Source organism: Anabaena sp. UHCC 0451, assembly GCF_034931405.1.
In the GTDB taxonomy this organism is placed as follows: domain Bacteria; phylum Cyanobacteriota; class Cyanobacteriia; order Cyanobacteriales; family Nostocaceae; genus RDYJ01.
Window position 1 is genome coordinate 142434 of the sequence record NZ_JAYGHA010000004.1, and the last position, 57671, is coordinate 200104.

General features: G+C 38.6%; 48 protein-coding genes, 1 tRNA gene and 2 pseudogenes (1 of these 51 only partly in view). 30 read left to right on the top strand and 21 right to left on the bottom strand.

The genetic code is table 11. From position 1 onward, the window contains the following. Positions 1-209 precede the first annotated feature (209 nt). From VB694_RS04540 to VB694_RS04550, 3 genes are all read right to left on the bottom strand, one after another. Positions 210-392, bottom strand: coding sequence for a CsbD family protein (locus VB694_RS04540; RefSeq protein ID WP_323359122.1), 183 nt, complete (start codon positions 390-392; stop codon positions 210-212). 448 nt (positions 393-840) lie between these two features. Further along, positions 841-1563, bottom strand: coding sequence for a hypothetical protein (locus VB694_RS04545; RefSeq protein WP_323359123.1), 723 nt, complete (start codon positions 1561-1563; stop codon positions 841-843). Between the two features lie 85 nt (positions 1564-1648). Continuing rightward, positions 1649-2293, bottom strand: a complete 645-nt coding sequence (locus VB694_RS04550; RefSeq protein WP_323359124.1) for a phosphoribosyltransferase — start codon at positions 2291-2293, stop codon at positions 1649-1651. A 582-nt stretch (positions 2294-2875) separates the two neighbouring features. Between VB694_RS04550 and VB694_RS04555 the strand changes: the two genes are divergently transcribed. Together VB694_RS04555 and VB694_RS04560 are read left to right on the top strand one after the other, a co-directional pair. Then, entirely contained in the window at positions 2876-3403 is a 528-nt protein-coding gene (locus tag VB694_RS04555; RefSeq protein ID WP_323359125.1) for a universal stress protein, read from the top strand. Positions 3404-3694: 291 nt separating this feature from the next. Next, positions 3695-4381 (top strand): NYN domain-containing protein, encoded by a 687-nt coding sequence (locus VB694_RS04560; protein ID WP_323359126.1) that lies wholly within the window; start codon positions 3695-3697, stop codon positions 4379-4381. A gap of 1086 nt (positions 4382-5467) precedes the next feature. Here the strand turns inward: VB694_RS04560 and VB694_RS04565 are convergent. Beyond that, positions 5468-6703 (bottom strand): HhoA/HhoB/HtrA family serine endopeptidase, encoded by a 1236-nt coding sequence (locus VB694_RS04565; protein ID WP_323359127.1) that lies wholly within the window; start codon positions 6701-6703, stop codon positions 5468-5470. 99 nt (positions 6704-6802) lie between these two features. On the opposite strand from VB694_RS04565, the gene VB694_RS04570 reads away from it, so the two are divergent. Then, positions 6803-8638, top strand: coding sequence for a hypothetical protein (locus tag VB694_RS04570; protein ID WP_323359128.1), 1836 nt, complete (start codon positions 6803-6805; stop codon positions 8636-8638). Positions 8639-8948: 310 nt separating this feature from the next. Here VB694_RS04570 and VB694_RS04575 read toward each other — a convergent pair whose 3' ends face one another. Both VB694_RS04575 and VB694_RS04580 read right to left on the bottom strand, forming a co-directional pair. After that, positions 8949-12443 carry an AAA-like domain-containing protein gene (locus VB694_RS04575; protein WP_323359129.1) on the bottom strand — a complete coding sequence of 1165 codons (3495 nt, stop codon included), beginning with the start codon at positions 12441-12443 and terminating at the stop codon, positions 8949-8951. 154 nt (positions 12444-12597) lie between these two features. Then, a complete protein-coding gene (locus VB694_RS04580; RefSeq protein ID WP_323359130.1) occupies positions 12598-14013 on the bottom strand; it encodes an AAA-like domain-containing protein in 1416 nt (471 codons plus the stop codon). A 223-nt stretch (positions 14014-14236) separates the two neighbouring features. Between VB694_RS04580 and VB694_RS04585 the strand changes: the two genes are divergently transcribed. From VB694_RS04585 to VB694_RS04600, 4 genes are all read left to right on the top strand, one after another. After that, positions 14237-14818: a TetR/AcrR family transcriptional regulator gene (locus tag VB694_RS04585; RefSeq protein WP_323359131.1), complete on the top strand. Its 582-nt coding sequence runs from the start codon at positions 14237-14239 to the stop codon at positions 14816-14818. Between the two features lie 67 nt (positions 14819-14885). Further along, positions 14886-16175, top strand: a complete 1290-nt coding sequence (locus tag VB694_RS04590) for an ABC exporter membrane fusion protein (protein ID WP_323359132.1) — start codon at positions 14886-14888, stop codon at positions 16173-16175. Positions 16176-16223: 48 nt separating this feature from the next. Further along, on the top strand, positions 16224-17405 hold the full coding sequence (gene devC / locus VB694_RS04595; protein WP_323359133.1) for an ABC transporter permease DevC: 1182 nt from the start codon (positions 16224-16226) through the stop codon (positions 17403-17405). Positions 17406-17484: 79 nt separating this feature from the next. Then, positions 17485-18234 (top strand): DevA family ABC transporter ATP-binding protein, encoded by a 750-nt coding sequence (locus tag VB694_RS04600; RefSeq protein ID WP_323359134.1) that lies wholly within the window; start codon positions 17485-17487, stop codon positions 18232-18234. A gap of 7 nt (positions 18235-18241) precedes the next feature. On the opposite strand, the gene VB694_RS04605 is transcribed toward VB694_RS04600, so the two are convergent. Beyond that, entirely contained in the window at positions 18242-18679 is a 438-nt protein-coding gene (locus VB694_RS04605) for a helix-turn-helix transcriptional regulator (protein ID WP_323359135.1), read from the bottom strand. A gap of 181 nt (positions 18680-18860) precedes the next feature. Here VB694_RS04605 and VB694_RS04610 point away from each other — a divergent pair, with 181 nt between their 5' ends. From VB694_RS04610 to VB694_RS04630, 5 genes are all read left to right on the top strand, one after another. Further along, complete coding sequence (locus VB694_RS04610; RefSeq protein ID WP_323359136.1) at positions 18861-19493, top strand: MotA/TolQ/ExbB proton channel family protein; 633 nt, start codon at positions 18861-18863, stop codon at positions 19491-19493. Positions 19494-19498: 5 nt separating this feature from the next. Further along, positions 19499-19903, top strand: coding sequence for a biopolymer transporter ExbD (locus VB694_RS04615; RefSeq protein ID WP_323359137.1), 405 nt, complete (start codon positions 19499-19501; stop codon positions 19901-19903). A 193-nt stretch (positions 19904-20096) separates the two neighbouring features. After that, positions 20097-20303 (top strand): glycogen debranching protein, encoded by a 207-nt coding sequence (locus VB694_RS04620; protein WP_323359138.1) that lies wholly within the window; start codon positions 20097-20099, stop codon positions 20301-20303. Positions 20304-20488: 185 nt separating this feature from the next. Continuing rightward, complete coding sequence (locus VB694_RS04625; RefSeq protein ID WP_323359139.1) at positions 20489-21049, top strand: methylmalonic aciduria and homocystinuria type D protein; 561 nt, start codon at positions 20489-20491, stop codon at positions 21047-21049. A 429-nt stretch (positions 21050-21478) separates the two neighbouring features. Further along, positions 21479-23380 (top strand): ATP-binding protein, encoded by a 1902-nt coding sequence (locus VB694_RS04630; RefSeq protein WP_323359140.1) that lies wholly within the window; start codon positions 21479-21481, stop codon positions 23378-23380. Positions 23381-23474: 94 nt separating this feature from the next. Here VB694_RS04630 and VB694_RS04635 read toward each other — a convergent pair whose 3' ends face one another. Then, entirely contained in the window at positions 23475-24539 is a 1065-nt protein-coding gene (locus VB694_RS04635) for a potassium channel protein (protein ID WP_323359141.1), read from the bottom strand. A 206-nt stretch (positions 24540-24745) separates the two neighbouring features. Here VB694_RS04635 and VB694_RS04640 point away from each other — a divergent pair, with 206 nt between their 5' ends. Next, positions 24746-26014 carry an aspartate aminotransferase family protein gene (locus VB694_RS04640; RefSeq protein ID WP_323359142.1) on the top strand — a complete coding sequence of 423 codons (1269 nt, stop codon included), beginning with the start codon at positions 24746-24748 and terminating at the stop codon, positions 26012-26014. 120 nt (positions 26015-26134) lie between these two features. Here the strand turns inward: VB694_RS04640 and VB694_RS04645 are convergent, their stop codons facing one another. Then, complete coding sequence (locus VB694_RS04645) at positions 26135-27607, bottom strand: leucyl aminopeptidase (protein ID WP_323359143.1); 1473 nt, start codon at positions 27605-27607, stop codon at positions 26135-26137. A gap of 185 nt (positions 27608-27792) precedes the next feature. On the opposite strand from VB694_RS04645, the gene VB694_RS04650 reads away from it, so the two are divergent. From VB694_RS04650 to VB694_RS04660, 3 genes are all read left to right on the top strand, one after another. Then, the gene (locus VB694_RS04650; RefSeq protein WP_323359144.1) at positions 27793-28086 is read left to right on the top strand and encodes a hypothetical protein; all 294 of its coding nucleotides are present in this window, start codon (positions 27793-27795) and stop codon (positions 28084-28086) included. 41 nt (positions 28087-28127) lie between these two features. After that, on the top strand, positions 28128-28355 hold the full coding sequence (locus VB694_RS04655; protein WP_323359145.1) for a hypothetical protein: 228 nt from the start codon (positions 28128-28130) through the stop codon (positions 28353-28355). A gap of 99 nt (positions 28356-28454) precedes the next feature. Beyond that, positions 28455-28697 carry a hypothetical protein gene (locus VB694_RS04660; protein ID WP_323359146.1) on the top strand — a complete coding sequence of 81 codons (243 nt, stop codon included), beginning with the start codon at positions 28455-28457 and terminating at the stop codon, positions 28695-28697. 95 nt (positions 28698-28792) lie between these two features. Here the strand turns inward: VB694_RS04660 and VB694_RS04665 are convergent, their stop codons facing one another. After that, a complete protein-coding gene (locus VB694_RS04665) occupies positions 28793-29605 on the bottom strand; it encodes an alpha/beta hydrolase (protein WP_323359147.1) in 813 nt (270 codons plus the stop codon). Positions 29606-30183: 578 nt separating this feature from the next. Here VB694_RS04665 and metG point away from each other — a divergent pair. The 3 genes from metG (at position 30184) to lptC (ending at position 33812) form a co-directional block, all read left to right on the top strand. Continuing rightward, positions 30184-31785, top strand: coding sequence for a methionine--tRNA ligase (gene metG / locus VB694_RS04670; RefSeq protein ID WP_323359148.1), 1602 nt, complete (start codon positions 30184-30186; stop codon positions 31783-31785). A gap of 150 nt (positions 31786-31935) precedes the next feature. Further along, entirely contained in the window at positions 31936-32565 is a 630-nt protein-coding gene (locus VB694_RS04675) for an NYN domain-containing protein (RefSeq protein ID WP_323359200.1), read from the top strand. Further along, the gene (gene lptC, locus VB694_RS04680; RefSeq protein ID WP_323359149.1) at positions 32565-33812 is read left to right on the top strand and encodes an LPS export ABC transporter periplasmic protein LptC; all 1248 of its coding nucleotides are present in this window, start codon (positions 32565-32567) and stop codon (positions 33810-33812) included. Before VB694_RS04675 ends, lptC begins: the two co-directional genes overlap by 1 nt. A 116-nt stretch (positions 33813-33928) precedes the next feature. Here lptC and VB694_RS04685 read toward each other — a convergent pair whose 3' ends face one another. The 4 genes and pseudogenes from VB694_RS04685 to VB694_RS04700 form a co-directional block, all read right to left on the bottom strand. Then, positions 33929-35251 (bottom strand): D-alanyl-D-alanine carboxypeptidase, encoded by a 1323-nt coding sequence (locus VB694_RS04685; RefSeq protein WP_323359150.1) that lies wholly within the window; start codon positions 35249-35251, stop codon positions 33929-33931. Between the two features lie 257 nt (positions 35252-35508). Then, entirely contained in the window at positions 35509-36579 is a 1071-nt protein-coding gene (locus VB694_RS04690) for an LOG family protein (protein WP_323359151.1), read from the bottom strand. A gap of 395 nt (positions 36580-36974) precedes the next feature. After that, positions 36975-37310 (bottom strand): annotated as a pseudogene (gene trxA / locus VB694_RS04695) (thioredoxin); the annotation flags it as partial. 370 nt (positions 37311-37680) lie between these two features. Continuing rightward, positions 37681-38844 (bottom strand): GuaB3 family IMP dehydrogenase-related protein, encoded by a 1164-nt coding sequence (locus tag VB694_RS04700; RefSeq protein WP_323359152.1) that lies wholly within the window; start codon positions 38842-38844, stop codon positions 37681-37683. A gap of 257 nt (positions 38845-39101) precedes the next feature. On the opposite strand from VB694_RS04700, the gene VB694_RS04705 reads away from it, so the two are divergent. The 3 genes from VB694_RS04705 to cysW all read left to right on the top strand — a co-directional run bounded on the left by VB694_RS04705 (position 39102) and on the right by cysW (position 41969). After that, a complete protein-coding gene (locus VB694_RS04705) occupies positions 39102-40196 on the top strand; it encodes a sulfate ABC transporter substrate-binding protein (protein ID WP_323359153.1) in 1095 nt (364 codons plus the stop codon). Positions 40197-40264: 68 nt separating this feature from the next. Continuing rightward, positions 40265-41134 carry a sulfate ABC transporter permease subunit CysT gene (cysT, locus tag VB694_RS04710; RefSeq protein WP_323359154.1) on the top strand — a complete coding sequence of 290 codons (870 nt, stop codon included), beginning with the start codon at positions 40265-40267 and terminating at the stop codon, positions 41132-41134. Further along, complete coding sequence (gene cysW / locus VB694_RS04715; protein ID WP_323359155.1) at positions 41121-41969, top strand: sulfate ABC transporter permease subunit CysW; 849 nt, start codon at positions 41121-41123, stop codon at positions 41967-41969. The genes cysT and cysW overlap by 14 nt, the downstream gene beginning before the upstream one ends. Before the next feature lie 114 nt (positions 41970-42083). Here cysW and VB694_RS04720 read toward each other — a convergent pair. Next, a pseudogene (locus tag VB694_RS04720) lies at positions 42084-42974 on the bottom strand (hypothetical protein). A 283-nt stretch (positions 42975-43257) separates the two neighbouring features. Here VB694_RS04720 and VB694_RS04725 point away from each other — a divergent pair. From VB694_RS04725 to VB694_RS04735, 3 genes are read left to right on the top strand one after another with little or no spacing between them, the layout of a single operon-like run. Further along, on the top strand, positions 43258-43524 hold the full coding sequence (locus VB694_RS04725; RefSeq protein ID WP_323359156.1) for a prevent-host-death family protein: 267 nt from the start codon (positions 43258-43260) through the stop codon (positions 43522-43524). Next, a complete protein-coding gene (locus VB694_RS04730; protein WP_323359157.1) occupies positions 43521-43838 on the top strand; it encodes a type II toxin-antitoxin system RelE/ParE family toxin in 318 nt (105 codons plus the stop codon). Before VB694_RS04725 ends, VB694_RS04730 begins: the two co-directional genes overlap by 4 nt. Before the next feature lie 54 nt (positions 43839-43892). Further along, the gene (locus VB694_RS04735) at positions 43893-44585 is read left to right on the top strand and encodes a Crp/Fnr family transcriptional regulator (protein WP_323359158.1); all 693 of its coding nucleotides are present in this window, start codon (positions 43893-43895) and stop codon (positions 44583-44585) included. A gap of 255 nt (positions 44586-44840) precedes the next feature. Here the strand turns inward: VB694_RS04735 and VB694_RS04740 are convergent, their stop codons facing one another. After that, positions 44841-45743 (bottom strand): rhodanese-related sulfurtransferase, encoded by a 903-nt coding sequence (locus tag VB694_RS04740; RefSeq protein ID WP_323359159.1) that lies wholly within the window; start codon positions 45741-45743, stop codon positions 44841-44843. A 55-nt stretch (positions 45744-45798) separates the two neighbouring features. Between VB694_RS04740 and VB694_RS04745 the strand changes: the two genes are divergently transcribed. Continuing rightward, positions 45799-45871, top strand: a tRNA-Ala gene (locus VB694_RS04745). 10 nt (positions 45872-45881) lie between these two features. Here VB694_RS04745 and VB694_RS04750 read toward each other — a convergent pair. Continuing rightward, a complete protein-coding gene (locus tag VB694_RS04750; RefSeq protein ID WP_323359160.1) occupies positions 45882-46514 on the bottom strand; it encodes a class I SAM-dependent methyltransferase in 633 nt (210 codons plus the stop codon). 177 nt (positions 46515-46691) lie between these two features. Here VB694_RS04750 and VB694_RS04755 point away from each other — a divergent pair, with 177 nt between their 5' ends. Next, positions 46692-48116, top strand: coding sequence for a lysophospholipid acyltransferase family protein (locus VB694_RS04755; RefSeq protein ID WP_323359201.1), 1425 nt, complete (start codon positions 46692-46694; stop codon positions 48114-48116). 353 nt (positions 48117-48469) lie between these two features. Here the strand turns inward: VB694_RS04755 and VB694_RS04760 are convergent, their stop codons facing one another. After that, positions 48470-48700: a DUF3134 domain-containing protein gene (locus VB694_RS04760; RefSeq protein ID WP_323359161.1), complete on the bottom strand. Its 231-nt coding sequence runs from the start codon at positions 48698-48700 to the stop codon at positions 48470-48472. Between the two features lie 416 nt (positions 48701-49116). On the opposite strand from VB694_RS04760, the gene nrdJ reads away from it, so the two are divergent. Together nrdJ and VB694_RS04770 are read left to right on the top strand one after the other, a co-directional pair. After that, positions 49117-54720 (top strand): ribonucleoside-triphosphate reductase, adenosylcobalamin-dependent, encoded by a 5604-nt coding sequence (nrdJ, locus tag VB694_RS04765; RefSeq protein ID WP_323359162.1) that lies wholly within the window; start codon positions 49117-49119, stop codon positions 54718-54720. Between the two features lie 298 nt (positions 54721-55018). After that, positions 55019-55258 (top strand): hypothetical protein, encoded by a 240-nt coding sequence (locus tag VB694_RS04770; protein WP_323359163.1) that lies wholly within the window; start codon positions 55019-55021, stop codon positions 55256-55258. Between the two features lie 382 nt (positions 55259-55640). Here the strand turns inward: VB694_RS04770 and VB694_RS04775 are convergent, their stop codons facing one another. Next, the gene (locus tag VB694_RS04775; RefSeq protein ID WP_323359164.1) at positions 55641-55865 is read right to left on the bottom strand and encodes a hypothetical protein; all 225 of its coding nucleotides are present in this window, start codon (positions 55863-55865) and stop codon (positions 55641-55643) included. A gap of 17 nt (positions 55866-55882) precedes the next feature. Continuing rightward, on the bottom strand, positions 55883-56719 hold the full coding sequence (locus VB694_RS04780; RefSeq protein ID WP_323359165.1) for a DUF3598 family protein: 837 nt from the start codon (positions 56717-56719) through the stop codon (positions 55883-55885). A gap of 301 nt (positions 56720-57020) precedes the next feature. Here VB694_RS04780 and VB694_RS04785 point away from each other — a divergent pair, with 301 nt between their 5' ends. Continuing rightward, positions 57021-57239, top strand: coding sequence for a hypothetical protein (locus tag VB694_RS04785; RefSeq protein ID WP_323359166.1), 219 nt, complete (start codon positions 57021-57023; stop codon positions 57237-57239). A gap of 172 nt (positions 57240-57411) precedes the next feature. Here VB694_RS04785 and VB694_RS04790 read toward each other — a convergent pair whose 3' ends face one another. Further along, on the bottom strand, positions 57412-57671 hold the final stretch of the coding sequence (locus VB694_RS04790) for a CoA-binding protein (protein WP_323359167.1). It continues 625 nt past the right edge of the window; the window shows 260 of its 885 coding nt (coding positions 626-885); its start codon lies beyond the right edge, outside the window; the stop codon is at positions 57412-57414.

The following is a 57671-nucleotide window of genomic DNA, read 5'->3' on the forward strand; positions in this document are numbered from 1 at the left end:
GATTTTTTCAAAATTCAAATATGAGTCCTATAGGACTTACGCAAGTGTCACATCAAATTTCTCTTGTAGGGTGCGTCAGACTGCATAAATCCTGCCACTAAATAGATTTTTCACATCTGACGCACTCTACTAATATGCCAGTTGTGTAAGCCCTGGTATTAATAATGGAATTGCTATTTATACTTTCTAGAAAAATAACACTCTTATTCTTAGTCAATATTTTTTTTGACTTCATCTTTCACGTTTTCAACAACGTGAATAGTGCTTGCTTCGATTTGTTTTTCCTTACCTTCGGCTTGAGCTTGAGGATCTCCCGTAACATTGCCTACGGCTTCTTGAACTTTGCCTTCAATATTTTTGGCAGTTGCTTTAACCCGATTTTCTAAGTTCATAACATTCTCCGTATTAATTTTCAAGACCAAGATCAAGTAAATTCAAAATTGCATCACCGTTATAGTCGATGAGAATATTGCCACTCTTTACCTCTAATTCAAGGCCGAGCTTGAGAGTTTCCCACCTCACAAGTCTCCTTATGTATAGCCGGAATATAGATAGGGTTCTCTACATTAGATTCAAGTTACCGCTATTTAACCCATGCACAGTTATTCAAGGATGCTATTTCTTGAAATTTGGGTTATATTTATGTATTCACTCCTGCGGCTCGGAAAGAGGGAATTGAATACTCATAATTACAAAAAATTTGTCAAGGTTATACCTTGCTGTTTATCCTCAGTATTTCTAGTCTTTAAGATTGAACTAATCGATCTTTTCTCACTCCCTTACTCTAGCACAAATAGTTACATTAGCCTTATACCTAAAGACATAGTTAAGCATTTATCATTATTCAGATAACGACATCGCGTGTAAATGCAATTCTCTCTCCTCAATTGGTGAAAGATAATATTTAAACCATTGACTTGCTAATCTTCCTACTTCCTCCATCGCCCCAGGTTCGCTAAATTTATGGCTGGCTTCAGGAATAATTTCTAGTTGCTTATGTTGGGTAGAAATTTGTGACAGTGCATCCTCATTCATGGCAATGATCGCGCAATCATTACCACCAACAATCAATAACGTAGGAGACTGCATATAGGAAAGGCTCTCACTTACCAAATCAGTATAACCACTGCGGCAAACAATTGCTCCCACATTCATGGGACGAGCTAATGCGGCTAAAAATACTGCACCACTACCTCTATCTACACCAAAATAACCAACTTTTAGATCGTGGGTAATAGGGTTTTCAAACAACCAGTCTGTCACACTAATTAACCGCGAAGCTAAAAAATTAATATCATGACGAAAATGCTGAGTACGCTGATCAATTACATCCTCTTCTTCGGTCAATAAATCTATTAATATAGTCGCTAATCCTTCCTGCTGACGTAACAAATGGGCTAAATAATGATCGCGGGTACTATAGCGACTACTACCACTACAATGAGCAAATACGACAATTCCTTTAGCCTCTGGGGGTATAACTAATTCTCCTTTGAGTCTCAGAAATCCTACCTCAATAGTAACTATTTGCTCTAAAACATTCCAAAGTTGTGGATCATTCATTAGTTTAACCTTTTAGATAATGGGTAATCATGCAGAGAAAACAGCAATTTAAAATCTCAAGTAAGATCAAGATAGAAAATAAAATCTAAAGTCCAAAATTGGCTAATAATTGGCTTACTTCTTCATCGGTAGTTTGGGAAAAGTCGTCATACCAAAACCCAATCGCAGACATTAGTTCTGGGATTTGTAAACACACTATTTCATCTACTTCCGATTTCAACTCTTGGTAAGTGTCAGCAGGTGCAACGGGAATGGCGATAATAATTTTTGTAGGTTGTTGTTGTTTAAGAATAGCAATTGCAGCACGTATGGTTGAGCCAGTAGCAATGCCATCATCTATCAAAATTACCGTTTTATTTTTGACGTTGATAGGTGGAGCATCACCTCGATAAGTGCGATCTCGTCTTTCTAATTCCTGTAATTCCTCAGCAGCAACTACCTGAATCACTTCTTTATCTATTCCCAAAGTATTGATGACATCGTAATTTAGTACCCCCATTCCCCCAGCAGCAATTGCTCCCATTGCTAATTCTTTCTGACCAGGTACACCGAGTTTTCTCACTATACAAATATCTAAAGGCGCATTTAAGGCTTTGGCTACTTCAAATGCTACTGGTACACCCCCACGCGGCAATCCTAATACTAACAAGTTTTCTTGATTAGCATAAGATTTTAACTGTTGTGCTAACATTCGTCCGGCTTCGGTGCGGTTAGGAAATTTGCTCATCATTACTATCACCTCCTGTTCCTAATTTTAGACTGGCAATTTTAGATTGTTGATAACTTTTTCTCTATTAATTATTTATTTATTATTTAAAATAATATTTAAAATTCCGAATTATACACCAGAAGAAAGAGGATTTTTACTATCATGTTTGCTATTTCTTAATAAAACCTCTAAGCTGTTAATTTAATTCCAGTTATTACAGCGTCTTGCGAATCTGCTCCAGATGTTTGCTGAAACGTCTCTACTCTTGAATTGGGAGCATCCCAAATGTGTAAGTTTATTTTTAGGAAATCTGGCAATTGCTCCCAGGTTTGATATGAATAAACCGCAAAGGACGCAAAGGACACAAAGTTAAGAGGGTTTAAGAGAGTTTTCAGTATGGCAGCGTTTATTTTTTCTTTCACTGGGATGCTCCCCTTGAATTCTTACAACAAAATTACAATATTGATGAAAATCAAGTTGATGAGTTACTATTTCTGCATATTTACAAAAAATTGATTAATATGGCCAATATAGCTCAAGCTATATGCAGATAAAAACTACAATAGGTATAGATTTGAGATACTCCATAAGGAATACTTAACTATGTTTCACAAAATTTTAGTTGCTTTAGATAATTCTGACCGGAGTCAGTATATTTTTGAACAAGCTTTATCTTTAGCTCAGAGCAGTGAAGCTGAAATGATGTTGCTTCACATTCTCTCACCCTTAGAAGATCCTTATATCAACCCGATATTTTTGCAACCAGAAACAATTTATCCTACTTTGCATACTGATACCATTAATCAATATATGCAGGCTTGGGATGAACTCAGACAAGATAGACTAAATTGGTTGCGATCGCTAACTCAAACGGCTGTAAATGCCGGTGTCAAAACTGAGTTTACCCAAACGGTAGGTGATGCAGGCCGCATTATTTGTGAATTAGCTTTAAGTTGGTCATCTGACTTAATCATCGTCGGTCGTCGGGGTCGTAGTGGGATCAGTGAAGTTTTCTTAGGTAGTGTCAGCAACTACGTTTTACATCACGCTCATTGCTCTGTTCTCACCATACAAGGCCTAACCCCCCCTACTGTATTCAATACTGAAAGCACCCAAGCCACTTTAACTTAAAATCATCACAATTTTTTAACAATTTTTTAATGTTTGTCACTGTGCCAATATCGGGGGTTGAAACACAGCAGATTGCAGGTAAATAAACAGGAAAATTTAACTCGAAAATCAAGTATCAAGTGGCCTTTTAATCCTGACTCCTGAATTTTGCTGTAAGTTAAGTTTATTTGCAACTAGCCTCTTTAGGCAATTTCCTGATACGTTTATTACAACAGTAATAAAGTTAGCACAGACTATACTAGATATTAGCAATTTAGCAAAAACATCCAAATTTAAAATCTAGAGGTATCAATGAGTTTTACTAATCTTAGCAAAAAAACAAACGAATATAAAGAACTTAAAGAAAAACCACATTGGCAAGGTTCAGCCACGCTCAAAACTACTGCTAAAAGTCGAGAAATCAAGCTACAAGAGACAATCACTGACATGAGCATTGGGGATGATCCCAATCGCGGTCGAGTAGCAATTTTTATTGATGGTTTAAACTTATTTCATGCAGCCCTACAACTAGGGATTGAAATTGACTATGTTAAATTACTGTGTCGTTTAACTCAAAGTTCTCGCCTGTTAAGGGCTTTCTTTTATACTGGAGTTGATGCCAGCAAAGAAAAGCAACAGGGATTTTTGTTGTGGATGCGTCGCAATGGCTATCGTGTAGTCACTAAAGACATACTTGCAATTGCCGAGAATGGGAAAAAGCTGAATCTGAATGTGGAAATGGCTGTTGATATGATTACTCTAGCTCCCTACTATGATACTGCTGTCTTAGTCAGTGGGGATGGAGATTTATCCTATGCTGTCAGTGCAGTTACCAGCTTGGGATCAAGGGTAGAAGTAATTGGACTGCAAAGCATGACTAGCGATAGTCTGATTGATGTGGCTGATTACTTCGTGGATTTTGACAGCATTAAACAATACATTCAAAAAGATTCTCATGTCGGCTATAGTTATCGCTCTTCCTCCACTTCTCAAGTTTAAATTTCCATGTAGCTGCTGAATTTTTTTGCTTTTTGTTTTTGCACACTACCTAGCACCGCAGAGCGGAAGTCAAAAGTCAAAAGTCAAAACGAAGACAGCAGAGGATTGTCGATAGTTCACAATGATTGGTTTATTTACGCCGTGCTGTATTAGTTCTACTACATCAATTCAGAATGTAGTAGATGCTGCATTTCGTTTGCCACTTTTTTAGACCTGTGCTATACCAAGGTGAGAATAGCTAATAACTACTGCAATTAGCCCTAATACCAGGCTTTGTGATTAGATTTTGCACCTCATTTAGCTGCAATATACAGACACCATTGCTGGATATGACACAATCTCACATAATTTAAGGAGTGCAAACAGTGACTCAGATCCAATTGACTTTAGTGATTAGTTACCTACTAATGACTTGCTATTTTTTTACCAATTGGCTAAGGTTTACCCTCCGTCATCCTACATCTACTCCAGAGGATAAATTTTTCTCTTTGGTCATGTGTTTAATAACTACTATCTTCTGGCCTGTAGTTATTCCCTTATCTTGCTTAAAAATAATTAAAAATCGCAAACTAGAATTTATTACAGTGATTCCCGTGCTTTTGTTTATGTTTGCTTTTAGTATTTCCTACTGTCTCATATCTCTTTGAATAGTCATTCAATCTGTTTAGGCAGGGAATAGAAAATAATAAAAAATTCATTATTTAGCAATACCTTGTTCAAATTGGAAAAGCCTTGATTTGTAGGTTGGGTTGAAGCATGAAACCCAACAAATGCGTTGGGTTGCGCTGTCGCTTAACCCAACAAAGCAGAAAATGGACAAGGTATTGATTTAGCTAGGGTTTGCTGAATAAACATGAAAAGATTACGGGTAAAGGGTTTAAGCCGTTTTCAAGTAAAAAAAAGTGCAAGCTTTTACGAGGTGGAAACTTAAAAACCTTGCATTTAATTGCTACTCAAAGGAAAAATCGCTCCCATCCAACTCTTGAAACTGTTCCCTGTTCCCTGTTCCCTGTTCCCTGCCCTCACGGAAAGACTTTCTCAGCAAACCCTAGCTAATTAGATGAGGTTTTTTGATTGAGCTACTTATTATTGAACATTTGTGGGAAAAGTACCAGGTCTGACGGCGATATTGATACTTCTTCCATTGCGACGCAAATCCAAGCGCAAATTACCTCCAACTTGTGCTTTTTCCACCGCTTTCTGAACAGCAGTAGCATCTATCACGGATTCACCATTCAGCTTTTGGATCACATCTCCAGCACGTATTCCCGCTTTAAATGCCGGCGAATCAGGCATAACTTTAACTATCAACACGCCATTATTTTCATTCACAGTTAAACCGCTGTTGGGATCTGAGTTAATTCTTTGCTTTAACTCAGGTGTGATACCCACCATCTGAATTCCTAAATATGGATGTTGCGCTTTACCTGTAGTTATAAGTTGATTAGAAATGCGTTGGGCTGTGTTGATGGGAATTGAAAATCCTAAGCCTTGCGCTCCTTGAATGATAGCTGTATTCATGCCAATTACTTCACCTCGCGCATTTAGCAAAGGACCGCCAGAGTTACCGGGGTTAATTGCTGCGTCGGTTTGAATAAATTCTACTCGCTTATCGGGAACACCAACTTGATTGCTAGAACGTCCAGTACCGCTGATAATACCTGTGGTTACTGTATTATCTAACCCCAGGGGATTACCAATGGCGATCGCCCATTGTCCCGGTTGTAACTGATCAGAATTACCCAAAGTTACGGTAGGTAAATTGTTCGCCTCAATTTTTACTACCGCAACATCAGTTAACTCATCTGTTCCCACTACTTTACCTTTAAAGGTGCGTCCATCCTTGAGGGTGACAGTCACCGTATCCGCACCTTCCACTACATGAGCATTAGTCAGAATACGTCCATCACCACTAATAATGAAACCTGAACCCGCACCCCGTTCTACTCGATTTCCTCCTTGGGGTAATCGTGAGCCAAAAAAGCGGCGGAAAATGGGATCATTAAATTCTGCTGGTAACTTGGTTTGAACAGTGCGGGAAGAGTTAATCCGCACCACCGCAGGTCCTACTTTTTGTACAACTTGAGTAATAAAATTAGGATCTGTGTTTCCTGGTAATGGCGTTGCTGCATTTACTCTCCCCACAGCTAGTTTAGATGCACTTTCAGCTACCTGTTGTTGGTTATTTGCTAGATAGCCACCTGCAAAAGTCATCCCTGAACCCAGCAACACCAAGGATAAAGAAGCAGCTGCTTTTTTCCAAGGTGCATGATCATGGCTTTTGGTTAACATATTATCTTTGTCTTGTGGTTGGTTGAACATTTTTTTATTTGAAAGGATATTCACAGTTATTACTAATGTAGATATTGTTCTAGCTATTTTTGTTGCTCAATTCTAGCATTTTCAGCCTTTAGACCATTTGTGGATTACTCATACTTTAATGGCAATATTGCGGAAATTCTGGTTTATAACTCCGCTCTGACTGATGCAGAAAGCAATAAAGTTGAGTCTTACCTTGCCATTAAATATGGGATACCACTGAGTCCAGGGCTGGATTATACAGATTCTCAAGGTAATATACTGTGGGATGCAACTGTTAACAGTAGTTACTCCCATGATATTGCGGCGATCGGTATTGACAATGTTAACTCTCTTCAACAACTTACCTCCCGTAGTGTCAACGCTGACGATATTATTACAATCAGTAACGCGTCAGATTTAAGCAATGGCGAATTTCTCCTTTGGGGAAATGACAATGATGATGATGGAGCGATCGCTGAAACCTCTATCTCATCTCTAACTAGACTTGACCGTAATTGGGTTATTTCTGAAATTGGAGATGTCGGTGCTGTAGATTTAAGCTTCGATTTAACAAATATCACAGTTACAGGAACTGAAATCACAGACTTCCTATTACTCAAAAATGACAGTGTAAAAATTGCAGCCAATAGTTTTAATAGTAGTATAGTCACCTTCAACAGTGTTGATTTCCAAACTGGGGATACTTTCACTCTAATTACAAACAATCAATCTCCAATCATCAACAGTGCCACAACATTTAATGTGCCAGAAAATACGACCTCTGTGGGTAATGTTATAGCTACTGATCCAGAAGGATTAGTTCTAACCTATAGCATCACAGGTGGAGACGATGCTGCCAGGTTTACGATCATCTCTGATACAGGAGTTTTAAGCTTTGATACTCCCCCTGACTTTGACACTCCAGTTGATGTAGGAACAGATAACATTTACAACGTTCAAGTTCAAGTGAGTGATGGTGTGAATCTCGTTACTCAAGATATCGCTGTCACTGTCACCAATAATCCTAATGATACCTTAACAGGTAGCGAAAACAATGATGTACTGGATGGTGGAATAGGTGCAGATACTCTGATCGGCAGAGGGGGTAATGATGCCTACTATGTAGATAATAGTGGAGATACTGTCATAGAAAACCTTAATGAAGGAAGAGATACGGTTTACACAACTGTTGACTACACATTAGGGGAGAACGTCGAAAATCTCATCTTACAAGGAACAGCCATTAATGGCACAGGCAATGCCATCAACAACCGTCTATTAGGAAATAGCAATGATAACGTCCTTAATGGTCTTCATGGTAATGACAAACTCACTGGAGGATTAGGTAATGACAACATCAATGGAGGGGATGGTAGAGATACTATATCTGAATCAGCAGATGTTAACTTCACAGTCACAGAAGGAACTCTGACAGGACTGGGGACAGATACCTTCAGCAATATCGAAATTGTCAAATTAACAGCAGGAGTCAGTAATAATATCTTTGATGCTTCTGCCTTAACTACCACCAGTGCCAATCTCTACGGAAGAGATGGCGATGATACTCTCACAGGAGGAGCAGCTAATGATCTGTTGTCAGGGGGTGCAGGTAATGACAACCTCACTGGAGGATTAGGTAATGATCGCCTTTATCTCGGAACTGATACCGTTACCGATGTCGTTAACTACAACAGTGGTGATGGCTTTGATAGTGTCTTTAACTTTGTCCGGGGTATTGGTGGCGATCGCCTCAACTTCACAGGTATCAACTATATTGATGTGCGAGTATCAGGAACCAGTACCCAATTCCGACTCGGAGATGGTGTAGCGGATAATGCGGGCTTTGGCAAAGGAGCTTTGTTACTAACAACCAGCGCCACCACAGGCTTTAACCCCGCAGATGTTGAGGTGAATTTGTTTAATACCACGAACACAACTGGTTTCTTCTTCAGTTAGGCATCTAATCTTTCACAGTAAGTAGGGTTTGCTGAGAAAGTCTTTTCGTGGAGACAGGGAACAGGGAACAGGGAACAGGGAACAGGGAACAGTTTCAAGAGTTGGATGGGAGAGATTTTTCCTTTGCATCAAACTTAAATGCAAGGTTTTCAAGTTCCCACGTCATAAAATCTTGCACTTTCTGAAAATCAAAATGTCTAAAACCGTTTACCTGTAATGTTTTGAGATTTATTCAGCAGCCCCTAGTTATTGAAGAAAAAATTTCTGTAAACCTTACCTGTTCCCTGTTCCCTTTTCCCTGTTCCCTCTCCTAACATAGCGATCGCAATTCCCTATTACTATCTTTAGCCTCAGCATTGGTCTGAAGATAATCTTGCAGCCAATCACAAGCATAGTCTAAATGCTTCAATTTGAGAATATTGGGAATTTTCCACAGCAGTAAGCTACCATCATCTCCTAGTGAAGTGAGGATTTGACCATCCTTGCGAAACGCTACGGTGCGAATGCCTGATCCATGACCTTTGAGTGTTGCCAGTAGTTTTCCTTCTATTGTCCATAGCTTGACAGTTTCATCAATACTGGATGTGGCAACTAATGAACCATCTGGACTAAATGCCACACCCCAAACGGCGGACAAATGTCCTTTGAGGGTTGATACTAGAGTCCCATCTGTACGCCAAATTTTAGCGGTTTTATCGCCACTACTGGAAGCCACCAGCGATCCATTCGGGCTAAAAGCTACTCGCCATACTGCCGCCTCGTGCTTGAGAATATGGCGCAATTTACCGTCTTGAGTCCACAGTCGAACTGTCCCTTCATTACCCGCTGTGGCAAACTGGCTGCCATCAGGACTGTAGGCAACATCCCAAATGGGGGTCGGATGCCCAGACCAATTTCGGATCTTTTGTCCCAACCGTGTCCAGAGGAATATCTGTCCTTTAGAGGTAGTAGATACAAGTTCTCGCCCATTAGGATGCCAAGCTACTCCCAATGCTACTCCATCCTGGGGACTGAAGGTTTGCAACAATTTACCTGCCATATCCCAAACTTTCATGATGCCATTTTCCCCAGCCGAGAGGAATTGATTCTGGGTAGGGTGCAGGGAGAGGTTGGTAACATTTGCCTGATCAGCGTCCATGATCTGATAGGTTAATTTGTCCGGTGACAGCAGGATAAAATTATTGCTTGTGCCAGTAATGGCTATAGTTTTACCATCGTGACTGTAAATAGATTTAAGAAAGGTTGTGCTGGGTAAACCTTGCAAACTTTGATGAAAGGAATTGTGCGCTTGCCAAAGTAATACCGTATTATCAGCCCCAGCCGAAGCGATAGTAGTTCCATCAGGGCTAAAAGCTACCTCCCAAATGGCTGATTGGTGTCCTTTAAATGTATTTAATAAAGTACCTTTACGACTCCATAAAGCCAGGGTTTTATCATGACTGGCTGACACAAATTTACTGCCATCAGGACTAAAAGCAATTCCTTCCAATGCTGCACTGTGGTGGTTCAGTGTAGTGATCAGCTTACCATCTTGATCCCACAGTTTGATAGTTTTATCCAAAGAGCCGCTAACCAGAAGTTCCCCATCGGGACTAAATTCCAGAGCATGGACTGCTTGCTGATGACCATTCAGGGTTTGGAGACGCTGACCTGTGGGACTCCATAGGGTGACAGTACCGTTATTGCCCCCGATCGCAATTCGATCACCTTTAGGACTATAGTCCAGGATGCGGACTCCTGAAGGGTTGCCACCAGTATCAATGATGCCAATACGTTTCCCATTGATGTGCCAAATCTCGATTTTGCTGGTAGGTCCTCCAATTACTAAGGTTTGGCTATTGGGGCTGAAATCGAGACCCCAAATGCCTTGCAATTGAGTATAAATTGTGCGTTTTAACTCGCCATTAGCTGTCCAAATTTTGACAGTACCATTGTCTGCACAAGATGCCAGCCATTGACCATCAGGACTAAATTTGACGACTCGAATCATGGACTTATGTCCTGTCAATGTGGCTAACAGTTTCCCACTCCGATGCCAAAGTTTAATGGTTTGGTCTACACCAGCTGTTGCCAGCTTTTCTCCATCGGGGCTAAAACTGACGGTCATAACAGCTGCCTGGTGACTGTCGAGGCGATTGCGTTGATGAATACTTAATACTACCCGTTCCAAAATGGCATTGGCCTGAGCCTTTAGGGTGGGATCAACCTGCGGCCATAGCCGCAGCCGTTGTTGGGCGCGGACTGCTTCCAGCATAGACTCAAAGGACTGGTTAGAAGCAAATAGGGCTTCGGAGGTACGGATAATGGATCGGGCTTCGCTTAGGGATGCTTGACGATATTGGTACTGGGCAACAAATCCCAACCCAAAGGCAACCATTAAAAAAAAGGTGACTACTCCCAGCAAAATTCTCTGTCGCTTTAAGCTCTGCTGCTGCTCCAGACTGCGTTGGCGTTCAACAGACAGGCGGACTTCCACTTCTCGTAATCTCTCTATCTCTATTTTGGCTACGGTTTCCTGTCGGTCTAATGCCTGACTAGCGGCCAGAAATCGGTAATCCAGATCGCTCAGGCTTTGGTACTGAGACCAGAGCAACATATCTTCCAGGGACTGACCCCGCAGTAGTCTTGATTCATCAATATAGTTAGATGCGACCCAAGCATTAAGAGATTGGGCGTAGGGACGCAGACTATCCAATTGTTCTCGAATCCAGTTCGGGGAAAAGACCGCTTGGTAAATGCGATTTTTGGCTACTAACTTACTATGTCGTTTGCTAACTAATCCTGACAACAACAGTTCTGTTTGTTCCTGATTGCCATCAGTGGCTATTCCGCCTTGCTCTAAAATTTGTTGATATAGCCCTAGTAACCTGCTGGCTCGCTTTTCATCGTACAATAAGCGATTACGAATGGTACGTAGGTGTTCTGGGTTATCTTGTGCTTCCCAATTAACAATGATTTGCGATCGCACAATCTCTGCAATCCAAACTGCTTCATGTCTGGGAATTAGGTTTTGGCTCAACTCTGTCCGATCCTGAGTTAACAAGGCAACTTTTTGACAAAGTTTTTGGGTTAAAAATGGTTGTCCACCTGTCCAGTATAAAATTTCTTTTAATATGGCTTCTGGGTTACTTACATGATCCTGAAAACCTTCCAGCAGTGGTTTAGCTTCCGCAAATGTAAAGTCTTGTAGGTCAATTGCTCGACCAATGTTAAAGGGAGTACGTTTGCGATCGCTAATTAAATTGCCAGGGGTAGCAACACCAAATAAAGCCCAAGTTAAACGATCATAAGCTGGTTTATTGGTGCGTAGTTCATGACAAGAACGAATAAAAGCAAAAAAATCATTAACAGGAAATTCTAAGCTGAGAATACTATCAATTTCATCCACTAAAATAAACAGTCTCGTATCGGGAATTAGCTCTAAAATTTCATCTATAAATAGCTGTAATTGTAAGATTATTGGCAGTGTTTCTTGATTTTTCCACCAAGTTTTTATATCCAATTTACTCAGCAAATTCAGATTCAGGAGGATCTTTAACATGATACCTCGATACCACTGCTGATGGCTAACTTCCTCACTGCCAAACTGTGTCATATCAAGGTATACACAGCAATAATTCAGTTGTTGCAGTTTCTGTTCCACTCGTACCCGCAAACTAGATTTACCCATTTGTCTAGCATTGAATACATAGCAAAAATCCCCATTCAGCAAGGCTTCATAGAGTTCTTGGTCTGCTTGTCGTAAAACATAGGTGGCGACATCTGTTGTCAGACTTCCCCCAACCTTATAGGGATGCTGAATCATTGATTATCTTGGCATTTAATTAATAGGGGTTGCTGTATCGCTAAAGCGAAAGCTTCGCTAACGCGTAGCGTGCCGTTAGGCATAAAAATCTTGTCGTGATGACAGGTGACAGTTTCCAGAGTTGGATGGAAACGATTTTTCCTTCTCAGAATAATTAGCTATTTAAACCTCCAGCTAGAATACTAAAATATTGACGATATAGCTCATACTTAATACTGACTTTCTGCCCATTGAGTTTAACTAATCCCATGCTTTCCAATTCATAAGCTGTAGACATTTCCATCTCCACAGATTCAGGAGTTAATAACACTTGATAAAAAGCTTTAATCAAGTTATTATTCCGTTGCAAAATGCTCCTCTGTCGGCGCAGGTGATCGCCATAAATTCCTTTGTCAGTTGGTGCTTCTTCCAGCAATCTGGCTAAAGAAAAATATCCTGATCGCAACCAATAAAAAGCTAGGTTTAATAAATATGGATGACCACCAATCAGGTTAAACAGTGGTTCTAGACTTTGGTAGTCTTTGATCCCAACTGTGTGCAGTTGATAACGATCTGCTAAATCTTGTAATTGAGTAGTGGTTAAATCAGGTAATAACAATGGTAGACCTACATTAAACGGAGATTGGTGAAACTGAATCGGTAAATCTAATTCCCCAGAATTAGCAATTATTAATCTCAGCTTTTGCCAATCTTTACGCACTCTTGCTTGTTCGTACCATGAACGCAGTAAAGGAAAGAAATTATTTGCTAAATTAGGATAATCAACTAAGTAATGAACTTTATCAATGGCCACTAGAATCGGTTGTTGCAACTGATTTAAGATATATTCCTGGATGTAAGTTGTACAACTAAGTTTGCTACCTGCATCTTCAAACCAATAATCATCAAACTTAGGTTCTAAGTCTAATTGCCGACCAATGTTACAGCAAAACCAACGTAAAAACAGATCAAGATTACTTAACACTTCCGTATCTGCTTGCTGCACATCTACAAACACTGTTTGCATCCCCATCTGATTAGCAGATCCCATCAAATGATTAATTAAAGAAGTTTTACCCATACCAGAGGGTGCTTGAATGCGGATCAGACTTCCTGCTTGACTAATAGTAGCGATCGCTAAATCTTCAATAGGCGATCGCTTAATATATAGATCAGAACCAAACGGTAAAGGAGATCCCGGAAATTCTAGCTTTTGACAAGCATCTGGAAATTGGTAATGTTTATCAAAATTTAATCTGGTTAAGTGATAATTCTGCTTTAATATCAACCGTAGGTTCTTTTTTGTCACTTGACAGCCCAATTTATCAGACAGACATAACCACAGTTGAGAACCAATATCTTTGAGATAACCTTCTTGATACTGGGTTTCCTGTGCCATCTCTCGATACATCTTGCCATTCCAGGTATGTAGGAACACCATTTCTTCAATGTCGCTTAGTTCTCTGGGTGCAAGGATAATTTTGAGCAATTCTAATGGTTCTTGGCTTGAATGTCGAATCTGGTGGTTGGTCTGTCGCCACTCCCATTTTTCAGCACCTTGTTTTAATTCCTCACTTTTTTCTACGTACATTTTGCACCTATACACGATTAATTTTTTTTTCGCATCTTCCTTAAAACATATTCTTATGATCGGATTTCAGTAGTTTACCGTAAGTAACTAGGTAAAATTGTAAAGATAATTTTCTGATTTCTGGGAGATTCAATTCATGGACTATCCCTTGACAAATGTAAGAATATATTTTTATTATTAAAAATAACGACCGTTCGATATAAAAAACAGTTATTGAGTAGTTATGCCCAAAATCGTAGACCATGAACAATACCGCAAAGAATTAATCAGCCAGAGTTTTGACTTATTTGCTGAAAAAGGCTATGGAGCTATCACCATGCGGCAAATTGCTCAGGGTTTAAGTGTTTCCACGGGTACGCTATACCATTATTTTCCTAGTAAACAAGCATTATTTGAACAGCTAGTAGAGGAAATTAGTCAGCAGGATGTAATTACAGCTTTAGCAGAATTAGGAGGAAAAAATAACATCTCAGAAATGATGACAGCTTTGGGTAATTATTTAGTTAAAAACGAAGATTATCTAATTAAATGGACTTATGTATGGGTTGATTTTTGTCAAAATCAAGACTCAAAAACCATGTTGAATAATAGCACAGTTTTCAAACGTGCTAACAAAAGATATCAACAAGCGGCTTGTGAATTTTTGGGGATTGACGATCAAGTTTTAGCATCTTTTATTTTGAGCTTTGTTAATGGCGTAATTTTGGAAAAACTATGGGGAGATGAAACAATTGATTTTATGGAACAATGCCAGCTTTTAGGGGAAATGTTGACAGCTTATTTACAGAAAAAAACAGGTAAATAATTGAACGCAGATAAACGCAGATAAACGCAGATAAACGCAGATTTTTTATTGTGGGGAGTCAAGAAACATGAGTTATAAATTATTATTTAAACCTGGAAATCAAGGGCTAATTGCCCTAGTTTTAGCTGCCACTGCTATAACTGCGGGAATTACAATTTACGCAGTTTCTAATTTTAGTAAAGTTAATAATGCAGCCACAGGAGAATTAACTGAAACTGCTGCTATTTCTAGTAAAGTGACAGCATTAGGTAGACTAGAACCAGAAACAGAAGTAATTAAACTATCTGCACCTTTAGCCTTAGATGGGGATAGAGTAGCAAAAATCCAATTTAAAGAAGGTGATATAGTTAAAGCAGGAGAAATAATTGCAATTTTAGATTCACGGGATAAATTGCAAAATGCCGTTTTACAAGCCCAGAAACAAGTAAGAGTTTCTCAAGCTAAACTAGAGCAAATAAAAGCTGGTGCTAAACTAGGAGAAATTCAAGCGCAAAAAACCAGTGTTGAAAGAATAAAAGCCCAATATGAAGGAGATAAAAACTCTCAAGAAGAAAATATTGCTAGGATAGAAGCCCAATGGCAAGGTGATAGAATTGCCCAACAAGCAACTATTAATAAATTAACTGCTGAACTTAACAATGCTAAATTAGAATATCAACGCTATCAGAAGTTATATTCAGAAGGGGCAATTTCTAATTCTTTAATTGATAGTAAAAGGTTAAATGCTGAAACTGCGAAACAAAACTTCAGTGAAGCCAAAGCAGTTTTCAACCGGATTAATACTACTGCAAGTAAACAATTAGCAGAAGCAAAAGTTACATTAAATAGAATTAATACTACTAGCAATAAGCAAATTAGCGAAGCCAAATCTAAACTTAACAGTATTGCCGAAGTTCGCCCTGTAGATGTGAATTTAGCACAAACAGAAGTAGAAAGTGCGATCGCTACCCTCAAACGCACCCAAACCGACCTGGAAGCGGCTTTTATTCGCGCACCCATAACGGGACAAATTCTCAAAATTCATACCCGTGTCGGCGAAAAAATTGATGATTCTGGCATTGCAGACTTTGCACAAACAGAACAAATGTTAGCAGTAGCAGAAGTTTATCAAACGGATATTAGTAAAGTCAAACTCGGACAAAGAGCCGTAATTACCAGTCCTACATTCAGTGGTGAACTGCGGGGAAAAGTTATCCAAATTGGTTTACAAGTTAACCGCCAAAATGTATTTAGTAACCAACCAGGGGAAAATTTAGATAGTCGAATTATTGAAGTAAAAATTCGGCTGACTCCTGAAGACAGTAAAAAAATTGCAGGTTTAACTAACTTGCAAGTGCAAACAGAAATTGAATTGTAATCGCTAATTCAAGAAAATCAAACAGTATTCATTAAAAAGATATTTTCAATGGTGAATAAATTATTTCAGAAAACGCCTCTAGCTTGGCGACAGTTAATGAAAGAAAAAACCCGGTTAGCTATTGCAGTTGCGGGCATTACTTTTGCGGATATGCTGATATTTATTCAGATGGGTTTTGAAAGTGCATTATTTGATTCAGCTATTCAACCTCATCGGAATTTACAAGCTGATTTAGTATTAATTAATCCCCAATTTCAAACTTTATTTTCAGTCAAAAGCTTTTCTAGACAAAGACTGTATCAAGCTTTAAGCTATGACGGTGTAGAATCAGTTAATTTTGTTTACATTGGTACAGGACAATGGCGTAATTCAGAAACACGAATTGAGCGATCTATTTTAGTTTGGGGTGTAGATCCAAATAAACCAGGATTGCAATTTCCCGAAGTTCAAAAAAATAAAGATTATCTGAAATCACTAAATCAAGTAATGTTTGATCAAGCAAGTCGTCCAGAATATGGTGCTGTAGGTGATATCTTCACAAAAACAGGCAATTTTCAAACAGAACTAAATAGCAAAACTGTCAACGTTAAAGGGTTATTTAGTAATGGTGCTTCCTTTGCATCTGATGGTAATGTGATCGCTAGTGATTCAAGTTTTCTGCAATTATTTCCTAGTCATAAACCAGATCAAATTGAAGTGGGTTTAATTAATCTCAAACCTGGTGTGGATATTGATCAGATAAAAACACAATTGATAAAAGGATTAAATCCAGATCCCAAAAATCCCTTTGTGGAAGTAGGAACACCCGAAGATTTTGCTCAAAAAGAAAAGAATTATTGGGCTAATAGTACAGGGATTGGTTTTATTTTTGGTTTGGGTGTAGGAGTTGGATTTATTGTTGGTATTGTCATTGTTTACCAAATTCTTTATGCTGACGTTTCTGATCATTTACCAGAATATGCGACCCTGAAAGCAATGGGTTATACAGATAATTATCTTTTAGGAGTTTTAATCCAAGAGGCTTTATTGTTAGCTATTTTGGGTTATTTACCTGCATTTTTTCTATCCTTTGGATTGTATAAACTCACTTTTGCAGCCACCATGTTACCCATTTATATGAAAGCAAATCGGGCAGTAACTGTATTTATTATGACTGTCATTATGTGTAGTATATCTGGGGCGATCGCTCTGCGAAAATTGCGTTCTGCTGACCCCGCAGACATTTTTTAATCTCATGATTTTAACTACATTAGGGAACAAAAATATTTGTACCTCATTTTGTGCTAATCAACAACCGGTAAAAATAATTATGTCGCCAGATTTCGCAGATACTTTCGCTAAAAATAACATGACTTCAGAAACAGTAATTAATGTTTCTAACCTCGATCATTTTTTTGGCGAAAAAACATTAAAAAAACAAGTATTGTTTGATATTAATTTAGCAATTAAAGCCGGAGAAATTGTCATCATGACTGGTCCTTCTGGTTCAGGAAAAACCACCTTATTATCATTAATGGGTGGTTTACGTTCTGCTCAAGTAGGGAGTTTACAAATCTTAGATCAAGAAATGCGTGGTGCAAATAAAGGAAAATTAACTAAATTGCGTCGTCAGATTGGTTATATTTTCCAAGCACATAACTTAATGACATTTTTAACAGCCAAAGAAAATGTGAGAATGTCTTTAGAGTTGCATGAACAATATTTAAATCAAGATATCAACACCAAATCTATAGCCATGCTAGAAGCAGTTGGTTTAGGTGATCATGTTGATTATTATCCAGAAAGTTTATCAGGAGGACAAAAACAACGGGTAGCGATCGCACGTGCTTTAGTTAGTCATCCTAAAATAGTTTTAGCAGACGAACCTACCGCCTCATTAGATAAACAATCTGGTCGTGATGTTGTAGAATTAATGCAAAAATTAGCAAAAGAACAAGATTGTACAATTTTGCTTGTCACCCACGATAACCGCATCTTGGATATAGCTGATCGCATCATTTATATGGAAGATGGACAGCTAAAAAGTGATGGTGTGGATATGAGAATAAAACTAAATTGATACTTCTTTATTTGAAAATAATTTCCTCCCGAATTTCCAGATTGAGAGTGTGTTGAATTTTCAAAAGTTTTGTCAAACTAGCACTAGCATATCCATTTGCTTCATCACGTTGCACCTGTTGAGGTTTAACTCCTAAAAGTTTGGCGAAACTTTCTTGAGTGTGTCCGCGAATAATCCGTGCTTTGATTAATGCTTCTGGTAATTTTTCTAAACTATCATATTGCAATCGCTCAATTTTATTTTGATTATTTTTGAGATTTTCGTATTCTTCTATCTCTTGAATAAACTCCTCAATTTGGCTTTGTAGTGAATCAATACGAGCCTGGTGGCGTAGCTTTTGGTTTTCATCTTCTGGAACTGCTTTACTAGCATATTGAGCTATTGCTAACTCAAATTTCTTCATCTGTGCTTTAGTAATATTGTACTGCCATTCATTGAAAATCATAATATAATCTAACAACAAATCCAAAATTAATCTCTACCAAAAAAAACTCGCAGCCATTAACCCAGCAATACAGACAGGATTGTAAAATAACGCACTCCAAACCCCAGACATCCCCTACCGATACTTGTTTCTGGACAACAATCTGTTAATCTAGCTGTGTGCAGGATTTACAAAATAGTAAATGGAAATTAGTAATCTATTTAAAGCCGGTGGGGTGGTCATGTGGCCTCTGCTATTTTTTTCAGTGTTAGCAGTGGCGCTCATTTCTGAACGGATCACTTTTTGGGTAAAAATTAGTGGTCGCCAAGATCATGTAGTCAGGGAGGTGTTAAAGTTTTATCGTCAAGGTAATGTAGTTAGTGCTTTAGATCATTTGCAAAAAAATGCTGATTTACCTATTGCGCGGATTTTTTTAGCAGCTTTGGAATTAGAAGAACCTACCCCAGAAGAATTTCGCTTGGCTTTAGAAAGTGAAGCCCAGGGAGAAATTCCTTTACTTAAAAGGTTTCAAAACCTTTTTGATACTATTATTGGTCTTGCGCCTCTGTTGGGACTTCTCGGTACAGTTTTGGGCTTAATTGCTTCTTTTGCTTCTTTGAATATTGGTGATGTAGGCGGGACTAAAGCCACTGGTGTCACAGGGGGAATTAGTGAAGCTTTGGTATCTACAGCCACAGGATTAATCGTGGCTATTTTTACACTGTTTTTTGCTAATACTTTTCGCGGACTTTATATCCGCCAAATTGCTTGGATTCAAGAATATGGTGGACACTTAGAATTACTATACCGTCGTCACTATGAAAGAGGGATATAAATTCTATGCGCCTACCCGATGAACCAGATATTCCCGCACAGATAAACATCGTACCTATGATTGATGTCATCTTTGCAATTTTGACATTTTTTATTATGTCAACTCTGTTTTTAACTCGCTCGGAAGGATTACCGGTTAATTTACCTCAAGCAGCTACCACAAAATTACAATCTTCAGCAGAACCAATTACTGTCACTGTAGACCAAACTGGCAAAATCAGCTTAAACCGTCAACCAGTCGCCTTCAATAGTTTACCAGCAGCAGTCCGGGAGTTAATGGGTAGTACGACGGAAGTGATGATTATTATTAACGCTGATAAGAATGCTACTCATGGACAGGTTGTGGGTGTTATGGATCTTTTGCGTCAGGTGCAAGGAGCAAAATTAGCAATAGCTACTCAAAAGCCTTAAATGGTTATTTTAGGACACGTCAAAACATAAATTAGCCAATTTTTTACCAGGCTTTTCAGCTGACACCACCAGAAATTTTGGGATACTTTTTATTTGCCAGTCTTTTATGACAATTGACTACTTAAATAGTATTCTGAAATAATTAACCACCGTTTTACTAAAAATTTACCAAAAAATTTCCAGAGGAGTATCTATGATTATTTGGGTAAATGAGCAAATTGATCCATCAGGAATGATTCATGCTTGCATTGCTTGTTGTGACGAAACTCAAGCTCAGGATTGTCATGAGTCATTCAAAAAAACTTTAACTGAACAGCAAAGAGCAAATGGTTGGGTTGCACAATTACGTCAAGTAGATTCTTGGGATGAAGTTCCAGTCAATGCTTTAAAACTAAATTAATCTATTGTTAGTCAACAAAATCAACGCTTCTGAGACTTTGACTATCACGGTTGATAAGTTCTCTAAAATGTCAACTCTGTTAACTTCTAAATTCAGATACCAAAATATTGATGATTTTTTAGAAGTTTTCAGAGTTATTATCATAAGCAAGGAATAAAAAACAAACTTGCAAAATCTGAATCAATGTGGTGAACTATTCCAGTGTTTTCACTTCGGATCAAGGCTATCCCATTAATTTAGTTGGCAAAACGGGACAAGCTGTACAAATTTCTATTCATAATCCTAGTCAATATATCTGTGCCAACTGCGAACAGATATTACCAGATTGGAAACAACAACAGTTTTTGTGGGTGGTGGTTGTGTTACAGCAATCAAAATATCCACTCTTAGAAATGACTGCGGAAATAGAGAAGGAAAAAGAACGGTTACGAGAAAAGTTTATGCGTTTTGGTTGTGATGTGGCGTTTAATTTGCGCGATCGCGGCTATGTCACAGACTTAATTGATCCCCGTACTGGTTATCCTTTACTTTCTCATCCCGGTCCAGTTCCCCATGATGATACAGCTGTTGCTAAGGCTTTACTAGATTATCAGGTAATTAAAAATAAATGCTGTGTACTGGTGCATCCTGAGTGGGGTACTGCTGTTTATCCTAGCGTTTTGCTTTCGGCAGCACCACCCGAAATGATTGAGTTAGTCACAAAAGCGATCGCTCCTTTGCATGGTTGGACTGAGATTAGTCATTAGATATCTGGCACAAATATCAAGCAAATACTACTTCACCGTAAATTTATTTTTCGGAGCTAATGCTAACTTAAATTTGTGATACAGCAGAATTAAGGAGTCAGAATTAAGGAGTAAAACTGGCTTTGTATATAGGGTTCAATCTAGATTCTGTACCTTATTGATCTGCAATCTGCTATAAATAAGTTGGTAGGAAAAAACCAAGGTATGTAACAAAATGTAAAATCGCTAAAAGTCTTTCCCCTTTTGCCTTTGGCCTTGCCACAACGACAATTTTCAAAGCCTACCTACTTAATTGTGATAAATTGTGATAGTGATAACTATCAAAAGACGTATTAGATGTTACTGTCTAACTACCCTTCATTGATATTTATCTACTTGTTATCAATAGTTCTTAACAATGTTCTTAACAATTAATTGGCGCTGACAATTATGGCTATTTCCTATCCTTCATCTATTGCTGCTGTCTCTCCTCACCAACGCTTAATCACGGCTTTAGGACAACAAGCATTAGTTATAAATAACTATAACTTATTCTGCCAAATAGTAGTCAAAGAAATCGCCGACACTTTTGCAGTAGATTATGTGAGAATTTGGGAGGTAGTTTCTGATCGTCATTCTTTACGCCAAGTTAGCAATTATGGATTTTCTTCTGAAGAATTAATCAATAATATTAGCGTGGATTCTTATCCACCTTTAAAAGAAATACTCACCACTAACAAACCAATTCTTACTAAGCATATTCATCATAATTCCTGCTATGATTATCCTACACCACCACCGACTAATAGTAAATGTGGGTTAAGTTTACCAATACTATCTGAATCGCAACTAGCATTAGGAATTTTAGAAATCTATAGCAAAGTTGAACGCATCTTTACTATGGATGAAGTTCACTGTTTGCAATCTATTTCTCACTTACTTACCACTGTAATTGAAAGACAAAGAATTTATTCTTTAGAACAAACCCAGTCACAAATTTTGCAAGAGGTAGCCGTCGGAGAAAATCTATTAGCGATATATAATGATCTTTGTTTATTGTTAGAAAAAATCTTACCAAATGCTTATTGTTCGATCTTAATCCGCGATTCTCAAGCAAACTGCTTAAGAGGAGGAGCAGCCCCCACTTTACCTGCTGAGTTTGCTCAAGGAGTAGACGGTTTAATGATTGGTGAATGTTCTGGTTCTTGTGGAACAGCAGCCCATCGGGGAGAATCAGTATTTGTTAATGATATTGCTAATGATCCATTATGGGCTGAATTTAAAGATTTTGCTTTAAGTTATAATATTCGTGCTTGTTGGTCATCTCCTTTCCTGTCTAAAACTGGAGAAGTATTAGGCACATTTGCTATTTCTCATTCTGTTCCTTGTCAAGCTACTCAGCACCATTTAGATATTTTAAAAAAAGCGACTCATTTAGCTAGTATAGCTACAGAAAATGCCCTGCATACAATGGCATTAGAAAAAGAAATTAAAGAAAAGAATCAAGCTTTAACAGAATTAAAACAAGCGCAAAGTCAACTGATTCAAAGTGAAAAACTCTCTAGTTTAGGTCAACTGGTTGCTGGGGTTGCCCATGAAATTAATAATCCTATTGGTTGCATCACCGGAAACTTAAAACCTGCTCAAGATTATATTCAATATTTATTTAGTTTAATCAGCCTTTATCAACGAGAATATCCTCAAGCATCTGGGGAAATAGCCTCAGCATTAGCAGATGGTGATCTCGACTTTATTCAGGAAGATTTACCTAAATTATTGCAATCAATGGCTAATTCGACGGAAAGAATTTACGAAATAAGTCATTCTATGCGAACTTTCGCCCGTAGTGACAACGATAAAAGAGTTGTTTTTAATCTTCATCATGGTTTAGATAGCACTTTATTAATTTTAAAGCATCGTCTCAAAAATCAAGGCAATCGTCCTGAAATTAAAGTTGTAAAAGAGTATGGCAATATTCCTGTTTTAAATTGTTTTCCAGGACAACTTAATCAGGTGTTTATGAATTTATTGGCTAATGCCGTTGATGCTATTGAATCTGCTGGATTTGATCAACGCCACCATCAAATCACAATTAAAACTTATTTAACCCCTGATGAAAATGCCATTGTGGTGACTATTCAAGATACAGGAATGGGAATGTCTGATGAAGTGAAAAGTCATCTATTTGAATATTTATATACTACGAAAGAGGTGGGTAAGGGAACAGGTTTAGGCTTGTCTATTGCTCGTGAAATTGTGGAAGAAAAACATGATGGTAAACTTACCTGTGTATCTATATTGGGTGAGGGAACATCCTTTATGATTTTATTACCGTTGAATGCTGATGAATAAATGGAAAACCTGGATAAATCAGTGACTTGAGATGGAGATTGATCCAAAAATCAGATACCTTTTCAAATTCGAGACTATCCTGACTTCTGACTCCCTAATTATTTTTCGGTTGTCGCAGTTGCTGAGAATTAATTGGACCCAGAACTTGATTTAAACTCCGCAGTTGTTCAGCTGTACCCATACAAATTAGCGTATCTCCTGACATTAAAATAGTATCTCCAGTTGGTCCACCAATGAGATTACCGTCACCGCGACGAATAGCTAAAACTAATGCGCCAGTTTGCGATCGCAATTTCGCTTTTTGTAAACTTTGACCGACAAAAGGACACAAAGCCGGTTCTAGTAAAAATTCTTCCATATATAACTGACGATCTGTACCAGAAAGCATCCCATCCACAAAGTCTAAAACCTGCGGTCTGAGTGCAGCCGCAGCCATACGTTTACCCCCAGTAATATAGGGAGAAATTACCGCATCTGCCCCGCCTCGTTGTAACTTTTGTAAAGCTTCTTCTGTACTTGCTCTGGCGATCGCCCGAATATTTGGATTCAGGGTTTTTGCTGATAATACAGTATATAAATTTTCCGCATCAGAAGGCAAAGCTGCTACAATACAAGTCGCCTTTTCTACACCAACTTTCAACAAAGTTTCATCCAAAGTTGCATCACCCTGATAAGCAATATAACCTTGTGATTCGGCTTTCTGCACAGATTCAAATTCAGCATCAATCACTACAAAAGATACATCCTCAGCCCGAAACTCCTTAGCAATTTGTCGCCCAGTCCGACTAAAACCACAGATGATATAATGTCCTGATAATGATTCCATTAAACGCCTTTGTTGTCTAAGTCGAATCCCTTCTTGAAAATAGCCTTCAATCACAGCTGCTGTAAATCTATTAACAATGTAACCAATATTGATCACACCCATCAAAATTAAGGCAATAGTAAACAACCTTCCCCGACTACCTAGCGGGTTAGTTTCTCCATATCCGACAGTAGCTAAAGTGATGACTGTCATATAAGCAGCATCTTCCCATGACCAGCCCTCTATCAAGCAATACCAAAAAGTGCCAATTAGGAAAACACAGACTAAAGCCAAAGCCCCAGCCATTAACTCTTGTTGAATCTGCTTATATTTCTGTTCCAGGGTAGAATACACAGGCAATTAAAAATTAAAAGAATGCAGAATCTAGAATTTAGAATTACGTTTTGCAACGGGACTTTAACCCCCAAAGGTAAATTAAAAATTCAAAGTTAAAAATTAAACGTAAAAAAACCTGCTACTTCATAGTATAAGAATTTTTGAAATATTCATGAAAACCTGCTAAATAGAGTATAGGATTAAAAATTTCAGGAGGTGCGGTAGTGAGTATCCAAAGTCTAGCTGAACAGCCGATAATCCCCTCAGACATCAATTCCTTTAATGCAGATAGTTTTAATCAAGCTGTGATGTCCACCTACGGACGCTTTCCCATTGCTTTAGAACGAGGTGCAGGTTGTCGCGTTTGGGATACCCAAGGTAAGGAATACTTGGATTTTGTGGCCGGAATAGCCACTTGTACTTTAGGACACGCCCACCCAGTCATGGTAGAAGCCGTAACACGCCAAATCCAAAAACTGCATCATGTCTCTAATTTGTACTATATTCCCGAACAAGGTGAGTTAGCCAAATGGATTGTTGATCATTCTTGTGCCGATAGGGTGTTTTTCTGCAATTCTGGCGCTGAAGCCAATGAAGCAGCAATCAAATTAGCGCGAAAATATTCCCACACTGTCCTAGAAATCGCCCATCCCATCATTTTAACTGCTCATGCCAGTTTTCACGGACGGACTTTAGCAACTGTCACCGCTACGGGACAACCAAAGTATCAAAAGAACTTTGATCCTTTAGTCCCTGGTTTCCACTATGTCAACTATAACGATATTAGAGCCGTTGAAGCTGCCGTAACTGAGTTAGATGAAGGTAATTATCGTGTAGGGGCAATTTTAATTGAACCACTGCAAGGGGAAGGTGGTGTACGTCCGGGGGATGTGAAGTATTTCCAAAGACTACGAGAGATTTGTAACGAAACTGGCATTTTATTGATTTTTGATGAAGTGCAAGTTGGGATGGGACGCAGTGGTAAATTATGGGGCTATGAACATCTGGGTGTAGAACCGGATATTTTCACCAGTGCAAAAGGACTGGGTGGTGGTATCCCCATCGGTGCAATGATGAGTAAAAAATTCTGTGATATTTTTGAACCTGGAGAACACGCTAGTACATTTGGCGGCAATCCTTTTGTTTGTGGCGTGGCTTTAAGTGTTTGCCAAACTTTAGAAAAAGAGCATATTTTACAGAATGTAGAAGAACAAGGCGCTCATTTACGAGAGGGATTAAGAGCGATCGCTCGCAAATATCCTCAGCATATCTCAGAAGTGCGCGGTTGGGGTTTAATCAACGGCATGGAAATAAAAGCTGATATTCCTTTAACTGCTGCTGATATCGTCAAAGCTGCTATGGATGAAGGTTTATTATTAGTACCTGCTGGTCCAAAAGTCGTCCGGTTTGTACCTCCTTTAATTGTCACTGAGACAGAAATCAATCAGGCATTAGAAACTGTGGAAAAAGCATTAGCTAAAGTCACAGCATAATTTGTCATAGTGCCTCCGTCTCCCTTACGGGAGACGTAATTCGTAATTAATAATTCGTAATTTAAGAATTATCAATTACGAATTTTTTTATTTCCTAGAGGAAATGCAGTAGCGAAAAAACTAACTCAAAACCCAACTAACCAAAGTTCTCACACCAAAACCGGTAGCACCAGCACCGTTGTAGCCATTTTCCTTATCAGCCCAAACGGGACCGGCAATATCTAGGTGCGCCCAAGGGGTATCCTTAACAAACTGCTTCAGGAACAAAGCCGCAGTAATAGAACCGCCATAACGAGGTCCGGTATTTTTCATATCCGCAATACCAGATTTTAACCCGTCAAAATATTTCTCTTCCATCGGCATCCGCCAAATTTTCTCACCTGCTGTTTCTGACGCTGTTTGCAGTTGGGAAGCAACATTATCATCAGGTGTAAACAAACCTGCAATATCATCACCCAAAGCCACTACACAAGCACCTGTAAGAGTAGCTAAATCAACGATCGCATCTACACCCAATTTATCAGCATACACCAAAGCATCAGCCAAAGTTAAACGCCCTTCAGCATCGGTGTTATTAACTTCGATTGTTTTGCCATTAGAAGCTGTCAGCACATCTCCAGGGTGCATAGCCTTACCGCTAATCATGTTTTCGGTGACGGCTGAGATAAAGTGAACCTCTACATCTGGCTTTAACTGCCCAATAGCTTTAGCAGCGCCAAGAGTGGCCGCAGCACCACCCATGTCAATTTTCATGGTTTCAATCCCGCTACCAACGCCTTTAATATTCAAACCGCCGGAATCGAAAGTTAAACCTTTACCGATAATTGCCAGTTTGCGTCTAGGTGCGGTTTCTGGTTTGTAGATGAGGTGAATAAATTTAGGTGGTAAGTCAGAAGCTTGGGCGACTCCTAAAAAAGCACCCATACCTAATTTTTCACATTCTGCTTGTTCCAGAATTTCCAGATGTAAACCATGTTCCTTAGCTATAGCTTGGGCTGTTTCTGCCATAGTTATCGGTGTCACAGCATTAGCTGGGGCTGCTACTAACTGCCTTGCTAAAATTACCCCAGAAACAATTTGTTCTGCACGGGTGATGGCGGCTTCTTGTCCCGCTAACCCCAATAAATCAATAGTTTCGATAGGGGGATTTTTATCTTCTGGTTCTGATTTGAAGCGAATATCTTGGTAAAGTGCCAGCTGTGTACCTTCAGCAATGGCTTGGGCTGTAGCGGCTGGGTCATTGTTGCAAACTGGTAAACTAATTGCCAGGGTTTTGGTTTTTTGCTTTTTAGCAGTTCGCGCTACTGTAGCGGCTACACGGCGTAAAGTTTCTAATTTCAGCGTGTCTGGTTTTCCTAAACCCACTAAAATTACCTTTTTCACTGGATGACTAGCACCTACCCGAATCACGACGGTGCTATTTAGTTTACCTGTAAATTCTTCTTCAGCAATGATTTCTGAGAAAATTCCGCCGCATTTCTCGTTTAAAGTGGCTAAATCGCCTGTTAACTCTACTGCGTCTTCAAATAAGCCAACGGCTAAAGTATCACCACTCCAATCTAATAAAGCTGTATTTGTAGTTTGAATCGTCATTTTTGTAATGTTCTGTAAACCTTCCTTACTTGTACCAGTATTGCTTAAAATTTCCAGGGTGTGGGGATTGTTGATTGGGGACTGGGGATGAAAACTAACTTCTCCTGTTAAAATAATCCCTATTAGGGATTGAAACTAACCGATCCTCACTATTGGCAAAATCTCTATTGGAGATCGAAAACATAATGTTGAACATCACAAACACCAAGTTGAGCTTTTCCAGCAATAATTCTCTTGGTGAAAATGAAGCGATGAGAGAAATTGCTTACAGCATGGATTTATTGATTCCTGGATTATACTTATGGCTACCAGGAATACTTATGCGCCTTGGTGGTGCTGTTCCTGATGATCAACCTTATAAATATCCAGGTAAGATTCACAGCAGAATAGGCATTGCTTTAGTATTGCCAGGGTACAAGATTTTTACATCATACCAGGGAACTTATGACTCATTTGGAGAGGAGTTAAAAAAAGGATAGGTTAGTAAGGTAAAAGATATTCATATTTTATCAGGCTACCTATGACTCTCAACAAGCATAAAGTACAGGGACTACCAGAGTTTAAATGTCAAACTTTAAGCGCAACTCAATTTGAGCAATTAATGATTGATGCTGGTTACTCAATATCAGGAACTGCGCCAGCCCAAGGTAATAGGATTAAGGTGTGGTGGATTCATGATCAATACCCAAGGGTAGAATCTATTTATAGTCCTGACAAGAAAACAGTTATCACAGCTTACCATGTATAAATTTTACATCTAAAGTTTTGAATTTTACTAAATTAATTTCTATAAATTCCTTTACAGTTTTTTTAATCACAATGACCGAATTATCAGGAGGGACGAAAAATGCCGTTGTTGAGTAATATTGAAAGACGGGCAGTAGAAAGAACTCAGAAACAAACTCGGAAACAAGATATTATTAAACTTGTACAAGTACGGTTTGGTAATATTCCAGAAAATCTGGAGTATAGCATTAATCAAATTGATGATACATCTTTGTTAGAACAAATCTTTGTATCAGCAATTAGTGTTAATTCTTTGGAAGATTTTTCACAGCTATTTAACTCTAATTCAGGAGAATTAGAATAATTTAGAATGAAAGTTTTTGGTTGGTTTGGGGAAAGGTTAAAAGTTATATTTTTCCCTTTCTCCTTTAACCTAGAAGTATTGAGCCGACTTCTATCTTAAATTCTACTCGCATAACTGTTTTTTACAGTTTCTATAAATTCATGATCTTCCAAAATCTGATACAAATTTACATTTTCTTCTAACAAACAAGCATGACCACTATCAGGTAAAATTAAGGTCTTAGGATTAGGTAAAATATTATCTAACCGTTCCACTTCACTCACAGAAGGTAACAACCGATCGCTACCTCCAGCAATTAATAATACCTGTTGCTTCAATTTTTGCAATCTTTCCTCTTCAACTTCAAACTCCCGCAACAACGACAACCGCCAATTTACCGTTTCTGCGGGTAGAGAACGCATACTTTTTAACAGTTCATGGCGATCGCTGCTAGATATCCGTGCTAACGATGCCAAAAACGGTAATAATCCCAATGCACCGACATCATAAAACCATGATGGCACTAAATCAGTTAGTTGCGATAATGAGGTCAACCAAGGACGTAGCTTAAAAGCTGAAGCGGGATTAATTAAAATAATGCGTTTAAATAAATGTGGTGATTGGGTAGCGACATTCATCGCCAAACAACCCCCAAAAGACTCCCCACACAGATAAACTGGACGGTGACAACTTCTTTCTAATTCTGCGTGAATTAAGTCTAAAACATTGCTAGTCAGCACTTCCCAGGTGGTGAGGTCTTGTCTGGGGATCGCTAAACAACGGACATCAAAACCCATTTCTAAACCAGCAGTTTGCGATCGCAGCAGTTGACCACTTCCATCCATTCCTGGTAAATAAACAAACAGTGGATATTCTGGTTGTATGCGCTTGGGAGTCAGAAAACAAGGTTTAAGTTCAACGTTGGCCATTTTACCCCTGAGTCTTTATCTATTTGACCTTGTTTTACTGTACCGTTTCATTGGCAATCATGGGAATTGGGATTGGGGATTGGGGGTTGGGGATTGGGGATTGGGGATTGGGTAAGAATTTGACTAATAACTAATGACTAAAATCAGCTTTTCGAGATAAAAATCAGTCAAGTCTGAAACTATGATTACAGATTTTAGTGAAGTTTGAATGAATTATATATAAAGTAAGTGAAATCGCTTAACCCATCCTTCACATACTCCCCCAAGGTAGGTAATTAATAATTGGTAATTAATAATTGTTAATTAATAATTCGCTTATTAATAATTGGTAATTAATCTCCCTAATCCCTAATCCCTAATCCCTAATCCCTAATCCCTAATCCCTAGTCCCTAATCCCTAATCCCCAGTCCCCAGTCCCCAATCCTAGATATCACAAAACAATTCTGGAGGTGAGAAATTTGCTAATATTAAATTGTTGTTGGAAAAATCAGTTGCAATGTTATATAATTGCGTAGTTTTACAGAATTATCTAAGCGAGAAAACTGTTTAATAATTTGAATTTGTTTTTTTATTTTGTATGAATCTAGTGAATAAAACTTCAAAAACCTTTGTACTGACCACACCTTTATACTATGTAAACGATGTTCCCCATATTGGCAGTGCTTACACCACAATGGCCGCAGATGTAATAGCCAGATTTCAACGCTTGTTAGGACATCAAGTATTGCTAATTACGGGTACAGATGAACATGGGCAAAAAATTCAACGGTCAGCAGAAAATTTAGGAAAACCACCACAAGAGTTTTGTGATCAAATTGTACCCAGTTTCATTAACTTGTGGCAGGTTCTGAACATTCAATATGATCGCTTTAGTCGTACTACCGCTTTCAACCATCATGCCATTGTTAAAGAATTCTTCCAGCGAGTTTGGGAAAATGGCGACATTTACCAAGGACAGCAAAAAGGCTGGTATTGCGTATCCTGCGAAGAATTTAAAGAAGAACGGGAACTGCTAGACGGAAAACGCTGCCCTATACATACTACCAAACAAGTAGAGTGGCGAGACGAGCAGAATTACTTTTTCCGCTTATCCAAGTATCAAACCCAGCTAGAGGAATTTTACCAGTCTAGACCAGATTTTATCCAGCCTACCAGCCGCCGGAATGAAGTCCTCAACTTCGTTAGTCAAGGTTTACAAGACTTTTCGATTTCGCGGGTAAATCTGGATTGGGGTTTTCCTGTACCTGTAGATCCCAAACATACCCTTTATGTCTGGTTTGATGCTTTGTTGGGTTATGTAACAGCATTGTTAGAACCCGATGCAGAACCGACTTTAGCCAATGCTTTAGAAAAATGGTGGCCAATCAATCTGCACCTCATAGGTAAAGATATATTGCGGTTTCACGCAGTTTATTGGCCAGCAATGCTGATGTCAGCTGGTTTACCCTTGCCAGAACGAGTATTCGGGCATGGATTTCTGACTAAAGATGGTCAAAAAATGGGAAAAACTCTAGGTAATACCCTTGATCCTATTTCATTAGTTGAAAGTTATGGTAGTGATGCCGTTCGTTATTACTTCCTTAAGGAAATCGAATTTGGTAAGGATGGAGATTTTAATGAAATTAGGTTCATTAATGTTCTTAATGCAGATTTGGCTAATGATTTAGGTAATTTGTTAAATCGCACTTTGAACATGGTGAAAAAATACTGCGCTGGTAAAGTGCCGTCAATCGCACCAGAGGTTATTCCATCTGAGAATACTTTAAAAGCGATTGGCTTAGGTCTGGGAGAGAAGGTGAAACAAGCATACACAGCTTTAGCTTTCAATGAAGCCTGTCTAGCAGCCTTATCGTTGGTACAAGCCAGCAATAAGTTTATTGATGAACAAGCCCCTTGGTCATTATATAAACAGGGAAAGCAGGAAGAAGTGGAAGCGGTATTGTACACAGTTTTGGAATCTGTGAGACTAGCAGCTTATCTCTTATCCCCGATAATTCCTAATATCAGCAGTGATATTTATCAACAACTGGGTTGGGGAATCAATTTTAACGATCAAATAGAAAGTTCAATTGTTGCACCTTTTAGTACCCATGCAACTTGGGGCTTACTATCAGATCAACAACAGTTGGGTACACCTCAACCAATTTTTAAACGGATAGAACTACCAAAAAACGATTAGCACTTTTCATTTTTGATTGAGTTTAAAGACTGAATCGGGGCTAAAAAAATTTAAGCCCCGGAAAATTATCATAAGCCAATCTAACAAGAACAATAAAAGTTAATTATTTCTATCAGAAATAACATGGATAACAACCGAGGTATGACAATGATGTTGAATAATTTGGAAAACGACTCTATCTTTACGCCGGAACAGGTTTTGGAAAATCGGGGTCGTGTGGCTATATTTATTGATGGCTCAAATTTATTTTATGCGGCTTTACAATTAGGAATCGAAATTGATTACACTAAGCTCTTATGCCGATTAACTGGTGGTTCCCGGTTGTTGCGGTCTTTTTTCTACACTGGTGTAGACCGGACAAATGAGAAGCAGCAGGGGTTTTTGCTGTGGATGCGTCGTAATGGTTATCGAGTCATTGCTAAGGATTTGGTACAGCTGCCAGATGGATCAAAAAAAGCTAACCTAGATGTGGAAATAGCTGTCGATATGATGGCGCTAGTTGATTCCTATGATACCGCAGTTTTAGTTAGTGGTGATGGCGATTTGGCTTATGCTGTAAATTCAGTCAGCTATCGTGGTGTTAGGGTTGAGGTGGTGAGTTTAAGGTCGATGACTAGTGATAGCTTAATTAATGTGAGCGATCGCTATATTGATTTAGAAGCCATTAAAGAAGATATTCAAAAAACACCCCGTCAAAGCTATCCCTATCGACCATTGTCTACCATGGGTTTCCTGGACGATCATCGAGATAGTGAAGGACATTTAGAAATTCCAGAATAATGCAAAATCAACAAGGCGGGAAGAATGGGAGAGAACATTCAAAATTTCAGAGGGGAATTAAATCCAACTCCCCCCGCTTCTATGTTTATGATATTTTACAAATGCCACTAAATTTGCATTATCTGCCTTTGTCTTTATTGTTGGTAATTGGATTATTTTCCTGCGGTAATCCATCTGCTACCAACAAAGCAAATACAGGGGATTCATCTAAGCAAGATAATACTAGTAAGTTAACTTTTTTTGGTGTAGCTTTAGAACAATTTGATGAACAAGGCAAACCAATTTGGAAAGTCAAAGCTAAACAAGCTAAGTATACCAAAGAAAAAGAAATTGGTGAAGCACAAAGTCCTGAAGGTGAACTTTACCAAGATGGCAAAGTAGTTTACACCATTAAAGCTGAAACAGCCGACATTAAGCAAGATGGTAAACAACTATTTCTGAAGGGTAAGATTATTGCTACCGATCCTCGCAATGGTACTATTTTACAAGGTAATGAGTTAGAGTGGCGACCTCAAGAAGATTTATTGATTGTTCGCAATCAGTTAAATGGAACTCATAAACAATTAAAAGCTACCGCTCAGGAAGCAAGAGTAAAAACCCGTGAACAACGGCTAGAATTTTCTGGAAAAGTAGTTGCTACTTCTGCTGATCCTCAATTGCAAATGCGAACCGAACATTTAATTTGGCAAATTAAAGCAGAAAAATTAATTAGCGATCGCCCCATTGAAATTGACCGTTATCAAGATAATAAAATCACTGACCGTGGTCAAGGAAATGCCGCAGAAGTTAACTTAAAAACCAAAATTGCTACTCTTCAACCCAAAGCCCAGCTACAGTTACTAGACCCACCCATGCAAATAACTAGTAACTCTATGACCTGGAATATTAATCAAGAAATTGTCAAAACAAATTCACCTGTGCGTGTTTTTCATCAAGCTGAAAATGTAACTGTAACTGGCAATCAGGCAGAAATGAAAATATCACAAAAAACAGTTTATTTAACAGGAAATGTGAATGCAGTAGGACAAAGAAAGCAATCTTTAAAATCTGATCAACTCACTTGGAATCTAGACCAAAAATTACTAGAAGCCCAAGGGAATATAGTTTATCGTCAAGTTGAACCACCATTAAATTTTCAGGGTGCAACCGCAGTCGGTAATCTACAAACAGAAAATATTGTTGTTAAAGGTGGTGCTTCAGGTAATAGAGTCGTGACGGAAATTATTCCCCAAGATATTGCTCCGTAGGGAGATGGGGATTGGGGAGAATCAAGTCAAAAGTCAAAAGTCAAAAGTCAAAAGTCAAAAGTCAAAAGTCAAAAATTCTGTTCCCTGTTCCCTGTTCCCTGTTCCCTGTTCCCTCTTCAACCTTTATACAAAATTTCATTACGGCTAGGTGAGCCTAATTTTGGTAAAGAATTTTTGGGTGAGTGGGGAGTCAGGGCTGTAGGAACACCAGCGGATACTTGTAATTGTTTGACCAAATCTTGTAAAAGTTTATCTTGTTCAGCACGGAAACTCGATACATTGTAACCACGATTGATAATAGCAAACCAGACTAAACCGCGATCGCGTGTAGGTACAACTCCGGCTAAAGCACTGACATCACTGAGAGTTCCCGTTTTCATCACAGTTGCAGATGGCATATCCCTATATCGCATTGTCCCGCGATTATCGAAGCCAGAGGTAGGGAACAAGTCAGCTAAAGTCAAATTATGGGATGATGCTTCCCGTTGTAGTGCCATAAACATAGCACAGACGGCTCTAGGGGAAATCTGATTTTCTCGTCCCAGTCCAGAACCATTAATTAACTGAATTTCCGACTGTGGTACATTAGCCATTTTAGCAGCAGTAGATTTAACTACATTTGCGCCTCCTACCGACTGAGCTAACATTTCAGCTATGTCATTATTACTGTAAACATTCATCTCCTTAATCAATTGTTGTAATGGTAAGGAAAGATGACGTACAAGTAAAGTTTGTTTAGGGTTAGGCTGTGCTGCAACTTTCACCGTACCAGCAATAACAACTTGAGGCTTGGGTGTTCCCTTGGGCATGATAGAGTATTGGTAAATCACAGAACGATTCCAGGTTTTGTGATCTAATGCTTGTTTAAGTAATTGACCGGCTACTGTAGGGTTAGTATAGAAATTCATAGCGAAATTGCCAGTAATCACTAAATTTCCCTTTACCTGCTTGATGCCGATTTTATTGAGAGCATTACCGAGAGCGATCGCTTCCTCTCCTACAAACATCGGATCACCACCACCACTAATCACCAAATCACCCTGCACTACCCCATTAACTATTGGACCTGTAGCACTAACCAAAGTTTCAAATTGATGGTCAGGACCCAAAATTTTAAAAGCGGCTAGAGAAGTAGCCACCTTAGTTAAAGATGCTGCCGGTAAAGGTATTGTACCTTGGTGATTAGCCATTAACATTGGACCTGACTGCAACCAAATTCCTTGATGCTTAATCAGATTTTGCGTTACCAACTTAGAAGTCATCAACTCCTTGAGATATTCCTGCACTGTCATAGCTCCTGCTGGGTTTGGATCAGGGGCAATGACAAAACCAGGACTACTTTGCCAAGCCAATGCATCTAAAGCATTTAAAGGCTTGATTTTAACCCCAGCCATATCGAGCCAAAGTGAAACCAAACCTGAACCTAATAATTCCAGCATCTTTAATTCCTCTATCTTTGTTCAAATATCTAATAATTTTGTGTCGTGCTGGCATATTATGCCTTTTAATTCCACTTCTTACTATCTAAAAAGTTTGCCACCAGGAAAACTCAATAATTAGGGTTTGCTGATAGCTAACGCCAAGCGTCAGCCATAAAAGTTATCTGTGATAACGCAGCCAGACGTAAGTCATGGAGAGGGAACAGGGAGAAAATTAATAATTACCAATCCCCAGTCCCCAATCCCCAGTCCCCAATCTACTTCCTTTCTGGATGGGCTTTTTCCTCTGGGGAAGGCATACCCAACTCGTTAATCACTGCAATCATCTGATACAAACGTCCCAAATCTCGTTGATTGAAGTATAAAACAAGACGAGGTAAATCAGATGTTTCATCTTGACCTTCTTGAGATAATACCTGACTTTTTTCAATTTGGCCTTGGACAAGAATATCGCTAAAGTTAGCATTCAATTGTGCCACCAGATCATCAGATAATTCGTGTCTGAGACGAATCACGAATTGATCACCTACATAGCGGCTAGAGTGATAAACTTGGTAAAAGCGGGTAATGGCATTGCAAGCCACTTCCAGATTATCCGTTACCGTGTAAAGACTAGGATCTTCTGGATTAATAAGACCTTTATTCACTAATTGCTGATTGATATATTGACTCCAAGAGCGCCAATAATCACCACCAGGAGGATCGATTAAAACGACAGGAACAGGTCCAAATTTACCTGTTTGGCTTAATGTCATACATTCAAAAGCTTCATCTTGAGTGCCAAAGCCACCTGGAAACAAAGCTACAGCATCACTTTCCTTGAGCAGAAACAGCTTGCGGGTAAAGAAATATTTAAAGTGAATCAGCTTAGGATCACCATCAATAAAAGGGTTAGCTTGTTGCTCAAAAGGCAACTGAATATTTAACCCAAAAGAATTTTCTCGTCCTGCGCCTTCTTGACCAGCTTGCATAATCCCACCGCCACCGCCTGTCATCACCATAAATCCCAGTTGAGAAACAGCATGAGCAAATTTAACTGCCATTTGGTAATCAGGGGTTTCTGGTGCTATACGAGCAGAACCAAAGATAGTCACTTTGCGGACGTGCCGATAGCCATAAAATAGTTGGAAGCCTCGTTCCATATCTGCTAAAGATGCAGATAGTATCTTCCAATCAAGACGCTCAATTTCACTATCAGCTAAACTAACTATAGTAGCAAGTGCCTGTTGGATAAATTGCCGATGTTTTAATGTCGGTAAACGATCTATTAATTCAGCGATATCGGCTTGGAGAGATTCTAGTATTTCAAACGACTCTTTAGGGGTCATGAGAACTGCCACAACAATGGCATTATATTTTATGTGAACTACCTACACTCCCGCAAGCGGACATTTTTTGGTCTAAAGGCGTTTGTATAGTTGAGCGGCTAAGGGGATGAGGGTTTTGTTGATGTTTTCCGTTTCGCCGTCAAACTCGATGACTAAGCTATTAGGCTGACAAATTGTAAGCCTGGGGAGGTAGAAAGGTGGGGAGAAAGTTGATTGCTTTTTGTCAAAAAATCACAAGTTGTAAATTGTTGGAGCAACAGCTTATTTACCCGCTCCCTTTTAAATTGTTGTGTAAAAAGTTTTCTAGAGACGCAAACTCTGCGCCTCTGAAACTAGTTAACAAATATTCACCTTAAAAACTAGACAAATCAATAAAATTTGTAACCAGTTGAGATTTAAAGATACTTTTCCAAAGTGGTAGCTAAAGTAGTTTTAGGCACAGCGCCGACAACCATATCTACTTTTTGTCCATCTTTAAAAATCATGAGGGTGGGAATGCTGCGGATACCATACTGACTGGCAATTTGAGGATTTTCATCAGTGTTGACTTTCACAACCTTGAGTTGACCTTCATACTGAACGGCAATTTCTTCGACAACAGGAGCTACCATACGGCAAGGACCGCACCAGGGAGCCCAAAAATCAACCAACACAGGAACATCGCTGTCGAGGACTTCCTGCTTAAAACTAGAATCTGTAACACTTGCGGCTGCTGACATTCCTAAAAACCTTTGCCTATTATATTTATGAGTTTAGTGAAAATTCTACCATAGCAAAAACATCAGCTTGAGATTTAAGGATGTACATTTGCAAAGAAGTTATAGATTTTATGCCTAATAAGGAACCGCCCGAACAGTAGTCCGGGCGGAGTGTGGTGTGAGGAGTGAACGGAAACATGCGTCTCCGCTATTTCTATTGTAGGCGACATATAGGATTTTTCCAGTGTTTGTTGAGGACGCTGGAAAATTTTTTGTTTAGGAGTCAGGGAACAGGGAACAGGGAACAGGAAACAGGGAACAGGGAACAGGAAGTAATATATTATTCTCCCCATCTCCCCATCTTCCCATCTTCCCAATCCCCAATCCCCAATCCCCAATCCCTTTATTTACCCATACCCAATTGTTGGGCTTTTTGGTAAACTTTACCTTCAGTTAAGAGGGAGGGAGCGATGACTACTTCAACTTGCTGCATTTCTTTGAGGTTTTTGGCTCCTAATGTACTCATACTGGTTTTTAAAGCTCCGAGAAGATTATGAGTACCATCATCTAGTCCGGCTGGACCTCTGAGTATTTGTTCTAGAGTGCCTGTAGTTCCAACACGAATACGAGTACCACGGGGTAGAACGGGGCTAGGAGTTGCCATACCCCAATGATAACCGCGTCCTGGGGCTTCTGCGGCTCTGGCAAAGGGAGAACCAATCATTACGCCATCTGCACCGCAAGCAATACATTTACAGATGTCGCCACCAGTGATTAAACCACCATCAGCAATGATAGGAATATATTTACCAGTTTCCCGATAATAATCATCTCTGGCGGCAGCACAGTCGGCAACGGCTGTTGCTTGAGGTATACCTACACCCAATACACCACGGGATGTACAAGCAGCACCAGGTCCAATGCCCACTAATACTGCTGCTGCACCGGCTCTCATTAAATCCAAGGTGACTTCATAAGTAACACAATTACCTAATGCCACAGGTATGGGCATAGAACGGCAAAATTCGGCTAAATCCAGTGGGGTGATAGACTCTGGTGCGAGGTGGTCTGTAGAGACTACAGTGGCTTGGATAAAAAATAAATCTGCTCCAGCTTTGGCTACTATTTGACCATATTTGCTTGCACCTACTGGTGTAGCACTCACGGCCGCAATACCACCTTGTTGTTTAATTTCCTGAATACGTTTTTCAATTAATTCCGGCTTGATTGGTTCGGCATAGAGTTCTTGCATCAGGGATACAAATTCATCTTTGCCCACTGAGGCAATCCGATCTAAAATCGGGTTTGGGTCAGCATAGCGAGTTTGGATACCCTCTAAGTTGAGAACTCCTAAAGCTCCTAATTGGGACAAATGCACAGCCATTCCCACATCGACTACACCATCCATTGCACTGGCAATAATGGGGATTTCTCGCTCAATATTACCAATTTTCCACTTTGTATCCGCTAAACTCGGATCGAGTGTTCTGTTACCGGGAACTAAAGCAATTTCATCAATGCCATAGGCTCGGCGAGCCATTTTTCCCCGCCCAAGTTGAATTTCCACGCTTTCACTTTTCTCAAATCTGTTTAAGCTAGGGTATCAAATTGTGGGGATATTAGGCAGGATTTTTTTCACGGTTAATAGAAACTGGGGAAGATTTTTATATATAACGTAGGACACTAAGAAAATAACCCCCATATTCTCTAGCGAAAAACTGCTATTTTACTCTTGCATTTATTACCCATATCTGCAATTATCTATTATTATGATCAGTATGTACTGTATTCCTATCGAGTAACCGTAGTTTTAGAGGTAAAAGAATGAGTTTGTGGCAACGCTCACTGAAACAATTACAACGTAGATTAAGCGTAAATTCACTTAAAGGTTTTTTATCCCTATTTGTAGTGGGGATGTTCTTAAGTGTAGCAGTTGCCGCTTGCTCTGGCACAAATCAAACTTCCGCTACCGGAAAACCACAAAATGTAGAATTTACTCTTGTATCTTTTGCTGTCACCAGAGATGCGTATAAAGCCATCATTCCTAAATTTGCAGAAAAATGGCAACAAGAGCATAAGCAAAATGTTACTGTTAGCCAAAGTTACGGTGCTTCTGGTTCTCAAACTCGTGCAGTTATTGATGGTTTACCCGCAGATATTGTTCATTTAGCATTAGCATTAGATACAGAAAGAATTGCCAAAGCCGGACTAATTCAACCAGGATGGGAAAAAGAAGTTCCTAATAATGGTATTGTTTCTAAATCAGTAGCAGCATTAGTTACTCGTGAAGGCAACCCCAAAAGTATTAATACATGGGCAGATTTAGAAAAAGATGGTGTCAAAATGGTGACTGCTGACCCAAAAACATCAGGGGTTGCTCGTTGGAATTTTGTCGCACTATGGAATTCAGCAATTATAACTGGTCACGATGAAGCAAAGGCGACTGAGTTTGTGAGTAAAGTTTATCAAAACGTGCCTGTATTAACTAAAGATGCTCGTGAAGCCACAGATGCCTTTTTCAAACAAGGTCAAGGAGATGCTTTAATTAACTATGAAAATGAAATGGTTTTGGCACAACAAAAGGGTTTGAAGGTTAGTTATACCATTCCTGATGTAAATATTTCTATTGATAATCCCATTGCCATAGTTGATAACAATGTTGATAAACATGGAAATAGGGAAGTAGTGGAAGCTTTCATTCAATACTTATTTACTCCTGATGCACAAACAGAATTTGCCAAAGTGGGATTTAGACCTGTGAATGAGACGGTATCTCAAACTAAAGAATTTGCTGAAAAATATCCTCCAGTTAAGACTTTGGGGAAAATTCAAGATTTAGGTGGATGGGATGTAGTGCAGCAGAAATTCTTTGCTGATGGAGCTATGTTTGACCAAATTCAAGCTAAAAATAAGCGGTAATTTGTCATTATTCATCATAGGTCATTAGTCATTAGTTAGTTGTTTAGGTTTTGAATTTTGAATTAATTATGAATGTATCTACTGCTGTGGAAACTAAACGTAAACTTCCGATGTGGAAGATGTTTATAGATAATATAATTCGACTACCTTGGACTTGGAGAATTACTTTAGCATACTTAACTTTTATGTTATTTATGCCAATAGCGGCTTTGTTCTTGAAAGCAAGTACATTACCAAGTGATAAGTTTTGGGCAATTGCAGCTAGTCCTTTAGCATTAGCAACTTATAATGTTACCTTTTTCACGGCAATATTAGCAGCTTTACTAAATGGTATTTTTGGAACTTTAATAGCTTGGGTTTTGGTACGTTATGACTTTCCTTTAAAAAAGATATTTGATGCAACTGTAGACTTACCTTTTGCTTTACCAACTGCGGTTGCTGGGTTAACATTGGCGACGGTTTATAGTGACAATGGTTGGATAGGTTCTTTTCTTGCACCTTTGGGAATTAAAATATCTTTTACTCGCATGGGTGTATGGACGGCAATGATATTTATTTCTCTACCTTTTGTAATTAGAACTGTTCAACCAGTGCTGCAAGAAATGGAACATGAGGTAGAAGAAGCTGCTTGGAGTTTGGGTGCTTCTCAATGGCAGACTTTCTGGAAAGTGATTTTACCGCCTTTATTTCCCACCATTTTAACAGGTGTGGCTTTAGGTTTTTCCCGTGCGGTGGGGGAGTATGGTTCAATTGTAATTATCGCTTCTAATACACCTTTTCAAGATTTAATTGCACCTGTGCTAATTTTCCAGAGATTAGAACAATATGACTATGCTGGTGCGACTGTAATTGGTGTGGTTTTATTAGTTATTTCTTTGATTTTGTTATTAGCAATTAATTTCTTACAAGCTTGGGCTAGAAGATATGACAACAGATAATAAAACAAAAAAAAATCATCAGAAAAAGCAAAGTTGGGTTCCAGGACTTTTAATAGGAATTGCCATTTCTTATTTAGCTTTGGTGCAGTATATTCCAGCTATCAATGTATTTTTTCAAGCTTTTAAACAAGGCATTATTCCTTTTTTTGCTAACCTGTCTACGCCTCAATTTCTCCATGCAGCTTGGTTAACTTTATTGTTAGCTTTAATTGCATTACCTGTAAATACTGTATTTGGTTTATGTGCGGCTTGGGCAATCACTCGTCATAAATTCCCAGGACGGGCTATAGTGATCAGTATTATTGATTTGCCTTTTTCTATTTCTCCTGTGGTTGCTGGTTTAATGCTGGTGTTACTCTATGGTAGACAGGGATGGTTTGGTGGTTTTTTACAAGCTGCTGATATTCAGATTATTTTTGGTTTTCCAGGAATGGTTTTAGCTACTTCTTTTGTGAGTATGCCTTTTGTTGCTAGGGAAGTTATTCCGGTTTTGGAAGAGTTTGGGAAAGATCAGGAAGAAGCAGCGAGAACTTTAGGTGCGAATGACTGGCAAACTTTTTGGCGTGTGACTTTACCGAGTATTCGTTGGGGTTTACTCTATGGTTTGATTTTAACAAATGCTAGGGCTATGGGTGAATTTGGGGCGGTTTCTGTGGTGTCTGGGAATATTATTAGTAAAACCCAAAGTTTACCGTTGTTTGTGGAAGATGTCTATAAACAATATGAGACGGAAGCGGCTTTTTCTGCGGCGGTTTTGTTGGCAATGTTAGCCGTTGTTACTTTGGTTTTGAAGGAAATTTTAGAACGAAAAACCAATATTAAGGATGTTGAATAATTGGTGATTGAGATCCCCGACTTCTATGATTAATTTATCATTTTTTTGACAAGGTTGAAAAAGAAGTCGGGGATCTGATTGTTAATTTTCTCAAGGTTCAACCAAGACAAGCCGCTAAGTCTTGTTCTGGTGTGGTAATGAGTTGGAGATGATAGGGGGATATTGTTGTTTTAATTTCGGATAACCATGGGCTGGTAATAATTCCCCGTGAGTGTAAACTTTGATATCTGTTCCTGCGGTTTTTTCTAAGATAGCTTTTAAAGCCAATAAATCATGTCCAGAAACGAGAATTGCTTTACCAGTTGTATGTCCTAAAATTAAGGATGTGGGTGTGGGATGTCCAAAGGTTTCTGTATTTCCTGCATCTAAAAGCTGCATGGCTTTGAGGTTCATTTCCCCAACTTTTCAGGCTAAATTTAACCAGTCTTGTAAAGTTTTATTTTGGTCATCTAAATTAGCTAAAACTTCATGGCAAAATGTATATAAACCTTCATCATGCTGATTTAGTTCTAAGGCATGAAAAGCATAAGCAGCTAAACCTTTTAAACCATATAATACTGTAAGCTTGAGGGAGAAAATATCAACATTTGCAGCGGAGTGACTGATAAATTCAAATTCTAAATCTTGACCTTGTTGAATTTGGTCTGTTAAACTACTAGCAGGTTGAAAAGTATTAATTGCTGATTCTACAACTTTATTACCCAAAGCTTGAATTTTTAACTTCAGACTTTCGCGAAGTGCGATCGCACAATTCACAAAAGCCATAAAATCAGAGGTGGTAAAATTCACATTTGTTAATGTGGAAAAAAGCATCTCACAAGTAAACTCATCAGTGTCACGAGTTATAATACCTAAAGATTTTGCTTTTAATGTCACTTGCGAAAGTCCGCGTAAACAATGTACTAATAAATCTTGTAAAGCAGCAACTTCAGGACTTTTACCACACGCACCCCACTGATGACAGACATCTCCACGGGTAGTTTGTTCACACTGGTTACAGAACATAGGTCTTTCCTCTCATCTCTATGCTTACAGCTTATTCATTTCAATAGGGGAAATCCTTGATTTAAGTCAAGTGTCTTGGTAAAGTTTGGTAAAGTTTTTTATAGTACACAGTCATTAACAGTTAGGGAGAATTTAGGAAAAAGCAAGAAGCTGAAAACGAAACTGAAGGTAAGGCGATAAGATCCCCGACTTCTTTTATTTATTGTGTCTATAAACGATAAATTGATCTTAGAAGTCGGGGATCTAGATATAATCAAAGTATCAGCCTTAACAATGAACTATAATGACTATCAAAGAATTACTCTTACAAGAAATTGATAATACTCCCCAGGAACTACTAGAGGATCTTTTAAGTTTTTTGCGATCGCTCAAAACAAAACCACAAGCATCCCTAGCTACATACCAGGAACTATTAGAAAGAATTGATTATTTAGAAGCAATAGTAGGTATCCGTAAAGGATTAGATGAATTTAAGCAAGGGGAAGGAATACCAGCAGAGGAAGCCTTGTCCACCTTGAAAAACAAGTTTAACATTCCTCCACACCCATGAATTACGAAGTTATTATTCAACCTACTGCTTTTCAAGAAATCGAAACAGCCTATCGTTGGATGTGCGATAATACAAGTCCTGAGATAGCAAATAATTGGTATTATCAATTAGAAGATGCTATAGAATCATTAAAGAAATTTCCTAAGCGTTGCAGTATAGCACCAGAAACCAAAGCAATAGGTTCTGAAGTTCGGCAACTCTGGATTGGAAAACAAAGAAAATATCGAGTTTTATTTGTCGTTGAAGAATATGTTGTTGCTATTATTCATATTCGTCATAGTAGCCAATCTTATATAGATGAAAACTGGGAATAAGAATAATAGTTCATAAATCAAATAGTATGACTATAAATAAATACACTCTTATTTATGACTCTCACCGAAAAAGTCCTAGAAGTTAAAAACTTCCTCCAAAAAACACCAATCTTTCAAAACATCATCGATGAACAACTACAAGTAGTCGCTAATATTGCTATTTACCAAACTTACAAAAAAACTGAAACCTTATTTTGGGAAGGAGACGAAGCAACGGGATTTTTTATTGTTAAATCTGGGAGAATAAAAGTCTTTAAAGTTGCAAATAACGGTAAAGAACAGATTTTACATATCTTTGAAACATCAGAATATTTTGCAGAAGTTCCCGCTTTTGATGGTGGGAAGTTTCCCGCATCCGCAGCAGCAATAGAAAATTCTGAAGTTCTATTTATCCCCAGAACTACATTTTTCATGGTTTTACAACAACATCCCACTTTAGCGATCGCCATGCTGGGAACTTTTGCGCGACATCTGCGACATTTAACCCACTTGGTTGATAGTCTTTCTTTTCAGGAAGTACCAGAAAGATTGACCAATTATTTGTTAAAGTTAAGTCAGCGCCATGATAATATTAATGTAATAAAATTAGATTTACCCAAAACTCAATTAGCTGCTTTATTAGGTACTGTTCCCGAAACCCTTTCTCGTGCTTTTTATAAATTAAGTCAAGAGGGAAAAATTGAAGTGAACGGGACAAAAATTACATTATCTGATGAAATACTTACATCCAGGAATAACTTAATTTAAATATAAAAATCCCTTGGATTATACCTAAATCATACCACAAAAAATTAGTATGTCAATATCAATGGCTGAAAAAACCTATTTTCGTAGAATTATTGATAATGTTCTCAATAATCTTGAGAATAGGGGCTAGTTATTGAGAAAAAAAGGTAGTTGTACAATTTTGGAGAAATGGAGATTTGAAAAACTTATGAGTAACAAACCGCAGAGACGCAGAGGACGCAGAGAAATAAGAGTTTCTGTTTTTCCCTGCACCTGTCATCTGTCATCTGTAATCTGTAACTTGTACTGTTTCCATTTCTCCTGTTGTCGCACCCTTTTCTCCTCCGTCAAACTATCAACACAGTGAGGACAAGAAATACCTTCTTCATACCCAGGAGAAGATTTATTAGCGTCGGAAATGGGATGACCACAACCGAAACATAACTCATAACTTCCTGCTTCCAAACCGTGACGCACCGCAACCCGTTCATCAAAAACAAAACATTCCCCTTCCCACAAACTTTCTTCTTTGGGAACTTCCTCTAAATATTTAAGAATACCGCCTTTGAGATGATAAACTTCCTCAAAGCCTTGAGCCAACATATAAGATGAAGCTTTTTCGCATCTAATCCCACCAGTACAAAATAAAGCAACTTTTTTGTGTTTATTCGGGTCTAGATTTTTACTAATGTATTCAGGAAATTCTCGGAAAATCTGTGTTTGGGGATTTTCTGCTCTTTGGAAAGTACCAATACTTACTTCATAATCATTGCGGGTATCAATTACTGTCACCTCTGGATCGGAAATCAAATCATTCCATTCTTTTGGTGTAACGTAATTTCCCACCTGTTCATTTGGGTCAACTTCCGGTATTCCCAATGTGACAATTTCTCGTTTTAACCGCACTTTCATCTTTTCAAAAGGCGGTGTTTCTGTGTAAGATTCTTTATGCTCTAAGTCTGCTAACCGCGCATCACTACGCAGAAACTCTAAAACCGCATCAATCGCTGAACGAGAACCCGCAATAGTCCCGTTAACGCCTTCTTTTGCTAGTAAAATCGTTCCCTTAATACCTTGTTCCTGACAAAATGATAACAACGTTGCTTGCAGTTCTATATAATCGGGTAAGCTGACAAATTTATACAGCGCAGCTACAACTACAATATTTTCTTGGTTCATCTGTTTACAAAAAAACAATAAGAGAGTAATATATTTTTGATTTTGACCTAAAAATGGGGGTTTAGCTCAGTTGGTAGAGCGCCTGCTTTGCAAGCAGGATGTCAGCGGTTCGAGTCCGCTAACCTCCATTTATTTATTCTAATTGTGCTTAAATACAACTGATAGGTTATTTGCTGGCATTTGGTAGGTTTTTAGCAGAGTCAGATTTTCAGCTTTTGCTGCTGTGATCACATCTTCTAAATTACGCACTCCCCACTCTGGGTTTTGTAATTGTAACGACTCATCAAAAGCTAAGTTACTAGGTGCGGTATGTTCGCCGTTTTGTTTATAGGGACCATATAAATAAAGAATACCACCAGGGGGAAGAATCCGTCCAGCCCCAGCCATCAGTCCTAGACAGGCTGACCAAGGGGAAATATGAATCATGTTAATGTTAACAATAGCAATAATTGGTGAGTCTGTTAATTTGTCTTTCTCCACTGGCCAAACTGGTAACTGAGCATCTAAATCTAAAGGTGGGTAAAGATAATCACTTTTAAATTCTGCTGTCCAAGCCGTGATACTTTCTCTTAATAAAGGGTTTGGGTCAGAAGGTAGCCATTTTCGCGGTGCTAGATGAGGTGCAAAAAATACCGCGTGTTCTCCTGTGCCACTGGCTATTTCTAAGATAGTACCATTTATGGGTAATACTTGTAAAAGTACCTCTAAAATAGCTTCGCGGTTGCGTTGTGTTGCTGGTGCGAACTGTTTTTGATCTGGGGTTATGTTCATATTTTTGAGGTTTTAGAGAACGCAGATAAACGCAGATAAACGCAGATAATTTCAGGAGTTTTATTTTTTGTAGTTTTACATATTTTTGCATAATATTCACATAAAATTAGTATAAGTGCGATGCCTTTAGCAAGCGCAGCTATCGTTTTTTATTTCCATGAACATAGGAGCAAAAAATTGCCTAAGTCTATTCATTCTACTCAACCACCTTTAAAATTTATTCCCCCAAATTTTCAACCTTGGGTACTCAAGCTTATGTCTTGGTTTCTCCCTTTTGTTATGCGGGTAAGAACTAGACCTTGGCTACCTGCGGGTATTGTGAAAATAGAAGCTAAAAATGCGGAAGTATTAGCTAAATTATATCATGAATTTCAAGCGGGTAAAATTCGTTTTTTAATCGCTTTTCGTCATCCAGAAGTGGAAGATCCACTTTCGATGCTATATTTACTTTCTCGTATTGTTCCCCAGGTAGCAAGGGAAAAAGGCATTTCTTTACAATACCCAGTGCATAGTCATTTTATGTATGAAAGAGGGATGACATTATGGGCAGGAAAATGGTTAGGATGGTTATTTTCTCGTGCTGGGGGTGTACCTGTGCGTCGGGGGAGAAAGGTTGATAGAAATGCAATTCAAATGGCACGGAATTTATTTGCAAATGCAAAAATGCCGATCGCGATCGCTCCTGAAGGTGGTACAAATGGTCATAGTGGTGTTGTCAGTCCTTTAGAACCAGGTGTAGCACAGTTGGGTTTTTGGTGTGTGGAAGATTTACACAAAGCCAACCGTGAAGAAACTGTTTTTATTATCCCGATTGCTATTAAATATAGTTATGTTAACCCACCTTGGCAAAAAATAGATTGGCTGTTATCTAAATTAGAAGCTGATAGCGGTTTAGGAGTTGCGGAAATTAGTCAAACAGGTAAGAAACAGGAAGAGATTTTATATCAGCGAATTTTGCATTTAGCTGCATATTTAATTACGGAAATGGAAGAATTTTATCGTCGTTTCCATCATCGAGACTTACCAGAAATAACTCCAGCAATTACTTCTGAGGATACAGCTAAACCTAATGAGATATTAATTACTAGATTACATCGGTTGATGGATACGGCGTTACAAATTACAGAACAATATTTTAATGTTCAACCCCAAGGTAATTTTATTGATAGATGTCGGCGTTTAGAAGAAGCGGGTTGGAATTATATTTATCGGGATGATATAGCTGATATCAACAGTTTACCACCTTTGAAACGGGGTCTAGCTGACTGGGTGGCAGAAGAAGCAGATTTGAAAATGCAACATATCCGAATAGCAGAAAGTTTTGTAGCAGTAACAGCTAATTATATTCAAGAAAAACCCACGGCTGATAGATTTGCAGAAACGACTTTATTAATGTTTGATATGTTGTCTAGAATTAAAGATTCGACTTTACCAGGAAGGCCGCGTTTAGGTTTAAAACAATCAACGATTATTATTGGTAAACCGATTTCTGTAACAGAAAGATGGCAGATTTCTCAGGGAAATAAACAGGCTTCTAGAAAGGGTGTGAATGATTTAACAAAGGATTTACAGATGGCTTTGGAGGAATTAATTAAGGATTAGTTACATCCAGTAGCGTCAAGAGATTTAACAGCGTTTTTACACCACCTTAGCCTATCAGGATAATAGTTTTAGAAACTTTCTGGCGAACCTCAAATTTACTTATTGCTCAGATAGAATTGCTACAAGAATAGGATTCAATACTGTTTGCTTAAGAGTTTTCGTAGGTTGGGTTGACGTTAGGAAACCCAACATATTTATAACTTACGTAAGTTTCACGAAATATCTATTGTAGGGTGCGTCAGAAAAATTCTCTACTTCTGCTTCCCGTGCTTTGCTGCAAAATGCTATATAAGGCAGAAATCACCAGACAGTTAAAAATTACAATCTGTCTAGTGCCTTTTGCCTTCTAAATCTTACTCTTCTAAATCTAAATCTGAGTCATCATCATCATTATCATAAGTGATATCATCGAGGTCTATAATCTCGGAAATTTCTTCTACTTCCTTGAGAAGGTCAGACTCTAAAGGTTCACGAGCGATTAAACGACCAGTAGCCTTGAGCCATTCCAGCAGCACAAATTCATTACTTGTGCGAATTACTGGGGCCCTTTGGTTACGAGGTTGTTCATGCAATGGTCCGTTCATAAAAAAATTCTCTTTGAATGGGGAAAAAACTAGATTAACTCAAAAACTTGCCAGAAAAATTTTCTTCAGTTCTGACAATGTTTCTAAATTGGTATGTTCTGGTGACATTGAATACAAAGATAAGAAACTGCATTTCATCTCTTAATGTATTGCCTGAAACTTTTGATTGTATACCTTGGAATTTAATTTATTGTCAGGGAGGTTTCCTTTTTAAATAAGCTTTTTTGATAAAAATGATAGATAAAACGTTGAGAATTTACAACCCTGGCGCACAGTCAGGGTTTTATACTGAAACTAAAAAAGTTAAAATTTACACAGAATTAGATATAGCGCAAAGTGGCAAAATTATCAATCTTCCATCCTCTAACTACTTGGCGTTATAGTCTTAATTTGTTAGTCAGCAACAAGACCTAATTATGGTTCGAGAACTTGAGCGCAAACGTCAGGGTGCAACGTTTCCAGAATCTGCTCCAGCAGCCAATCCTGTATTTTTTAGAACCTACAGCCGCCGTACAGAGGCAGGTTTAAGGGAAAGTTATGATCAGGTGTGCGATCGCACTCTTAAAGGCTTAGTTGAATTAGGCAAACTCACCCCCGAAGAAGCTGCCCTTTTAGACAAAATGCAGCGCAACATGAAATCCCTACCCAGTGGTCGCTGGATGTGGGTTGGTGGCACAGACTGGTTAACCAAACCCAAAAACTTCTCCGGCGCTTATAACTGCACCTCTACCAACTTGGTAGACTGGAAAGCCTTCGGTTTAATGATGGACTTGGCCATGATGGGCTGTGGTACAGGTGCTATCATCGAACCACAGTATATTAATCAACTGCCATCTATCCGTAATCGCCTAAATATCACCATCACAGGTGAAATTGGCAGCACTCCTAAAGAACAGCGTCGTGAATTTACACAAACCGATATAGAAGCTAACACCGCGACTATCCACGTTGGAGACAGTCGGGAAGGTTGGGTAAAATCCTATCAAACCCTTTTAGAACTTTCCAGCGATGAACGCTTTACAGGTGATGTGGAAGTCATTGTTGATATTAGCGACGTGCGCCAATCTGGGGAAACCCTCAAAGGCTTTGGCGGTATGGCTAACCCTGTAAAATTACCGGGATTGTATCAGCGTTGTGCCTCTATTCTCAATAAGGCTTTAGGTAGACAATTAAATTCAGTTGAATGCTGTTTGTTAATTGATGAAGCGGCTGTAACAATTGTTGCTGGCAATATTCGTCGCTGTCTTCCTGAAGATGCCCTAGTGCATACCTCCAAAGGCCTTGTACCTATTCGTGATGTGCAAGTGGGTGATTTAGTACAAACTCCTTTAGGATTTCGTCGAGTAGTTGATAAATTCGACCAAGGATTTCAGGATGTCTACGAAATTGAAACTAATGCAACTTACCCTAGAGCAACTTTAAACCACAGACAAGCAGTTTTATTAGATGCTAAAGGTGAAATTAACTGGAAATCAGTTGCAAGTCTAGGGGAAGGCGATCGCCTGCTTCATAACACACAAATTTTACCTGGTACAGTTACCCATCTTCCTTCTGACTTTACAGAATCTAGGCCTTCCCAAAGCCGAACAAGCAAGGATTTGATTGTTCCTGAACTCACATCTGAAGTAGCTTGGCTAATTGGATTGACTCACGGTGATGGCTATGTTGCCCTTGGTCGTAATAAGCATGATAAGCCCTATGGCCGTGTTGAATGGTCAATGAATAGCTTACAGATTGACCAAACAGCAAGAATTCAAGCCAAAATAGATTCTGCTTTAGCTTTATTTGGATTAACTGCTACTCACAGCATTACCAAAGGTGAAAATACTGCCAAGTCAATTTGTTCTTCCATCCGACTGGCTGAATACTTCCATAGCTACATTAAACAGCCTAATGTTCCCTTGGTAATTCCTAGTTTTATTTTGCAAGGTTCAGTAGATATTAGGGCTGCTTACTTAGCTGGATTAATGGACAGTGATGGAGCAGTAAATAATCGGCCTCCCTATCTAGTTACATCAGTTTATCGCTCGTTTATTAGACAAGTTGGTGCTGTTTTATCTAGCTTAGGCATTGCTGCTAGAACAACTACTACCCGTCCTGAAAAGCAGGAATGGCAAGTTAAGTACAGCCTGACAATACCAGCCCTTAAACAGTCTTATAACGCCCTAATTGCGCCCCATTCAGTGAAGGGAGAACTGCGTCAGGGACTCAAAATGTATGGTTTTACTGTTCCTGGTGCAATTATGCGCGAGGCTTATACCTACAGCGAAATGCGAGAAATGGGCTTCCAAGGTTCTCGCACCGTTGATGCCAATTATGAACGCTATATCGCTGAAGCTGATATCTCACTAGATATTCCTGTCACAGTCAAAGGTTTAGGCAGTTACGATCATGTTCAAACTTATGACATTGAAGTGGAAGAAGCCCATTGTTTTTACTGCGACGGTTATCTGACGCATAATTCAGCGGGTATGCGTCAATTCGTTGCAGAAGATCAACAAGGAGCAATAGCAAAAGATAACCTATGGCAACAAGACGCTGAAGGCAACTGGCGTATAGATCCAGAACGTGATTCTTTGCGAATGGCCAACCATACAAGGGTATTTCACCGCAAACCAACCTTAGAAGAATCCATTGCAGCCGTTCAAAAGCAATATTATAGCGGTGAAGGTGCAATTCAATGGGCAGGTGAAGCTGTCGCTAGAGCGAACATTGATTTACTAACTACACCAGAACTGAAGACTGAGTTTCTGCAAGCTTACGAGCAAGGAAAAGCCAAAGAATGGATACAAGAACATCACCCAGAAATTGATGCTCAAGAATTAGAACATCGTTTGGGTAGATATGGTTTAAATCCTTGTCATGCAGGTGATACCTTAGTATCTACTAATCAGGGATTAGTACCTATTAAAGATTTAGTTGGTAAACCATTTCAAGCTTTAGTTGACTTGCGTTCTGTAGGATTAGATGGAGTCAAATTAACTGATGCGATCGCCTTTCCCACAGGAGTACAAACAACTTATATAATTACCCTAGCAAATGGCCAGCAAATGAGATGTACTGCTGACCATCAACATTTTACCAATCACGGATGGGTAGCAACAAAAGATTTAACATCTGAGCATCATATCTATATCCAAAAAGGTGCAGGATCTTTTGGTGAGGGTACAATCACCGTTGAACAAGCGCAAATGCTGGGGTGGTGGTATGGAGACGGTTATAATGTCATCATCAAACCACAAAAACATGGTAGAAAAGAATCTCACTTTGCTAAAGGCTTTGTTTTCAATCCACAAGAATATGATTATGCTTACCCAGTAGTCGGTGGAGCAATCAAATCTATTACTGGCGTAGAATATGTCAGAAACCTCCACAAAGGAGTATATGAGTTTAGAACTCAATCACCTTTATTAGAGGAGTTTTTTGGAAACTTAGAAATTGAAAATAAAGACATACTCCCATTTAAATTTCTTACCCAATCTCAAGACGTATTAATTGGATTTGTCCAAGGAATTTTTAGTGCAGATGGTACTGTTGAAAAAAGCTGTCGTCGCATTAAATTGGTTAACAAGTCAAAAGCCCTATTGCAACAAATTCAATTAATTCTTTTGCAATTAGGAATTTTAAGCACAGTGCGTTGTGCAAAAAAACCAGGTTACAGAGGAGTTGTTTACACCACTGCTGATGGTACTCAAAAAATTAGTGCTGATAATGGCTCTTATGCTCTTTGTATCCATTCCTTTGGTTACAAGCTATTTCATCAGTTAATAGGTTTTCCACTGTCACCAGCCAAAGAACAAAGACTAGCAGAATGGGATGCTAAACCTTTGCCAAGTTACACATCAGCAACAATTAATTCCTGCTTTACTACTCAGGTTAATACTGTTGAAGAGTTTGGAGAAGAACCTGTTTATGATCTTCATGTTCCTCTGACTCATTCCTTCATTGCTAATGGTTGTATTACTCACAATTGTGGAGAAATCATAGGTGCAGATTTTCACTGCGTAAGTGGTGATACCTTACTCATCACTAAAGATGGAATGCACAAAATTCAGGATATTGTCGATTCTGAAGTTGAAATTTGGAACGGTAAAAACTGGAGTCAAGTTCAACCATTTAAAACTGGTAGTTCTCGCGTTCTCTATCGCGTGCGCTTTGGAGATGGTTCTTATGTAGATGCAACTGAGTATCACCGCTTCTTTGTTAAAGATAGATTTGGCAAGAATTACAAAGAAGTTGAAACAAAAGACTTGATGGATACCAGTTATTATGCTATCCACACAGAACCCTTTACAATTCAGTACGAAGATGGATTAAATGTTGATCTCAACTATGCCTACACTTTAGGAGTAGCTGTAGGAGATGGAACAACAGATCAAAAAGATCATGCCAAAGTTAGGCTTTATGAAAAGAAAGCTGCTTTAAATCTCTCAGGAAATAAATCTCCTATCCGAGATTACGATTACTTACCAACTTTTACAGATGTTACAGATTTAGGTTTTTCTGGAGAATTTCTCAAAAGCCTAAAAACAAATCCAGAAACACTAAATGTTATAGCTGGTTGGAATCGTCCAGCAATTTTGCATTTTATCGCTGGTTTAGCAGATACAGACGGCTCAAATACACAAAGCAACGGCATCAGAATATATATCTCTGACTATGATCGAGCTTATCGAGTTCAGTTACTACTAACTAAATGCGGTATTCGTTCATCTGTCAATCTTTGCGCTCATAAAGGGGCAGTCACTAACTATGGAATCAGAAGTAGAGATTTATACTACTTGCAAATAACTGACTGTGGCGAAATTCCTTGTCAGCGTTTGGACGTGAGCAAAGGCACAAATGCCAAATATAAAGGTAAATGGCAAGTTGTAAAAAGTGTTGAACAATTACCAGGATTACATGATACTTACTGCTTTAATGAGCCGGAATATCATAAAGGTGTTTTTGGTAATACCTTAACCGGAAACTGCAACTTGTCTGAGGTACACTTAAACCAACTCGACCCCGACAACTACAAAGAACAAGAAGAAGCATTTACAGCAGGTGCTTTGTCAGTAGCCGCATTGTTAAATCACCACTTCCAAGAACCCCGCTATCAATACAGTCGGGAACTTGATCCCATTGTCGGCGTTTCCTTTACTGGTTTATTTGACTTCTTCGTTCATGCTTTTGGTGTGGACTGGTTGCGCTGGTGGGAACAAGGTAGACCTGAAACCCCGGAAGGACTGATATTCAAACGTGGTGAGCAAAAATATCTCAGCAGATGGAGAGAGATAGTCCATAAAGCTGTTTGGGAATATTGCGACAAGCACGGAATTAAACGCCCTAACCGTTGTACTACGGTGCAACCCAGCGGGACAAAATCCCTTTTAACAGGTGCTAGTTCCGGTTGGCATCCCCCCAAAGCCCAGAGATTTATTCGTCGCATCACCTTCCGTAAAAATGACCCAGTGGCATTGGCTTGTATAGATTATGGCTACAATGTCATACCCTCTCAATCTGACAAAGATGAAAACGGTAACTTACTCAATGATCCTTTTGATCCCCGTTGTACAGAATGGCTTGTAGAAATACCCGTCGCTGTATCTTGGGCAGATTTACCCGATGCCGATGTAATTGATGTGTCTAAATTCTCTGTATTGGCACAATTAGATTTTGTTATGCAGGTGCAGAAATTCTACACAACCCATAACACTTCAGCAACTTTAGAATTACGTTCTGAGGAGGTTGAACCTTTGGGAACACGCATCTATGAAGCCATTCAAAATGATGAAGGTTACATTTCTGCGGCTTTATTAGCGCGGTTTGATGACATTCAAACATTCCCTCGTTTACCCTTTGAACCCATAGACAAAGGTACATATCAGCGTTTGTCTGCTGAAGTCAAAGCACGAAGAAAAACAGATGATTTCTGTGGGGCTTTAAGTCGTTATGATTTGGGAGAATTAACAGAGGCAGGACCTAGCGGTTGCGACTCTGATAAATGTATGTTTCCTGATCAACAACCAAGTTCATAAGTGATGGGGTGATTGGTGATTGGTGATTGGTGATTGGTGATTGGTGATTGGTGATTGGGAAGAATTTTTTACCCATGACCCATGACCCATGACCCATGACCCATGACCGGAAATCTCTGTCCGAGTTAAGATTAATTAAAAAATAGTAATTTTTATCGCAATACCAGTAGACATTTAAATGTTAATTGATGAATTGTCACTGAGGATTATAAAGATTAACAAGATGAAAAATATATATACAAAATTAGAAATTATAGTACATTTGTTATTAACCACATTCCACAAGGTTAAATAAATCATGCAAGCAGCTTTACATATCTCAACTCAAGTTTTACCAGGACAAAAGATAGAAATTCAAGTTCCAGACGCTGCAATTGGTGATACCGTCGAAGTATTTGTTATTTTGCCTCAAAAGCCTGAATCAAAACGAGGTTCTGTCCTAGATTTAATAGAACAAATTCGGAGTAAACAACAATTTAGGAGTGCTGAAGATATAGATAAACAACTCCAAGAAGAAAGAGAATCATGGGAAAATTAATACTATAGCAATCCTAAATAAGATATGAACACCTCTTTTTCTCTACCTCTGCGCTCTCTGCGTCTCTGCGGTTCGTTTTAAAAACTCCGTTCATAAATCACATAGGATTGCTATACCTGCTTCTGGATCAATTTATATATTCATGCAGCTACAGCTTTATCTGCTAATTGTAGCCAGTTTTTAACTAACGATCAAGGTTTTCGTAATGTTCCCGGTTTACCTGTTATTATCCTCAATGAAATCTTAGCATCTTGAATATATTTAAATACAGAGTATTACAGATAAATTTTAAAGCGATGAATAAGAAATTTAGGTTGACTTTTTGCGATTTGACCAGACACGTAGGGGTTTAGCAATGCTAAACCCAGAATCTAAAATTATCTCAACTCACGACGAGTTTTTTAGCAAGATGCTTTCTACGTAATTTAGCAGCACCAAAGCAAATACCTAATGTTGCTAGTCCCACAGTAGAGTTAAGCTCAAAGGGAACAGCCGCAGAGACAGGAGTAAATGTTGTTGATCTGGCAAAATTGGCATAGACAAAGTCTCCATTTTGACCTTGACCTTGTAATAAGTCAAAGAAACCCCCATTAGGCACAGAGGACACAGAGAGAATAAAAATCTTTAATTGGTTTTATATTCAATTACATGAGTGGAACTAACCCATTCACCTTTTTCGTTGTAGGTACGAATTAAGCGTTGACGTTCATTTTCTCTGACTAACCAACCTGCTTCCACAAAAAACGGTTTTCTCAGTTGCAGTTGCAAAGGAACATTACTAGAAGTTCCATCGGGTAATAATAAAATTTGTCGAATCTCTCTTTCTTTTTCAAAAATGAGTTTATTTCCTGATATTTTTGCTGTTGAAGTAATTACTTGAGATGGCAAAGATAATTTTTGTTCTAAATATCCATTACCTATTTCTTGAATTTCTAATGAAGTAGAACATACTTCAGATGAACTCATGTCTGAATAACTTGTATAAGCCTTGCCTTCCCAATTACCAATTAACTGTTCTACAGTCAGTTGTGGACGTTCGTAAGCATCTGTAGAACTGCGGAATTCTCTGATTAGAGTTAAACTAATAAAGTTGCCTTGTTTATCATATAATTGTACTAAACGCGATCGCCTATCATTATCTACAAAACCATATTCGGCTCCAAATTCTGTAAAAGGTGCTAATTGCAATGTTCCTTTAGCAAAAGCTCCTGTGCTAAAAAAGATATTATGTCTGCCTATAGAACGATATTCCTGTTGATAATCTTGAGTAGGAGGAGTATCGTAATCACTAGAATCAAAACGACGTAATCTAAAAAGTACAGCTTGATGATTATCAAAAGCTTCTAAATTTAAAATACTAGGAGTAGAATCTAGTATTTCACCATCAGGAGAAATTTTAGTAAATGAACCACGCCATTCACCTAAATTTTTGAGAAAGTTTTCCCAGTTACTTGCTATCATTGAATTGTTAATTAAAGTAATTTACTTAGTTGAGTGCTGGCTAATAATCAATGTTAATGATATTGGTGATAACTTGACTAATGATCATCATACAACCAAATATTATCAAATCTGCTACTAGTACAACACGGCGTAAATAAACCGACCATTTTCAATCGCCAAAGAGCCTATACTGTCTTAATTTTAACTTTTAACTTTTGACTTTTGACTTCCGCAAAGCGGTACTAGTTGTTTCTTTGTCAGAATCTGTTAAGATTGATGAGGAATTAATAATTTTTAACAGCAATACTGGGAGAGTCTAATGTTTATTACTGAACTGTCACCCCTATTTAAAGAATTTACTCAGAATCCAGTGTCATTTATGGGTGGGTTTGTCTCCGGTGTACTCCGACTCAACCTAGCAGATGATCCTGTTAAAACCTGGTTAGATAAACATATCACTTCTGGCGGTTTCTCGAATCCTGGTACTCCAGCACAGAATGGTAAATCATCTGGTCCTCAACAAATTTCTATTGATTAATTTTGTTCAAACCGTTAACTGCAAATTGTTAACGGTTAATAAAAATGTAATTATTCAGCTATAGCAATCGTTCATATCCAGATCGCCGACTTCTTTGATTTATTGTGTGCATAAATGATACATTGATCTCAGAAGTCGGGGATCTTGTTGTTCATAATTTAGGAAGCGTTTCCTAAGAAAACATTATCTTTTGCAAAAGTTCAGGAATTTGAGCAGGATATTCAGCTACAGGAACTTGTGCTGCTTGGAAAGCGGCTAATTTATGTTGTGTAGTCCCGAAATTAGGATCACGTTTGACAACGGTTGCTAAATTTCCTGTCTGATGCCAATATTTGCTGGGTGGTGCGTGTCTACCTGCAATATAAGCAATAACTGGTTTATCAATAGCTTCAGTTATGTATCGTGCAGCAGCTTCCTCACTCTCTCCTCCTG

Excerpts from the sequence above, each read along its gene's own strand:
- VB694_RS04540 (WP_323359122.1), bottom strand. The coding sequence starts at position 392 with ATGAACTTAGAAAATCGGGTTAAAGCAACTGCCAAAAATATTGAAGGC.
- VB694_RS04545 (WP_323359123.1), bottom strand. The coding sequence starts at position 1,563 with ATGAATGATCCACAACTTTGGAATGTTTTAGAGCAAATAGTTACTATT.
- VB694_RS04550 (WP_323359124.1), bottom strand. The coding sequence starts at position 2,293 with ATGATGAGCAAATTTCCTAACCGCACCGAAGCCGGACGAATGTTAGCA.
- VB694_RS04555 (WP_323359125.1), top strand. The coding sequence starts at position 2,876 with ATGTTTCACAAAATTTTAGTTGCTTTAGATAATTCTGACCGGAGTCAG.
- VB694_RS04560 (WP_323359126.1), top strand. The coding sequence starts at position 3,695 with ATGAGTTTTACTAATCTTAGCAAAAAAACAAACGAATATAAAGAACTT.
- VB694_RS04565 (WP_323359127.1), bottom strand. The coding sequence starts at position 6,703 with ATGTTCAACCAACCACAAGACAAAGATAATATGTTAACCAAAAGCCAT.
- VB694_RS04575 (WP_323359129.1), bottom strand. The coding sequence starts at position 12,443 with ATGATTCAGCATCCCTATAAGGTTGGGGGAAGTCTGACAACAGATGTC.
- VB694_RS04580 (WP_323359130.1), bottom strand. The coding sequence starts at position 14,013 with ATGTACGTAGAAAAAAGTGAGGAATTAAAACAAGGTGCTGAAAAATGG.
- VB694_RS04585 (WP_323359131.1), top strand. The coding sequence starts at position 14,237 with ATGCCCAAAATCGTAGACCATGAACAATACCGCAAAGAATTAATCAGC.
- VB694_RS04590 (WP_323359132.1), top strand. The coding sequence starts at position 14,886 with ATGAGTTATAAATTATTATTTAAACCTGGAAATCAAGGGCTAATTGCC.
- devC (WP_323359133.1), top strand. The coding sequence starts at position 16,224 with ATGGTGAATAAATTATTTCAGAAAACGCCTCTAGCTTGGCGACAGTTA.
- VB694_RS04600 (WP_323359134.1), top strand. The coding sequence starts at position 17,485 with ATGTCGCCAGATTTCGCAGATACTTTCGCTAAAAATAACATGACTTCA.
- VB694_RS04605 (WP_323359135.1), bottom strand. The coding sequence starts at position 18,679 with ATGATTTTCAATGAATGGCAGTACAATATTACTAAAGCACAGATGAAG.
- VB694_RS04610 (WP_323359136.1), top strand. The coding sequence starts at position 18,861 with ATGGAAATTAGTAATCTATTTAAAGCCGGTGGGGTGGTCATGTGGCCT.
- VB694_RS04615 (WP_323359137.1), top strand. The coding sequence starts at position 19,499 with ATGCGCCTACCCGATGAACCAGATATTCCCGCACAGATAAACATCGTA.
- VB694_RS04620 (WP_323359138.1), top strand. The coding sequence starts at position 20,097 with ATGATTATTTGGGTAAATGAGCAAATTGATCCATCAGGAATGATTCAT.
- VB694_RS04630 (WP_323359140.1), top strand. The coding sequence starts at position 21,479 with ATGGCTATTTCCTATCCTTCATCTATTGCTGCTGTCTCTCCTCACCAA.
- VB694_RS04645 (WP_323359143.1), bottom strand. The coding sequence starts at position 27,607 with ATGACGATTCAAACTACAAATACAGCTTTATTAGATTGGAGTGGTGAT.
- VB694_RS04650 (WP_323359144.1), top strand. The coding sequence starts at position 27,793 with ATGTTGAACATCACAAACACCAAGTTGAGCTTTTCCAGCAATAATTCT.
- VB694_RS04655 (WP_323359145.1), top strand. The coding sequence starts at position 28,128 with ATGACTCTCAACAAGCATAAAGTACAGGGACTACCAGAGTTTAAATGT.
- VB694_RS04660 (WP_323359146.1), top strand. The coding sequence starts at position 28,455 with ATGCCGTTGTTGAGTAATATTGAAAGACGGGCAGTAGAAAGAACTCAG.
- VB694_RS04665 (WP_323359147.1), bottom strand. The coding sequence starts at position 29,605 with ATGGCCAACGTTGAACTTAAACCTTGTTTTCTGACTCCCAAGCGCATA.
- metG (WP_323359148.1), top strand. The coding sequence starts at position 30,184 with ATGAATCTAGTGAATAAAACTTCAAAAACCTTTGTACTGACCACACCT.
- VB694_RS04675 (WP_323359200.1), top strand. The coding sequence starts at position 31,936 with ATGTTGAATAATTTGGAAAACGACTCTATCTTTACGCCGGAACAGGTT.
- lptC (WP_323359149.1), top strand. The coding sequence starts at position 32,565 with ATGCAAAATCAACAAGGCGGGAAGAATGGGAGAGAACATTCAAAATTT.
- VB694_RS04685 (WP_323359150.1), bottom strand. The coding sequence starts at position 35,251 with ATGCTGGAATTATTAGGTTCAGGTTTGGTTTCACTTTGGCTCGATATG.
- VB694_RS04690 (WP_323359151.1), bottom strand. The coding sequence starts at position 36,579 with ATGACCCCTAAAGAGTCGTTTGAAATACTAGAATCTCTCCAAGCCGAT.
- VB694_RS04705 (WP_323359153.1), top strand. The coding sequence starts at position 39,102 with ATGAGTTTGTGGCAACGCTCACTGAAACAATTACAACGTAGATTAAGC.
- cysT (WP_323359154.1), top strand. The coding sequence starts at position 40,265 with ATGAATGTATCTACTGCTGTGGAAACTAAACGTAAACTTCCGATGTGG.
- cysW (WP_323359155.1), top strand. The coding sequence starts at position 41,121 with ATGACAACAGATAATAAAACAAAAAAAAATCATCAGAAAAAGCAAAGT.
- VB694_RS04725 (WP_323359156.1), top strand. The coding sequence starts at position 43,258 with ATGACTATCAAAGAATTACTCTTACAAGAAATTGATAATACTCCCCAG.
- VB694_RS04730 (WP_323359157.1), top strand. The coding sequence starts at position 43,521 with ATGAATTACGAAGTTATTATTCAACCTACTGCTTTTCAAGAAATCGAA.
- VB694_RS04735 (WP_323359158.1), top strand. The coding sequence starts at position 43,893 with ATGACTCTCACCGAAAAAGTCCTAGAAGTTAAAAACTTCCTCCAAAAA.
- VB694_RS04740 (WP_323359159.1), bottom strand. The coding sequence starts at position 45,743 with ATGAACCAAGAAAATATTGTAGTTGTAGCTGCGCTGTATAAATTTGTC.
- VB694_RS04750 (WP_323359160.1), bottom strand. The coding sequence starts at position 46,514 with ATGAACATAACCCCAGATCAAAAACAGTTCGCACCAGCAACACAACGC.
- VB694_RS04760 (WP_323359161.1), bottom strand. The coding sequence starts at position 48,700 with ATGAACGGACCATTGCATGAACAACCTCGTAACCAAAGGGCCCCAGTA.
- nrdJ (WP_323359162.1), top strand. The coding sequence starts at position 49,117 with ATGGTTCGAGAACTTGAGCGCAAACGTCAGGGTGCAACGTTTCCAGAA.
- VB694_RS04770 (WP_323359163.1), top strand. The coding sequence starts at position 55,019 with ATGCAAGCAGCTTTACATATCTCAACTCAAGTTTTACCAGGACAAAAG.
- VB694_RS04780 (WP_323359165.1), bottom strand. The coding sequence starts at position 56,719 with ATGATAGCAAGTAACTGGGAAAACTTTCTCAAAAATTTAGGTGAATGG.
- VB694_RS04785 (WP_323359166.1), top strand. The coding sequence starts at position 57,021 with ATGTTTATTACTGAACTGTCACCCCTATTTAAAGAATTTACTCAGAAT.